55 protein-coding genes (1 of these 55 running past the window's edge) are annotated in these 55985 nt (G+C 68.8%); 31 read left to right on the forward strand and 24 right to left on the reverse strand.

The genetic code is table 11. The features are described 5' to 3' along the window. A partial coding sequence (locus tag FHP25_RS32840; protein ID WP_147851222.1) for a MaoC family dehydratase occupies positions 1-353 on the forward strand: 353 nt, incomplete at its 5' end. Positions 354-475: 122 nt separating this feature from the next. Beyond that, complete coding sequence (locus FHP25_RS32845) at positions 476-1300, forward strand: SDR family NAD(P)-dependent oxidoreductase (RefSeq protein WP_147851223.1); 825 nt, start codon at positions 476-478, stop codon at positions 1298-1300. A gap of 107 nt (positions 1301-1407) precedes the next feature. Here the strand turns inward: FHP25_RS32845 and FHP25_RS32850 are convergent, their stop codons facing one another. Genes FHP25_RS32850 through FHP25_RS32865 form a run of 4 tightly spaced genes read right to left on the reverse strand, consistent with a single transcriptional unit; the run spans position 1408 to position 4866 of the window. Beyond that, on the reverse strand, positions 1408-2655 hold the full coding sequence (locus FHP25_RS32850) for an MFS transporter (protein WP_147851224.1): 1248 nt from the start codon (positions 2653-2655) through the stop codon (positions 1408-1410). Positions 2656-2680: 25 nt separating this feature from the next. After that, positions 2681-3013, reverse strand: coding sequence for an SMR family transporter (locus tag FHP25_RS32855; RefSeq protein WP_147851225.1), 333 nt, complete (start codon positions 3011-3013; stop codon positions 2681-2683). Between the two features lie 6 nt (positions 3014-3019). Next, entirely contained in the window at positions 3020-4120 is a 1101-nt protein-coding gene (locus FHP25_RS32860; protein ID WP_147851226.1) for a glycosyltransferase family 2 protein, read from the reverse strand. Continuing rightward, positions 4117-4866: a class I SAM-dependent methyltransferase gene (locus FHP25_RS32865; RefSeq protein WP_147851227.1), complete on the reverse strand. Its 750-nt coding sequence runs from the start codon at positions 4864-4866 to the stop codon at positions 4117-4119. Before FHP25_RS32865 ends, FHP25_RS32860 begins: the two co-directional genes overlap by 4 nt. Positions 4867-5011: 145 nt before the next feature. Here FHP25_RS32865 and FHP25_RS32870 point away from each other — a divergent pair, with 145 nt between their 5' ends. Continuing rightward, positions 5012-6688, forward strand: coding sequence for a hypothetical protein (locus FHP25_RS32870; RefSeq protein WP_147851228.1), 1677 nt, complete (start codon positions 5012-5014; stop codon positions 6686-6688). A gap of 108 nt (positions 6689-6796) precedes the next feature. Here FHP25_RS32870 and FHP25_RS32875 read toward each other — a convergent pair whose 3' ends face one another. The 6 genes from FHP25_RS32875 to FHP25_RS32900 form a co-directional block, all read right to left on the reverse strand. Continuing rightward, positions 6797-7231: a PaaI family thioesterase gene (locus FHP25_RS32875; RefSeq protein WP_147851229.1), complete on the reverse strand. Its 435-nt coding sequence runs from the start codon at positions 7229-7231 to the stop codon at positions 6797-6799. After that, on the reverse strand, positions 7228-7704 hold the full coding sequence (locus tag FHP25_RS32880; protein WP_147851230.1) for an acyl-CoA thioesterase: 477 nt from the start codon (positions 7702-7704) through the stop codon (positions 7228-7230). The genes FHP25_RS32875 and FHP25_RS32880 overlap by 4 nt, the downstream gene beginning before the upstream one ends. A gap of 8 nt (positions 7705-7712) precedes the next feature. Continuing rightward, positions 7713-8561 (reverse strand): VOC family protein, encoded by an 849-nt coding sequence (locus FHP25_RS32885; RefSeq protein WP_147851231.1) that lies wholly within the window; start codon positions 8559-8561, stop codon positions 7713-7715. Next, positions 8558-9019, reverse strand: a complete 462-nt coding sequence (locus FHP25_RS32890; RefSeq protein ID WP_147851232.1) for a MaoC family dehydratase — start codon at positions 9017-9019, stop codon at positions 8558-8560. Before FHP25_RS32890 ends, FHP25_RS32885 begins: the two co-directional genes overlap by 4 nt. A 77-nt stretch (positions 9020-9096) precedes the next feature. Beyond that, complete coding sequence (locus tag FHP25_RS32895) at positions 9097-9828, reverse strand: alpha/beta fold hydrolase (protein WP_147851233.1); 732 nt, start codon at positions 9826-9828, stop codon at positions 9097-9099. Then, positions 9829-10374, reverse strand: coding sequence for an isochorismatase family protein (locus FHP25_RS32900; RefSeq protein WP_147851234.1), 546 nt, complete (start codon positions 10372-10374; stop codon positions 9829-9831). A 285-nt stretch (positions 10375-10659) separates the two neighbouring features. Here FHP25_RS32900 and FHP25_RS32905 point away from each other — a divergent pair, with 285 nt between their 5' ends. Together FHP25_RS32905 and FHP25_RS32910 are read left to right on the forward strand one after the other, a co-directional pair. Further along, positions 10660-12399 carry a DEAD/DEAH box helicase gene (locus tag FHP25_RS32905; RefSeq protein WP_147851235.1) on the forward strand — a complete coding sequence of 580 codons (1740 nt, stop codon included), beginning with the start codon at positions 10660-10662 and terminating at the stop codon, positions 12397-12399. A gap of 139 nt (positions 12400-12538) precedes the next feature. Then, entirely contained in the window at positions 12539-12781 is a 243-nt protein-coding gene (locus FHP25_RS32910) for an Lrp/AsnC ligand binding domain-containing protein (RefSeq protein WP_147851236.1), read from the forward strand. On the opposite strand, the gene FHP25_RS32915 is transcribed toward FHP25_RS32910, so the two are convergent. The 3 genes from FHP25_RS32915 to FHP25_RS32925 all read right to left on the reverse strand — a co-directional run bounded on the left by FHP25_RS32915 (position 12774) and on the right by FHP25_RS32925 (position 16228). Beyond that, positions 12774-13901, reverse strand: coding sequence for an aromatic ring-hydroxylating oxygenase subunit alpha (locus FHP25_RS32915; protein WP_218578770.1), 1128 nt, complete (start codon positions 13899-13901; stop codon positions 12774-12776). The two genes, FHP25_RS32910 and FHP25_RS32915, sit on opposite strands and share 8 nt — an antisense overlap. A gap of 127 nt (positions 13902-14028) precedes the next feature. Continuing rightward, positions 14029-15021, reverse strand: coding sequence for a LysR substrate-binding domain-containing protein (locus FHP25_RS32920; RefSeq protein ID WP_147851238.1), 993 nt, complete (start codon positions 15019-15021; stop codon positions 14029-14031). Between the two features lie 64 nt (positions 15022-15085). Then, entirely contained in the window at positions 15086-16228 is a 1143-nt protein-coding gene (locus FHP25_RS32925; protein WP_147851239.1) for an amidohydrolase family protein, read from the reverse strand. Positions 16229-16590: 362 nt separating this feature from the next. Here FHP25_RS32925 and FHP25_RS32930 point away from each other — a divergent pair, with 362 nt between their 5' ends. Beyond that, complete coding sequence (locus FHP25_RS32930) at positions 16591-16860, forward strand: hypothetical protein (RefSeq protein WP_178133969.1); 270 nt, start codon at positions 16591-16593, stop codon at positions 16858-16860. Between the two features lie 96 nt (positions 16861-16956). Then, complete coding sequence (locus FHP25_RS32935; RefSeq protein ID WP_147851241.1) at positions 16957-17700, forward strand: TVP38/TMEM64 family protein; 744 nt, start codon at positions 16957-16959, stop codon at positions 17698-17700. Positions 17701-17814: 114 nt separating this feature from the next. Here FHP25_RS32935 and FHP25_RS32940 read toward each other — a convergent pair whose 3' ends face one another. Further along, positions 17815-18978, reverse strand: coding sequence for an iron-containing alcohol dehydrogenase (locus FHP25_RS32940; RefSeq protein WP_147851242.1), 1164 nt, complete (start codon positions 18976-18978; stop codon positions 17815-17817). 196 nt (positions 18979-19174) lie between these two features. Between FHP25_RS32940 and FHP25_RS32945 the strand changes: the two genes are divergently transcribed. After that, a complete protein-coding gene (locus FHP25_RS32945; protein ID WP_147851243.1) occupies positions 19175-20746 on the forward strand; it encodes an ABC transporter substrate-binding protein in 1572 nt (523 codons plus the stop codon). A gap of 162 nt (positions 20747-20908) precedes the next feature. Here the strand turns inward: FHP25_RS32945 and FHP25_RS32950 are convergent, their stop codons facing one another. After that, positions 20909-22405, reverse strand: coding sequence for a CoA-acylating methylmalonate-semialdehyde dehydrogenase (locus FHP25_RS32950; RefSeq protein WP_147851244.1), 1497 nt, complete (start codon positions 22403-22405; stop codon positions 20909-20911). 196 nt (positions 22406-22601) lie between these two features. Here FHP25_RS32950 and FHP25_RS32955 point away from each other — a divergent pair, with 196 nt between their 5' ends. From FHP25_RS32955 to FHP25_RS32965, 3 genes are read left to right on the forward strand one after another with little or no spacing between them, the layout of a single operon-like run. Further along, the gene (locus FHP25_RS32955; RefSeq protein ID WP_147851245.1) at positions 22602-23984 is read left to right on the forward strand and encodes a tetratricopeptide repeat protein; all 1383 of its coding nucleotides are present in this window, start codon (positions 22602-22604) and stop codon (positions 23982-23984) included. Between the two features lie 25 nt (positions 23985-24009). Beyond that, positions 24010-25416: an amidase gene (locus FHP25_RS32960; protein WP_231712565.1), complete on the forward strand. Its 1407-nt coding sequence runs from the start codon at positions 24010-24012 to the stop codon at positions 25414-25416. Positions 25417-25436: 20 nt separating this feature from the next. Then, complete coding sequence (locus FHP25_RS32965) at positions 25437-26858, forward strand: amidase (protein ID WP_147851247.1); 1422 nt, start codon at positions 25437-25439, stop codon at positions 26856-26858. A gap of 173 nt (positions 26859-27031) precedes the next feature. Here the strand turns inward: FHP25_RS32965 and gluQRS are convergent, their stop codons facing one another. Next, positions 27032-27871 (reverse strand): tRNA glutamyl-Q(34) synthetase GluQRS, encoded by an 840-nt coding sequence (gene gluQRS / locus FHP25_RS32970; RefSeq protein ID WP_231712568.1) that lies wholly within the window; start codon positions 27869-27871, stop codon positions 27032-27034. A gap of 132 nt (positions 27872-28003) precedes the next feature. Here gluQRS and FHP25_RS32975 point away from each other — a divergent pair, with 132 nt between their 5' ends. The 9 genes from FHP25_RS32975 to FHP25_RS33015 all read left to right on the forward strand — a co-directional run bounded on the left by FHP25_RS32975 (position 28004) and on the right by FHP25_RS33015 (position 35996). Then, positions 28004-28837 carry a DNA-3-methyladenine glycosylase family protein gene (locus FHP25_RS32975; protein ID WP_178133970.1) on the forward strand — a complete coding sequence of 278 codons (834 nt, stop codon included), beginning with the start codon at positions 28004-28006 and terminating at the stop codon, positions 28835-28837. A gap of 67 nt (positions 28838-28904) precedes the next feature. Continuing rightward, positions 28905-29567, forward strand: a complete 663-nt coding sequence (locus FHP25_RS32980) for an alpha/beta hydrolase (RefSeq protein ID WP_147851250.1) — start codon at positions 28905-28907, stop codon at positions 29565-29567. Then, entirely contained in the window at positions 29564-30835 is a 1272-nt protein-coding gene (locus tag FHP25_RS32985) for a serine hydrolase domain-containing protein (protein ID WP_218578772.1), read from the forward strand. The genes FHP25_RS32980 and FHP25_RS32985 overlap by 4 nt, the downstream gene beginning before the upstream one ends. Beyond that, entirely contained in the window at positions 30832-31320 is a 489-nt protein-coding gene (locus tag FHP25_RS32990) for a GNAT family N-acetyltransferase (RefSeq protein WP_147851251.1), read from the forward strand. The genes FHP25_RS32985 and FHP25_RS32990 overlap by 4 nt, the downstream gene beginning before the upstream one ends. 245 nt (positions 31321-31565) lie before the next feature. After that, positions 31566-32543: an ABC transporter substrate-binding protein gene (locus tag FHP25_RS32995; protein ID WP_147851252.1), complete on the forward strand. Its 978-nt coding sequence runs from the start codon at positions 31566-31568 to the stop codon at positions 32541-32543. A 14-nt stretch (positions 32544-32557) separates the two neighbouring features. Then, a complete protein-coding gene (locus FHP25_RS33000; RefSeq protein WP_147851253.1) occupies positions 32558-33331 on the forward strand; it encodes an ABC transporter ATP-binding protein in 774 nt (257 codons plus the stop codon). Next, on the forward strand, positions 33328-34104 hold the full coding sequence (locus FHP25_RS33005) for an ABC transporter permease (protein WP_147851254.1): 777 nt from the start codon (positions 33328-33330) through the stop codon (positions 34102-34104). Before FHP25_RS33000 ends, FHP25_RS33005 begins: the two co-directional genes overlap by 4 nt. Beyond that, positions 34101-34877 carry an ABC transporter permease gene (locus FHP25_RS33010; protein ID WP_147851255.1) on the forward strand — a complete coding sequence of 259 codons (777 nt, stop codon included), beginning with the start codon at positions 34101-34103 and terminating at the stop codon, positions 34875-34877. Before FHP25_RS33005 ends, FHP25_RS33010 begins: the two co-directional genes overlap by 4 nt. Before the next feature lie 72 nt (positions 34878-34949). Next, complete coding sequence (locus FHP25_RS33015; RefSeq protein WP_147851256.1) at positions 34950-35996, forward strand: M29 family metallopeptidase; 1047 nt, start codon at positions 34950-34952, stop codon at positions 35994-35996. 235 nt (positions 35997-36231) lie between these two features. On the opposite strand, the gene FHP25_RS33020 is transcribed toward FHP25_RS33015, so the two are convergent. From FHP25_RS33020 to FHP25_RS33040, 5 genes are all read right to left on the reverse strand, one after another. Further along, positions 36232-37218, reverse strand: a complete 987-nt coding sequence (locus FHP25_RS33020) for a 3-hydroxybutyryl-CoA dehydrogenase (protein WP_408068562.1) — start codon at positions 37216-37218, stop codon at positions 36232-36234. Beyond that, complete coding sequence (locus tag FHP25_RS33025; RefSeq protein WP_147851274.1) at positions 37218-38309, reverse strand: NAD/NADP-dependent octopine/nopaline dehydrogenase family protein; 1092 nt, start codon at positions 38307-38309, stop codon at positions 37218-37220. Before FHP25_RS33025 ends, FHP25_RS33020 begins: the two co-directional genes overlap by 1 nt. Positions 38310-38466: 157 nt before the next feature. Continuing rightward, a complete protein-coding gene (locus FHP25_RS33030) occupies positions 38467-39975 on the reverse strand; it encodes a class I adenylate-forming enzyme family protein (RefSeq protein ID WP_147851258.1) in 1509 nt (502 codons plus the stop codon). A 112-nt stretch (positions 39976-40087) separates the two neighbouring features. Next, on the reverse strand, positions 40088-41356 hold the full coding sequence (locus FHP25_RS33035; protein ID WP_218578778.1) for an acyl-CoA dehydrogenase family protein: 1269 nt from the start codon (positions 41354-41356) through the stop codon (positions 40088-40090). 14 nt (positions 41357-41370) lie between these two features. Next, positions 41371-42150: an alpha/beta fold hydrolase gene (locus FHP25_RS33040; protein ID WP_218578779.1), complete on the reverse strand. Its 780-nt coding sequence runs from the start codon at positions 42148-42150 to the stop codon at positions 41371-41373. A gap of 178 nt (positions 42151-42328) precedes the next feature. Between FHP25_RS33040 and FHP25_RS33045 the strand changes: the two genes are divergently transcribed. The 6 genes from FHP25_RS33045 to FHP25_RS33075 all read left to right on the forward strand — a co-directional run bounded on the left by FHP25_RS33045 (position 42329) and on the right by FHP25_RS33075 (position 48531). Then, a complete protein-coding gene (locus tag FHP25_RS33045) occupies positions 42329-43630 on the forward strand; it encodes an MFS transporter (RefSeq protein WP_147851260.1) in 1302 nt (433 codons plus the stop codon). A gap of 143 nt (positions 43631-43773) precedes the next feature. Further along, positions 43774-45201, forward strand: coding sequence for a carotenoid oxygenase family protein (locus FHP25_RS33050; protein WP_147851261.1), 1428 nt, complete (start codon positions 43774-43776; stop codon positions 45199-45201). 126 nt (positions 45202-45327) lie between these two features. Continuing rightward, positions 45328-46323: an NAD(P)H-dependent flavin oxidoreductase gene (locus tag FHP25_RS33055; RefSeq protein WP_147851262.1), complete on the forward strand. Its 996-nt coding sequence runs from the start codon at positions 45328-45330 to the stop codon at positions 46321-46323. A 151-nt stretch (positions 46324-46474) separates the two neighbouring features. After that, on the forward strand, positions 46475-46948 hold the full coding sequence (locus FHP25_RS33060) for an ester cyclase (RefSeq protein WP_147851263.1): 474 nt from the start codon (positions 46475-46477) through the stop codon (positions 46946-46948). A 273-nt stretch (positions 46949-47221) separates the two neighbouring features. Then, positions 47222-47755, forward strand: coding sequence for a methylated-DNA--[protein]-cysteine S-methyltransferase (locus FHP25_RS33070; RefSeq protein WP_218578781.1), 534 nt, complete (start codon positions 47222-47224; stop codon positions 47753-47755). Beyond that, positions 47752-48531 (forward strand): 2OG-Fe(II) oxygenase, encoded by a 780-nt coding sequence (locus FHP25_RS33075; RefSeq protein WP_231712566.1) that lies wholly within the window; start codon positions 47752-47754, stop codon positions 48529-48531. The genes FHP25_RS33070 and FHP25_RS33075 overlap by 4 nt, the downstream gene beginning before the upstream one ends. A 147-nt stretch (positions 48532-48678) precedes the next feature. Here the strand turns inward: FHP25_RS33075 and FHP25_RS33080 are convergent, their stop codons facing one another. The 3 genes from FHP25_RS33080 to FHP25_RS33090 all read right to left on the reverse strand — a co-directional run bounded on the left by FHP25_RS33080 (position 48679) and on the right by FHP25_RS33090 (position 51585). Continuing rightward, complete coding sequence (locus tag FHP25_RS33080; RefSeq protein WP_147851264.1) at positions 48679-49740, reverse strand: LacI family DNA-binding transcriptional regulator; 1062 nt, start codon at positions 49738-49740, stop codon at positions 48679-48681. 39 nt (positions 49741-49779) lie between these two features. Then, positions 49780-50661, reverse strand: coding sequence for an amidohydrolase family protein (locus tag FHP25_RS33085; RefSeq protein WP_231712567.1), 882 nt, complete (start codon positions 50659-50661; stop codon positions 49780-49782). A gap of 264 nt (positions 50662-50925) precedes the next feature. Then, positions 50926-51585, reverse strand: coding sequence for an RraA family protein (locus tag FHP25_RS33090; RefSeq protein WP_147851265.1), 660 nt, complete (start codon positions 51583-51585; stop codon positions 50926-50928). A 179-nt stretch (positions 51586-51764) separates the two neighbouring features. On the opposite strand from FHP25_RS33090, the gene FHP25_RS42325 reads away from it, so the two are divergent. The 5 genes in view from FHP25_RS42325 to FHP25_RS33110 are tightly spaced (at most 27 nt apart) and all read left to right on the forward strand, a layout consistent with a single transcriptional unit that may run on beyond the window. Beyond that, positions 51765-52580 carry an ABC transporter substrate-binding protein gene (locus FHP25_RS42325; RefSeq protein WP_218578782.1) on the forward strand — a complete coding sequence of 272 codons (816 nt, stop codon included), beginning with the start codon at positions 51765-51767 and terminating at the stop codon, positions 52578-52580. Then, positions 52577-53374: an ABC transporter substrate-binding protein gene (locus FHP25_RS42330; RefSeq protein WP_218578784.1), complete on the forward strand. Its 798-nt coding sequence runs from the start codon at positions 52577-52579 to the stop codon at positions 53372-53374. Before FHP25_RS42325 ends, FHP25_RS42330 begins: the two co-directional genes overlap by 4 nt. Before the next feature lie 27 nt (positions 53375-53401). Next, positions 53402-54343 (forward strand): ABC transporter permease, encoded by a 942-nt coding sequence (locus tag FHP25_RS33100; RefSeq protein ID WP_147851266.1) that lies wholly within the window; start codon positions 53402-53404, stop codon positions 54341-54343. Beyond that, positions 54343-55221, forward strand: coding sequence for an ABC transporter permease (locus FHP25_RS33105; protein WP_147851267.1), 879 nt, complete (start codon positions 54343-54345; stop codon positions 55219-55221). Before FHP25_RS33100 ends, FHP25_RS33105 begins: the two co-directional genes overlap by 1 nt. A gap of 8 nt (positions 55222-55229) precedes the next feature. Continuing rightward, positions 55230-55985, forward strand: the 5' portion of a protein-coding gene (locus FHP25_RS33110) for an ABC transporter ATP-binding protein (RefSeq protein ID WP_147851268.1). Its footprint extends 237 nt past the window's final position; the window shows 756 of its 993 coding nt (coding positions 1-756); its start codon is at positions 55230-55232; its stop codon lies beyond the right edge, outside the window.

Raw genomic sequence — 55985 nt, forward strand, 5'->3', positions numbered from 1 at the left:
TCAGCCGCCACCAGCTCGCCCTCTACTGCGGCGGCTCGGGCGACCACAACCCGATCCATGTCGACATCGACTTCGCCAAGAAGTTCGGCTTCAAGGACGTCTTCGCCCACGGCATGCTGTCGATGGCCTTCCTGGGCCGGCTGGCGACGTCGTGGGTGCCGCAGAAGCAGATCCGCGCGCTGGGCACCCGCTTCACCTCGATCACCTGGGTCGGCGACGTGATCACGGTCAGCGGCAAGGTGGTCGGCAAGCGCGAGGAGAACGGCGAGAAGCTGGTCGACCTCGAGGTCAAGTGCACCAACCAGAACGGCCAGAGCACGCTCGAAGGCAACGCCACCGTCGCGCTGGCATAGCGTTCACGTCATGTCGAGCGCAGCGAGACATCTCCCTGGAACGGAGTCCCCCGGCCACAGGAGATCCCTCGCTCCGCTCGGGATGACGCACGTGCAACAACACAAGCAAAGGAGAACGGAACATGGGTCAACTCGACGGACGGGTTGCCGTCGTCACCGGTTCGGGACGCGGCATCGGCCAGGAGATCGCCTTCCGGCTGGTGCGTGACGGCGCCAAGGTCGTGATCAACGACATCGACGAGGCGCCGGCCAAGGAGACCGTCGCCGCCATCGAGAAGATGGGCGGCAAGGCCGTGGCCTGCAACGGCGACGTCGCGGCCGCCGATTTCGGCGACCGCATCATCAAGACGGCCGTCGATGCCTTCGGCGACTGCCACATCGTGGTGAACAACGCCGGCTACACCTGGGACAGCGTCATCCAGAAGATGACCGACGAGCAGTGGTACGCCATCATCGACGTGCACCTGACGGCGCCGTTCCGCATCCTGCGCGCCTTCCAGCAGCACCTGCGCGGCGCCGTGGAGAAGGAGCGCTCGGCCGGCACGCGCATCGTGCGCAAGGTGGTCAACATCTCCTCGACCTCGGGCGTCAACGGCAATGCCGGGCAGTCGAACTACTCGGCCGGCAAGGCGGGCATCGTCGGCCTGACCAAGACGCTGGCCAAGGAGTTCGGCCGCTATGACGTGACGGTCAACGCCGTCGCCTTCGGCTACATCCAGACGCGCCTCACCAAGCCGCTCTCCGAGGGCGAGGCCGGCGAGATCGAGGTGCAGGGCCGCAAGGTCAAGATCGGCGTGCAGGGCGGCCGCATCGCGGCCATGAACCAGATGATCCCGCTGGGCCGCGGCGGCCTGCCGGAAGAGGCGGCCGGCTCGGTCTACCTCTTCTGCAGCCCCGACAGCGACTATGTCAGCGGCCAGTGCCTGGTGGTGAACGGCGGCCTCTGACCGACCGACACGGGCGGGCGCGCACGGCGCGCGCCCTGCCCCGGCATCGCAACGGCACCGTCCTGCAGGACGGTGCCGTTTTCGTTGGCGGCGGATTCCAGCTGCGATCATCCGCACTGATGAGACGGCGGCGGTTCGTGCTTCGGGACCAGGCCGAAGGCGGCGACCGCCGCGATGATCGACGCGGCGCCCGCGACGGCGAATGTCAGCCCCAGCGAGTGGCCGGCCAGCATGCCGCCGAGCGCGGCGCCGATCGGCAGGCCGCAGGTGTTCAGGCTCATGGAGATGGCCAGCGCCCTGCCCAGCCAGGCCGGATCGGTGCGGCTTTGACGCAGCGTGAGGACGCCGACATCCACCGGGCCTGTCAGCAGGCCCACGACGATCAGCCCTACGGCCATGCCTGCCAGCCCGAAATGGGCGCAGACCGGATAGATCGCCACGGCCGTCGCCAGCGCGCCGGCCGCGATGAAGAGCCGTTCCCGGCCGGCGGCCTGGACATGCCCGGCATAGAGCGCACCCAGGCTCCCCGCCACGCCCGACAGCGCCCACAGCACGCCCACGACACTGTCGGCCATGGCCTGGTCGCCGAGCGCGCGCATGACGAAGACGGGCACCGCGACCAGAAGAATGCCGAAGCTCACCTGGTAGAGCGAGTAGGACACGGCCAGCCCCCGCAGCGTGCGATGGCGCACGACGTAGACCAGGCCGGCCAGAGCCTCGCCGGACAGCGATCCGATACGGCCGGTGGCCGGGCCGGCTGCGGGACGACGCACCAGCGCGACGAGGCTCAGCGCAGCCGCCCCATAGAGCGCGGCGATGACCAGGAAGGTGGCGCCCGGCCCGGCGAAGCCGAACAGCAAGCCGGCGAGCACCGGCCCCAGCACGTCGACGAGGGCATAGCTGCCGGTGTCCAGCGCGTTGGCGCAGTCGCGCGCCGGCGCCGGCACCAGCCGGGCGATCAGTGTCCGGATGCCGGCCGCGCTCAGCGGGCTGGTGAGCGAATAGAGCGCGACCAGGACCAGCAGCAGCGGCGGGCTGACGGCCTGGACGACGTGCAACGCCAGCAGCGCCGCCAGCAAGGCCGTGCCCGCCACCATGTCGATCACGATGGCCCTGGCCGTGCCCACGCGGTCCAGCAGGGCGCCGGCCAGCGGGCTTGCCAGCATGCCCGGCACCATCGAGGCGAACGACACCCACCCCGCCAGCTCGGGCGACCGGAAGGCGCCCAGCACGTAAAGCACGATCGCCAGCGTGAACGTCCGCCCAGCCAGGCGCGACAGGCACGCCGCGATCAGCAGGTTGGAAACATCAGGCAGACGCAGGACCTGGGCATAGGAGCGAGGAGCGTCGGCCATCACACGTTGCCCGCTTGTCGAATTCCTATCCCTGGTTGATCAGCCACACGCCGGCGACGATCAGCACCAGGCCGACGATCTTGAGCACGCCGAACGGCTCGTTGAACAGCACGTAGCCGAGCACGGCGACGATGGCGTAGCTCAGCGACACGCTGGGAAACGCCACCGAGAGCGGGATCTTGCGCAGGGCCAGGATGTAGAGGAAGGCCGCCATGCCATAGAGCATCAGGCCGATGATCGTCTGCGGCCGCAGCAGCTGCTGCAGGATCGTCTCGCTGTCGGCGCCGGTCTTCAGCAGGATCTGGCCGCCGATGCCGGTCACGATGCCGCCGGCCAACGCCAAGTAGAAGGGCCACATGCGGCGCTACTCGGCCGCCCGGTCGGGCGTGTCCCGCCGCGGCGGCGCCACCGCGGGCAGAGCCGATGGCGAGCGCGCGTCGACCGGCGAGACATGCTCACGATCGCTGCCCGCATAAGGCCGCCCGGCGGCGGCGCTGCCCGCGGCCGGCTCATGCGCCACCAGCGCCCCGCCCTCGCGGACGTAGATGCGGCGCACCATGTATTGCGGCTTGCGGTTGGCGGTCAGGAACATGCGGCCAAGATACTCGCCCATGACACCCAGGATCATCAGCTGCACGCCGGCCAGCAGGACCACAGCCGACATCACCGACGCCCAGCCGGTCGGAAGGTCGTTCTTCACCAACGCCTCGATCAGCACCGCGATGAAGCCCAGCAGGCCGACGCCGCTCAGCACCATGCCGCTGATGCTGGCGGCGCGCAGCGGCAGGACCGAGAAGTTCAGGAACATCGACAGCCACAGCCGCACGAGGCGACGCAGGGTGTAGTTGCTGCGCCCTTCGATGCGCGGCAGATGCAGCACCTGCAGGCGGCCCACGTTCTCCGTGATCTGGAAGATCAGGCCATCGACATAAGGATAGGGCCCGTCATAGCTCACCAGCCGCTCGCGCAGGAAGGCGCTGATGCAGCGGAAGCTCGACAGGTACAGGCCGTGCGGCTTCTCGATCAGGCGGTCGGCGCACCAGTTGGTGAAGCGGCTGCCGATGTTGCGCCAGGCGGCGTGCTGCTTGGTCGCATAGTGCGTGTAGACGACGTCGTGGCCGTTGTCGCGCGTGTACTCGAACAGCCGGCGCACCTCCTCCGGCGGATTCTGCAGGTCGTCGTCCATCGTGATGGTGTAGTCGCCGCGCGCATGCGCCAGGCCGGCCATGACGGCGTTGTGCTCGCCGTAATTGCGCGACAGGTCGACCAGGGTGATCGGCGCGCCGGGCCGGGCCGCAAGCTCGCGGCAGACCTCGAAGCTGTTGTCGGGGCTGCCGTCATTGACCAGGACGATCTCCAGGCCGCCGGCGATATCCAGCGCCCGCAGCGCCACAACCAGCTCGCCGACGCTGCTCGCGCCGTTGTAGACCGGCACCACGACACTGAGTGCGAATGGCCGTTTCATCGCTTCTCCGCCTTGCCCTTCTGCGCGACCAGCAGGATCGAGCCGCCGAACGGCAGCGCGACGCCCCAGCCGATCAGCCGGCGCTCGATACCGACGATGGCGCCGAACAGCCAGTTGATCGGCGCCGGAAACGGCCGCACGTCGCTGCCACCCGTACTCCACCGCGTCAACACGCGCCGTGCAACCATCAACGGAAACAGGATGCAATTCCAGTAGGTCGCGCGCCGGACCCGGAAACCCGCCGCCTGCGCCAACGCCGCTGCCTGCCGGCGGGTAAAGCGACGCACGTTGTGCACGTGCCGATCATGCGCCGACGCCATCCAACGATAGGCGGGCAGATTAAGGATCAGGATTCCGCCGGTTTCGAGGCAGCGATGCGCCTCTTTCAGGGCCACATCCGGCTCCACCAGGCGATGCGGCAGGACGTCGGCGCTGACCATGGCCCCCAGCACATCGTCGCCGAACGGCAGCGCCGTCACCGATCCGACGACGATGGCCGCGTCGCCGCGCGCAGCAGCCAGCCTCGCCGCCTGCGCGTCATACTCGAGGCCCAGCCGCGATCCGCCGACGCCGCGACGCGACAATGCCGCCAGCAGGCCACCCGTGCCGCAGCCCGCGTCGAGCAGCGGCCGGAAGCTGCCGCCTGCCATGCTCGCGACCTGATCGGCGATCAGCCCGTGCAGCCCGCGGTACCACCAGAGCCGCTCCTCCAGCGCGTGCATCCGCTCATATTCGTGGCGCTCCATGCCACCCCTTATATAGCCACGGCATGCGGCAGTCGAACCGATGGCCTTGGCCGGCGGCGCTCTGCTATCGTGCCGCCGCGCCGTCGCAGCGGCGCTCCTTGCAGCCTTCGCATCGCGTCCGCCCTTGCCCGATCAACGCCCCCCTTTGTCCGACCCCAAGGTCGAGCGGCCGCAAGACGATGTCGTGCCGCCGCACCCGGCGTCACCCGCCAAGGACCCCGGCCCCGAGGTCGTGCATCATCCCGCGCGCTTCCTGCGCGACCGGCTGCCGACCGGCGCGGCGCATGCGATCGGCGCGCTGCTGCTGCTGATCCCGGCCATATGGGCCGCCGGCTACCTGTTTCCCCCGATCAACCACGACGTCGCCGCGTTGATGGACGTCGTGCATCGATGGCTCGACGGCGAGACGCTCTATGTCGACATCATCGACGTCAACCTGCCGCTGGTCTTCGTCCTCTACGCCATCCCGGAAGTGCTGGCGCGTCTGTTCGCCTTCACCGGCCTGGATGCCACGACCTGGCTGACGCTGTGCCTGTACGCCGCCATCATCGGGTCGTTCCTCGCCTGCCGCTCCCTGACCCACAAGGTCCCGTCGCTGGCCCATCCGCTGACCGAAGCGCTGGTGCCGCCGACGCTGCTGTTCCTGTTCGTCGTGCTGCCCAATGAGAGTTTCGGGCAGCGCGAGCATGTGATGTTCGTGCTGACGGCGCCCTACCTGCTGCATGCGGCTGGACGGGCCGAGGGCCGCGCCGCCGCGATCGGCAGCGTGCCGGCCTGGGCGATCGCGCTGGCTGCCGGCCTGGGCCTGGCGCAGAAGCCGCATTTCCTCACCATCCCGCTGGCCGTCGAGGCCTATCTGCTGCTGCATCGCGGCTGGCGCCGCACCATCACCGACATGGTGCCGTGGCTGATCGGCGCCGTGATCGTCGCGCATGCGGCGCTGATGGTGTTCGGCACGCCCGCCTATGTCAGCAGCGTGCTGCCGATCATCTGGGAGTCCTACGCCCATCTCGGCGAGGCCACCTGGCAGAGCGTCCTGTTCGGACCCGTCCTGGGGCCGTGCCTGCTGGCGCTGGCGGCCTTCGGCCTGCTGGCCATCTTCCTTGCCCGCACGGTGGCGGCGCGGGTGATCGTCGCCTACGGCCTGGGCGCGGCCCTGGCCGCGGCGCTGCAGGCCAAAGGCTGGCCCTATCATGTGCTGCCCGCCCTCTCGGCCACGATCCTGCTGGCCGCCGTGACGATCTCGCAGATGATCGACCGCTACCTGCCGATCGACCGCGAGGCGCACCGGGTCCCGGTGGTCGGGATCAGCGCCACCTTCCTCATCTTGTTCTACTTCCAGGCGGCGCTGTTCACACCGCCCTTCCAGAAGCAGCGCCAGTTCGAGGACAGCATCACCGGCGTGCTGCTGCACATCGTCGAGCAAAACGCCCCCAACAAGCGCATCCTGGTCCTGTCGCCCGGCATCTATCCCTACTACCCGCTGGTCAACTACGGCGGCATCCGCATGACGATGCGCTTCCAGACCATGTGGGTGCTGCAGGGCATCTACGCCGACTGCGAGGAGTACCCGGTCCTGTACAACGCGCCGGAGGACATGTCCGACGCCGAGCGCTTCGTCTTCGATTCGGTGTCCGACGACTTCGAGCGCCAGCAGCCCGACCTGGTCATCGTCGACCGCGTCGCCGGCATGCCGCGCTGCCAGGGCCGCGTCTTCGACTATCTCGAGTACTTCATGCGCAACCCGAAGTTCGCACGCGCCTTCGAGCGCTACACCCATTTCATGGATGTCGACCGCTACACCATCTACAAGCGGCGGTGAGGCGGACAAACACGTCATCCCGAGCGCAGCGAGGGATCTCCTGCGAAGGACGTACCGTGCGCTATTCGCAGGAGATCCCTCGCTGCGCTCGGGATGACGCTCTTGTCGTCACGCCGGCTTCTGAGTCGGCACCTTGAAGACGCCCGAGGCCGACAGCACGACCTCGCCGGCGCATACCAGATCGCAGCGCGCGAAGATGAAGTTGGGCGTGCGCCGGGTGATGACGGCCTTGCCTTCGACCCAGTTGCCGACGCGCGCGCCGCGCACGAAATCGCTGTTGAGCGTGATGGTGGGGTGCACGCCCGCCGTGCGGGTGGCAAAGCCGCAGCCGAAGCCCATCACCATGTCGGCCAGGGTCATCAGGCAGCCGCCATGCGCGATGCCCAGCGGGTTGCCGTGCCGACGCTCCAGCATCATGCCGACGCGCGGGCCGTCGCTCTCGAGCTTCACATGCAGCGGCCCGATCAGGCGCACGAAATCGTCGGAGATGTCGAAGGGCACGAAGCCCTCGGGGATGCCGCCAGCCGGCGCCTGCGGGCTCATGACGTGCTCACTCCCGTCGGCGACCCGGCGATGCGCACCAGGTCGCGGCGCACCTCGTCCGGGATCGGCTGGCCGCGCCCGCTGGCCGGATCGTAGGCCACGATCACCGCGTGGCCGGCGGCGGCGCAATGGCCGTCCTGATCGAAGATCGCCTGGCCCAGCACGAACGAGGAGCGCCGCACCTCGATCAGCCGCGCGCCGGCGCGCACGGTCCCGGGATAGAACATCTGCCGCCGGAAATCGATGTCGAGATGGGCCACCACCGACGACAGTCCCCGCGCGCGCATGAACTTGAGATGCTGCACGAAATAGGACACGCGCGCGTTCTCGAACAAGACCAGGAAGGCCACGTTGTTGATGTGGCCGTTGGAGTCGACATCGCCGAAGCGCAGCGTCTCGTGGGTCAGGTGGCCGTAAACCGAGGGATCCTTGAGGTCGATGGGCGCCGAGACCAGTTGCGGAACTGCATTCATCCTGAGGGTCAACCTTTCTTGAACTCGATGGCGACGCCCGCCGCATCCGATGCCGGCACCAGCACCCGTCCATCCGGGGTCGCGACCGGCGCCAGCCCGCCAGCGCGCAGCACGGCCTCGGCGCGTTGCACATCCGGCACGTGGAAGCTGAGCAGCGCCGGGTGATCGTCGTGGCGCCGCGGCGCGACGCCAGGGTACAGCGCCAGGAACCGCTCGCGCGGCATGTAGCGGATCGGCGTGCTGCCGTTATCAATTACCAGTTCCGCGCGGTCGCGCCGCACGACGGCATCGCCGAATACCTTGCGGACATAAGCCTCATCGGTGCCGGCATCGCCGGCGATCACCGTGGCGCCCGCCAGCCCCGTGGCGCCGTTGGCATGCCGGGCCCATTCCGGGCGATAGACGAATTGCGGCGTGCGGTGCTCGCAGGCGAAGAAGCCCAGCAGCTTGGCGCGGTTGGTGCCGAGCCGCACTGTGCGGAAAGCGGCCTGCTTGGTCTTGCCGCCGATCTCGACGGCACGGCCGAAGTCCAGCACCGGATCGGGCTGCAGACCGGCCGCCGTCCAGGCGGCATGCGCGATGTCGGCGCCATCGGTGCGCAAGGCGACGTTGGCGAGGCCGCCACCCTTCTCCAGCCACGCCCGCCGCTCGGCATTGAACGGGTTGGGCTCGACGATCCCGATCAGCTCGAAATACGTGTCGCCGAAGATCATCAGGTGGTTGGCCGTGCCCAGCCGCGTGTGGAAGCCGCGCGGCTGCACCTCGAAGCCCAGCCGGACATAGGCGGCGCGCGCCGCCTCGATATCGGCCACGACCACGACGGCGTGGTCGATGCCCTTGACCGCCTGTCCCGTCATGCAGCGCCCGCGCGGCGGCGGATCAGGTTCGTCGCCCGGATCGTGGCGACGACCTCGCCCTGCTGGTTCTGTAGCGACGCCTCGTTGATCACGATGCCGATGTCGGGCTTGCTGCGCGACTCGCGCTTTTCCAGGATCCGCATCGTGCCGGTCAGGGTGTCGCCGGGCCGCACCGGCTTGAGCCAGCGGATGCCATCGACACCGGGAGAGCCCAGGCTGGTCTCGGGATTGAGGTAGTTGTCGACCAGCATGCGCATCATGATCGAGCAGGTGTGCCAGCCGCTGGCGATCAGGCCGCCGAACATCGACCGCTTGGCCGCCTCGGGATCGACGTGGAAAAACTGCGGATCGAACTGCGTGGCAAAACCGATGATCTCCGCCTCGCTGACCGTCCTGCGGCCCAGGGCATAGTCGGCGCCAACCTCGTAGTCTTCCCAGTAACGCAGTGGTCCCGGCATCGATCTTCCCTCTGCAGTCATCGCTATCTGGCCTGCCGGTGGCGGCGGCGCAAGCCGCTTGGCGGCTCGGACGCGCGTCAGCGCTCGGCAGGCGGACGGGCGGACAGCCAGGCCGCCAGCGCCGCCGTCACGATGTCCGGCCGCTCCAGGGGCGACACATGGCCGCAATCGTCGACCAGGACCAGCTCGGCGCCGGGCACCGCGGCCGCGATCTCCTGCGACAGGGCCGGCGGCGTCAGCTGATCGTCGCGGCCGCACAGCACCAGCATCGGCACGCGGATGGCGGCCAGCAGCGAGCGGTTGTCGGGGCGGCCCATGATCGCCGTCTGCTGCCGCAGGAAGCCGTCGCGCCCGATGCTGGCAGCCATGGCGAAGATCGGCTCGGTGACGGTCGGATCCGCCAGCCGCGAGGGGTGCACGAGCCGCGGCAGCAGCCGTGGGGTGACGCCCTTGAACGTGCCAGTCCGGGCCAGCCGCAGCAGCGCCTGCCGCTGCGCCGTTTGCTCCGGCGTGTCGGGGCGGGCGCTGGTGTCGAGCAGCGCCAACCGTGTCACGCGTTCGGGCGCGCGCCGCAGGATCTCGAAGGCGACGTAGCCGCCCATCGAGAAGCCCAGCAGCGCGAAACGCGGCGGCGCCTGCGCCAGGGCCGCCTCGGCCAGCTCGGCCAGGGAATCGCTGCTGGCCAGATCGGCCACCCGGCTGTCTATACGCGCACCCAGCGCCGCAAGCTGGGGCGCGAACACCCGGGCGTCGTTGAGCAGGCCCGGGCAGAGCAGCAGCGCGGGGCGGTCGGTGCGGGCGTCGGCCATCTAGCGGATCAGCTTGCTCAGCTCGCGGAACGCGGGCGTGCCGGCCTCGCCCAGGCATTCGAACAGGACCTGCTCGACATTCACGATCCAGATCCCCTGCGGCTTGAGCCGCTCGAAGGCCAGGGTGACGCTGTCGGTCCGGCGGGACGAAATGGCATCGGCCACCAGGAAGACATTGTAGCCCGAGGCGCGCAGCATGGTCGCGGTCTGGGCGACGCAGACATGGGCCTCGACGCCGGCGATCACCACCTGGGGCCGGCCCAGGTCCGCCAGGCGGGCCGCGACGTCAGGCTGCGCTGCGGCGGAGAATTGCGTCTTGGCGAAAACGTGGCCTCGCGAGGGCAGCAGCTCCAGGAGCTGCGGCACCGTGGGGCCCAGCCCCTGCGGATACTGCTCCGTCACCGTCACCGGCAGGCCCAACGTGTGCGCGGCGTGCAGCAGCACGGCGGTGCGCTCGACGACCCGCGCACCCTCGTGCATGGCCGGGATCAGCCGCTCCTGCTCGTCGACGACCAGCAGCTGCGTCTTGTCGCGCTCGATCAGCATCCGAACCTCCGGATCCCTACCTTAGGCGGATCGGCCGGCCGCCAGCAACCACGGGCCGATTGCCGATCCTCAATCGTCACCTTGCGGAGCGGCAATTTCTGCCCAAATTGGTGCCAGGGGACGCGCGGTGGCCGCATGTCCGAATCGCATCCCGTCGCATTGACAGGCGAACCGCCGTGCATATCATGCGCACCGTTCGCGAACAGACGGTCGGCCATGCCCCCAACGTCAGGCCTGACCGCGCCGACAGTGGCTGGGGCCCTGCGGAAATACCTTGGAATTTCAATGGGTTTTGATCTGCTGGGGCTTGGCCCCGATGTGCTAAAAGCGGTCGCTGACGCGGGCTATACAACGCCCACCCCGATCCAGGAGCAAGCCATCCCGTACATTCTGATGGGCCGGGATGTGCTGGGTTGCGCTCAGACGGGCACCGGGAAGACCGCCGGCTTCACCTTGCCGATGATCGAGATTCTGGCCTCGGGCCGGGCCAAGGCGCGCATGCCGCGCTCGCTGATCCTGGAGCCGACGCGCGAGCTGGCGGCCCAGGTCTCGGAGAGCTTCGAGACCTACGGCAAGCACCACAAGCTGTCCAAGGCCCTGCTGATCGGCGGCGTCTCGTTCGACGACCAGGAAAAGGTGCTGGACCGCGGCGTCGACGTGCTGATCGCCACCCCGGGCCGGCTGCTCGACCATTTCGAGCGCGGCAAGGTGCTGCTCAACGACGTCAAGATCCTGGTCATCGACGAGGCCGACCGGATGCTGGACATGGGGTTCATTCCCGATGTCGAACGCATCGTGTCGCTGGTCTCGCAGATGCGCCAGACGCTGTTCTTCTCGGCCACGATGCCGCCGGAGATCCGTCGCCTGGCCGACGCCTTCCTGATGAACCCCAAGGAGGTCACCGTGGCCCGTCCGGCGACCACCGCGTCGACCGTGACCCAGGGCCTGGCCATCGTGCCGGAGCATGACAAGCGCGAGGCGCTGCGCCGCCTGATCCGCAGCCAGGAAGTGAAGAACGCGCTGATCTTCTGCAACCGCAAGAAGGACGTCGACATCCTCTACAAGTCGCTGGCCAAGCACGGCTTCAATGTCGGCGGCCTGCACGGCGACATGGCCCAGCCGGTGCGCATGGAGACCCTGGAGCGCTTCAAGCTGGGCGAGATCCAGCTCCTGGTGGCCTCCGATGTCGCCGCCCGCGGCCTGGACATCGACGACATGAGCCATGTCTTCAATTTCGACGTGCCCTTCCATCCCGAGGATTACGTGCACCGCATCGGGCGCACCGGCCGGGCCGGCCGCAGCGGCGTCGCCTTCACACTGGCGTCACCCGACGATGGCAAGCTGGTGGCAGCGGTCGAGCGGGTCATAGGTCAGGAAATTCCTCGTATCGCGGTGCCGGACATGGACGCTGCCGAGCTGGATCAGGAAGGCGACGACCGTCGCCGTGGCCGTGGCCGCGGTCGCGGCGGCCGTGACCGCGACCGCCCGCGGCGCGAGCGCGACGCGCCGGCGCCGCAGTTCCGCGACAGCGATCGCGACGGCACCGACGACCTCATGCAGGCCCCTGCCCATGCCCACACCGCCGCTGCGGCGCCCGCCGACGACGAGCGCTCGGGCGACCGAGGCCGCAGCCGGCGCCGGCGCAGCGAGCGCCATGCCGAGCGCGGCAACCGGCCGCCGCGCGACGCCGATCGTGACGGCATCGACGACCTGCAGCCGCCGGCACCGGCCGCCAGCGAGCACCGCGAGGCACAGGCCGAGGAGCGCCGCAGCCGCCGCCGGAGCGACCGCGACGATCGCCGCCGCGACGAGCATCCGCACGAGGAGCGTCCGCGGGAAGGGCGGGATCGCGACCGGCATCATGGCCGCGACCGGCGCCGCGACCGCAATTGGGATCGCGATGACGGACCGCCGGTGGTGGGCTTCGGCGACTTCACGCCGGCCTTCCTGTCACGCCCGGTGCCGCAGCGCCGGCGCCCCAACCGCTCCGAGGACCCTCCGCCGGTGACGGAAGAAGCGGCCTGAGGCCGCAGCCGGGAACGTCGACAGCGCCGGCGACCGGCATCTGCGGTCCTTGACATCGGCACCGCGAGCCCCTTCGCTTCGATCAGGGCGGCAATCGCCCGCGGCGCGGCCACCCCGTGCCGCGCACGGGAGCGGCTTCATGCAGACGATCTTCATCCTGGTGAAATGCGAACTCGGCAAGGCCTATGAGGTCGCCGACCAGGCGGTGCAAAGCGTCGAGCAGGTCTCGGAGGTGCACTCGATCTCGGGCTCCTACGACCTGCTGATGAAGTGCTACCTCGACGACGCCACGGATATCGGCCATTTCGTCACCAGCCGCATCCAGACGCTGCCCGGCATCAAGGACACCTACACCTACATCACCTTCAAGGCCTTCAGCTGAGACGCGGGCCGCGAAGCGCCGCATCCAGCGTGCGGTGGAAGTGCACGATCGCGCTCTCGAAGAGCCCGTAGGTGAAATGCCGGTTGGCGCCGCTGGCCAGCCCGCGCTGGATGGCCTGGCTCACCTCGCGGTCCTCGGCGGCGCCGGTCTGGTCCACGAAGGCGGCATCGCGCGCCGCCGCCTCGCGATTCGCATCACCGTCCCGGCCGGCATTGGCCAGCGCATATGTGACCAGACGGGTACGGCCCGGGTCGAGCGGCTCCAGCACCACGACCTTCGTGTGCTGCGACAGCACGGCGACCATCACATTGGGGAACAGGTGGTAGACGTAAGTCACCAGGCCGTCGACGCGCCGCTCGGCGGGCGGCACCTGGGCCAGCTTGGCGATCCGGCGGAACGGAAACGTCACACGGCTGTTGCGGCCGAAGCACTCGACGACGTTGAGATTGTCGAACCCGTAAGGATAGAACGTATCGCGGTGGGTCGAGCGGATGTGGTAGCCCTCGAGGAACCCCTCGGCGACGATCTTCCAGTTGGCCTCGACCTCACGCTCGGCCGTGGCGAACACCGCCTGGCCGGGCGCCATCAGGCCCGCCGGCAGATCGTTCATGATGTCGCCGCCGGCATCGTCATCATCCTGCTTGATGAACACCAGGCCGGCCTGCTCCCAGGCATGCACCGGCACCAGGCCGTGCGCCGCCTTGTCGAGGCCGGGAAACCCGCCTTCGTGCGGCACGAGGCTGAGCGTGCCGTCGAGGCGGTAGGTCCAGCCGTGGTAGCGGCACGTGAACGCGCGGGTGCAGCCCGAGCCGCTCGCCAGCTCGACGCCGCGATGGCGGCAGGCGTTGCGGAAGGCCCGCACGGTTCCATCCTGCCCGCGCACGACCAGGATCGGCGTGCCCGCCGCAAGCCGCGCCACATAGGCGCCCGGCTCGGCCAGCGCGGCCGACGGGCAGAACGGCACCGCCAGGCGGCGCAGCACGGCGCGCTCGGCGGCGAAGCGATCGGGCGAGAGATAGTTCGCCACCGGCTCGCGCCAGATCTCGCCGCCCGTGTCGGTCGTGCCGCCCTCGATGTGCTCGAGAATGCGCGCGGCGATCTGCCGGTCATCCATCAACATGGGTCCCTCCCTATGCGCCCAGGGCGACCGCCGCCGTGGACGGTGGGCTCGATCGGTCATGGCCGCAGCATCAGCCCGCGCCGCGCCAGGGCCAAACGAAAGGCGCGGGCCGACAGGTGAACCAGGCTCAACCGTCGGCGGCGATCTCGGCCTGCAGCCAGCGCTTCAGCATGCGCAGGCCGGGGTGGCCGGCATCGTCCTTGCGATGCACCAGCCAGTAGCTGCCGGTCGGCTGGCTGACGGATAGCGGGCGGCAGAGCATGCCGCGGCGCTCGCGGCCGGCGATCAGCGGCTCGAGCCCCATGGCCACGCCGGCCCCCTGCTCCGCCAGCTGCATGGCGGCGCCGAAGCCGTCCACCCAGACGGCGTGCCGCGGCGTCAGGCCCGGCACGCCGGCCTTTTCAAGCCACATCGGCCAGGCGAGCGGAAAGGTCGTGACATGAATCAGGGTGGCGTGCGCCAGGTCGGCCGGCCGGCGCAGCTTCAGCTGCCGCACCAGGTCATCCGTGGCGACGGGCGTGGCGCGGATGTCCATCAGCCGCATCGCCACCAGACCCGGCCAATCGCCGTCGCCGACACGGACGGCGGCGTCGAAAGCCTCGCTGTCGAGATCGGCGTGACGGCTGGCCGTCTGGATCACCAGCTCGATGTCGGGATGGGCCGACATGAAGCGCGCCACACGCGGCATCAGCCAGTCCGAGGCAAAGAACGGCAGCGCGGTCAGCCGCAAGCGGCGATGGCCGGCGACGGCCTCCGCCGGCGCGGCAACACGCGCCAGCTCGGCAAAGGCGCGCGCCGTTGCTGCCGCCAGCGCCTCGCCGGCCGGCGTCGGCTGCACCTGCCGGTGCTTGCGCACGAACAGCGCCTCGCCCAGCTTGCGCTCGAGGGTGCCGATACGGTGGCTCACGGCCGACGGCGTGAGGTGCAGAGCGGCAGAAGCGGCCTTGAAGCTGCCCAGGCGGAAGGCGGTGTCGAACGCCTGCAGCGCCAGCAGCATCGCCGGCGTCAGCCGCACGGCGGCGGGCACCGGCTGGACCGGACGCACGGGCGGATCGACGTCCCTGGCGCCGGGCCGCGCTCGCCTGCGCGCACCGCCGCCAATGTCGGCAGCAGACGCCATCAGCCGCGCCGGCGCCGCGCGCCGACACCCACCGGGCACCTCGACAAGCTCAGGGGAACTGCCCTCAGTTGATCAGCCCGTAGAACTTGCCGGCGTTCTCGCAGGTGATCTTGTAGGTGACGTCGGCCGGCAGATGGCCGAACTGCTCGGCGATGTACTTGTCGGATTGCGGCCAGACGCCGTCGCCGTGCGGGTAGTCGGAGCCCCACATCAAGGTCTCGGCGCCCATGTCGTCGATCAGCTTGGTGCCGATGCGGTCGAACTGGAAGGTCGCCTTGCACTGGCGGCGCCAGTAGTCGCTGGGCTTCATCTTCAGCCCCAGGTCCATGAAGCGGTCTTCCCATTCGTAGTCCATGCGGTCGAGCGCGTAGGGAATCCAGCCGCAGCCGCTTTCGCCGAAGGCGATGCGGACGTTGGGATAGCGCTCCAGCACATTGGCCGAGATGATCGCGGCCAGGATGTTCACGAGGTTCATCTGGAAGCCGGACACGACGGTGAAGAACACCGAGCGACCGACCCGGCCGCCATGCTTCTGGATGGTGTCGGGCGGCACGTTGGGGAAGGTATGGAAGTGCAGCGGCAGCTGCACCTCGTTGACCGCCTGCCACAGCGGCTCCCACATCGGGTGCCACATCGGCTCCATGTCCCAGGAGCACGACAGCTCGAGCCCCCTGATGCCCATGCGCGCGACGCGATGGATCTCCTTCACCGCCGCGTCGATGTCGCCGTACGGCAGGCAGGCGAGCCCGATATGGCGGTCCGGGTACGGCCGGCAGAATTCCTTCAGCCAGTCATTGTAGATGCGCAGCATCTCGTTGGCGGCCTCGCGGTCGTTCAGCCGGCCGGCCGCGCCGAGGATGCCGTAGATCACCTCGGCATCGACGCCGTCGCGATCCAGGTCCTTGATGCGCAGGTGCGGATCCGACACGCGCCGGATGCCCTTCTTGCCGTCGTCGTAGAGGCCCGTCTCGGCCATGATGTCGACGCGGTGATGTTTGCCGGGAATGTATTTCTGGCCGGCCGGCCCGACGCCGTTGAGATAGCCGAAGCTGGCGCCGCTATGCGCCATCCAGCGCGGGCCGTCGGGGCCATCCTCGACATAGGGCATGCGCTCCTTCAGCGCCCGCGGCGCCTGCGACGTGAACAGGTCGGGCGGCATCCAGGGCAGGTCGAGATGACAATCGGCGGAAATGCGCTTGTACTGCATGACGCTTCCTCCCGCAGCCGAGGCGGCGCCTTGGGAAGCGCCGGCTTCCGGTATCAGCTTGACGCCATAGTATGGGCGCGGGCGCGCCCGCCCGACAACGGGCCCGGGACGCACGCAAGCCTTTCATTTCGCAGGGCAGAGCGAGCGACAGGAAATCGTCAGGCCGCGCCGTCAAGATTTTGCCACGTCGGCGCCTCGATATCGCAGCGTTTCAAGCTTCCCGTTGCGGGGCCGCGGGGAGCTGCGTTCGTCATCAGTCCGCCTCGGACCAATGACAGGCAGACAAGCCGCCGAGGCTGCCTTACGCCACGACCATTCGCAGTCGGTGTGTTGAAAAGAGTGCTGTCCCAACAAATCAGCGAGTGCGCATCGCCATGATCAAGATGTTCTTCGTGCGACCCGGCCATTTCGCCCGCAGCGGCGGGCTCTGGTATGAGCCGGGTATCCTGATGATCGTCGAGCCCGCCGAGCGGGTCGAGGTCTTCGTCGACCGATACGGGGCGGCAGATATGTGCATGGGCGCCTACGACTTCGCCCAGCTCGACGAGCAGGCGCCGCCCGCCGGCCTGTTGTGGGCCATCCCTTTCATGCCCAGCCGCGGCCATCACCTTCTGGCCGGCGCGGCGGCCTGACCGGCACCCGGCGCTTCATTCCAGCACGATCACGGGAACACACTCCATAGGCTGACGTTTCCCCCACGCCAGTGGCGCAATCGCGAGGAGGAGCCGATGTCCCACCGCGCAGCGCCATTGACGGAAGCCATCGCCATGCCGCTGCGCACGGGGTGCCGGCATGGCCGGGGCCGCCGGTGGGCATGGGCCGTGGGCATCCTCCTGCTCGTCGCGCTGGCAGTCGTCGGCGTGCTGTCGCCGGTGGGGACATGGATAGAGGGCTTCCGCGGCTGGGTTGAGCAATTCGGCGCCTGGGGCGTTGCCGTCTTCGCGTTGGCGTACGTGCTGGCGACGATCGCGCTGCTGCCTTGCGCACCGCTGTCGATCGTCGCCGGCCTGGCCTACGGCATCTGGGCCTTTCCGCTGGTGATCGCATCCGCCATGACAGGCGCCTCGCTGGCGTTCCACATCGGCCGCCACCTGGCTCGGAACCGCGTACGGTCGTGGGCCCAGGATCACCCCCGCGGTGCCGCCGTGATCGACGCCGTGGGCGAGCAGGGCTGGAAGATCGTCCTGCTGCTGCGGCTGAGCCCGCTCGTGCCCTTCAACGTGCAGAACTACCTGTTCGGCATCACCAGCATCCGCTTCGCGCACTACGCCGTCGCCACCGCCATCGGCATCCTGCCCGGCGCCGCATTGTTCATTTCCGTCGGCGCCTTCGGCCACGGCGCCGAGGATGACGAGGGCAGGATCCTGAACTGGCTCCTCTTCGGCGTCGGCCTGGCGGCAACGGCCCTGGCGGCGGTCCTGGTATCGCGCACCGTCATGGCGAAGCTGCGGGAAACGAAAGCGGCTCCTTAGCACTGTCTACCGTCATCCCGGGCGTAGCGAGGGATCTCCTGCGAAAGACGCACGGTGCGCCATTCATGGGAGATCCCTCACTGCGTTCGGGATGACAGGTGTGTCAGCCACCAGTCACGCCCAGACCTGCCGGTACAGCTCCACGATCTCGTCCCTGGTCGGCACGCGCGGATTGTTGTTGGGCGAGCCCGAGGCCAGCGCCTGCTCGGCCATGGTCGGCATCAGGCTCATGTACCTGGCCTCGTCGATGCCGTAGGCCTTGGGCGTCGGCACCTTCAGGTCGGCGTTCAGCGATCGCAGCGCGTCCAGCAGCATGGCCACGGCCGTCTGGTCCGAGACATCGTCGCCGGCGATGCCCATGACCCGGGCGCAATCGGCGTAGCGGCCCAGCGCCGCGCCGGCCGAGAACGCGGTGATCGCCGGCAGGAGCATCGCGTTGCTCAGTCCGTGCGGCACGTGGAAGAACGCGCCGATCGGCCGGCTCATGCCGTGCACCAGCGCCACGGAGGAGTTCGAGAACGCCATGCCGGCCTGGGTGGCGGCCAGCATCATCGCCTCGCGCGCGGCGCGGTTCTGCGGCTCGGCGCACACGGCGCGGATGTTGCGGTAGATCGTCGCCATGGCCGTGCGCGCCAGGGCATCGGCGTGCGGGCTGGCGCGCTTGCTGACATAGGCCTCGATGGCGTGGGTCAGCGAGTCGATGGCGGTGTCGGCGGTGAGCCGGTAGGGCTTGGTCAGCGTCAGCTCGTAGTCGACGATGGCGGCGGCGGCCATGCAGGGCACGCCCGCGATCAGCATCTTTTCGTCAGTCTCGGTGTCGGTGATGATGGTGAAGCGCGTCACCTCCGAGCCGGTGCCGGCCGTGGTCGGGATCGCCACCAGCGGCAGGCCCTGCCTGGGGATCGGGTTGGGCACCTTGTACTGGCGCATCCGCCCGCCATTGGCGGCCAGCACGCTCATCGCCTTGGCAGTGTCGATGGGCGATCCGCCGCCGAAGGCGACCAGGCTGTCATAGCCGCCGGCCTGCAGCCGCGCGACACCGGCTTCGACGACGTCGGTCGTCGGGTCCTCGATCGTATCCGAGAAGACGTCGAAGGCGACGCCGGCCTTGGCCAGCGGATCGGTCACGGCCGTGAGCTTGCCGCTCGACACCATGAACTTGTCGGTGACGACCAGGGCCCGTGTGCCGCCGACCTGCTTCAGCACGTCGGCAACCTGTGCGACGGCGCCGCCGCCGATCACGATCATCCGTGGCGTGAGGATCGTGGCGATGGTCATGGGCAGGCCTCCTTGTCCCCGTGGTAACAAACTGGGCGCTGAATCTAGCTGATCCGCTGCCGAAAAGAAGCACCCGAACCCGGCCCGGTGGGCCTTGCCGATCTCCGCCAGCCGCGCCACGCTCCCAGCCGTTCGCCCCCTCCCATGACAACCGGCGTTCAAGCCGCAACGATCAGCAAATCGGGAGGAACACGGCATGCGATGGATCCGATTCCTGGCGCTGGCGCTCGCCACGACGCTGGCGGCGGGCAGCGCCGACGCCCAGACCACCCTGCGCGTCGTCATGCACTCCGACCTGAAGGTCATCGACCCGGTCTGGACCACGGCCTACATCGTGCGCAACCACGGCTACATGATCTACGACACGCTGTTCGCGCTCGACGCCAAGCTGCAGGTCCAGCCGCAGATGGTGGACACGTGGAGCGTCGCCGACGACAAGGTCACCTACACCTTCAGGCTGCGCGACGGGCTGGAATGGCACGATGGCCAACCCGTCACCAGCGACGACGTCATCCCTTCGATCAGGCGCTGGGCCGCCCGCGATCCCCTTGGCCAGCTCATGATGGCCGTCGTGCAGGAGATGGCCGCCGTCGATGCCCGGACGTTCCGCGTGGTGCTGAAGGAGCCGTCGGGCCTGCTGATGATGGGAATCTCGAAGCCGTCCGGCAACGCCCTGTTCATCATGCCCAGGCGGGTGGCCGAGACCGACCCCTTCACGCAGATATCGGACACGACCGGCTCCGGCCCCTTCATCTTCAAGAAGGACGAGTGGAAGCCTGGCGACAGGACTGTCTACATCAAGAACCCGAAATACCGCCCCCGCGCGGAGCCGCCCTCGGGTCTGGCCGGCGGCAAGGTCGCCAAGGTCGACCGCGTCGAGTGGCTGGCGATCTCCGACCAGCAGACTGCCGTCAACGCGCTGGTGAACCGCGAAATCGACATGATCGAGACGCCGCAGCACGACCTGTTCGGGCTGCTGACCAAGGATCCCAGCATCGAGCTGGTCAACACCAACCCGCTCGGCCTGCAATACATCTTCCGCTACAACGTACTGCACAAGCCGTTCGACAACCCGAAGATCCGCCAGGCGCTGTTCTACGCCTTCAACCAGCAGGACTTCCTCAACGGCGTGATCGGCGACCCGAAGTACTACAAGACCTGCAAGGCCATGTTCATGTGCGACACGCCCTTCGCCTCGACCAAGGGCTGGGAGGACAAGCTCGACTCGAACATGGAGAAGGCCAGGGCGCTGTTGAAGGAAGGCGGCTATGACGGCACGCCCGTGGTCCTGCTGGGGACCACCGACCTCCAGGTGCTCAACAACCTCGCGCCGGTGGCCAAGTCGCTGATGGAACGTGCCGGCATGAAGGTCGACATGCAGCAGATGGACTGGTCCACGCTGGTGTCACGCCGCGCCAAGAAGGACCCGCCGGCACAGGGCGGCTGGAACGCGCTGCTGACCGCGACGGCCTCCGTCGACATCGTGAACCCGCTGATCAACGCCTTCGTCAACGCCTCTTGCGACGGCGCCTGGTTCGGCTGGGCCTGCGATCGGGAGCTGGTCGCGCTGCGCGGACGGTTCGCGCGCGCCCCGGACCTCGCGACGCAGCAGCAGATCGCCGAGGCGATCCAGCTGCGGGCCGTCGAGTACCCGACGCACGTGTTCCTCGGCCAGTGGTACCAGCCGATCGCACGCCGCAAGTCCGTCACCGGCAACATCGAGTCGGCGGTGCCGGTGTTCTGGAACGTCGAGAAGAACGAGAAGTGATGCGCAATACCCCTCTCCCGCTGCGCGGGAGAGGGAGGGGCCCGTTGCGCGAAGCGCAATGGGAGGGTGAGGGGCCAAGGACGCGGCGTTTCGCGTGGCTCCCCTCACCCGTCGAGCGCTACGCGCTCGCCGACCTCTCCCGCCTGCGGGAGAGGTGAAGGCTCAGTGCCGCGCCTTGAAGTGGAACTCGGCGCCGCTGCGGATGCCGGTCGGCCAGCGGGCGCTCACGGTCTTCAGCTTGGTGTAGAAGCGCACGCCTTCCATGCCGTAGATGCCGTGATCGCCGAAGACCGAGGCCTTCCAGCCGCCGAACGAGTGATAGGCCACCGGCACCGGGATCGGCACGTTGACGCCGACCATGCCGATCTTGACGTTGTTGGCGAAGGCGCGCGCCGAATCGCCGTCGCGGGTGAAGATCGCGGTGCCGTTGCCGTAGGCGTGGTCATTGACCAGCTTGATGGCATCGTCGAAGCCCTTGGCGCGCACGATCGACAGCACCGGCCCGAAGATCTCGTCCTTGTAGATCGTCATGTCGGGCGTGACGTTGTCGAACAGGCAGCCACCCATGAAGTTGCCGTTCTCGTAGCCCTGCAGCTTCAGCTCGCGGCCGTCGACCACCAGCTTGGCGCCTTCCTTGACGCCCAGGTCGACATAGCCCTTCACCTTGTCGAGGTGCTGGCGCGTCACCAGCGGGCCCATCTCCGACTGCGGATCCAGGCCCGGGCCGACCTTCAGCGCCTGCACCCGCGGCACCAGCTTCTCGATCAGCTTGTCACCCACGTCGCCGACCGCCACGGCGACCGAGATCGCCATGCAGCGCTCGCCGGCGGCGCCGTAGCCGGCGCCGATCAGGGCGTCGGTGGTCTGGTCGAGGTCGGCGTCGGGCATCACCACCATGTGGTTCTTGGCGCCGCACAGCGCCTGCACGCGCTTATCGTGCTGTGTGCCGGTGTGGTAGACGTAGCGGCCGATGGCGGTCGAGCCGACGAAGCTGATCGCCGGCACGTCGGGATGCGTGAGCAGCGCATCGACGGCTTCCTTGTCGCCGTTGATGGCCTGGAAGATGCCGGCCGGCACGCCCGCCTCGGCGAACAGCTCGGTCAGCAGCATCGGCGCGCTGGGATCCTTCTCGGACGGCTTGAGGATGAAGGCGTTGCCGCAGGCCACGGCCATGGCGCCCATCCAGCACGGAATCATGATCGGGAAGTTGAACGGCGTGATGCCGGCCACGACGCCCAGCGGCTGGCGCATCGACCAGGCGTCCATATCGGTGGCGATCTGCTCGGTGTAGTCGCCGCGCATATGGTGGGCGATGCCGCAGGCGAACTCCACCACCTCCAGGCCGCGGCCGACCTCGCCCTTGGCGTCGTCGAACGTCTTGCCGTGCTCCAGGGTCAGCAGGCGCGCGATGTCGTCGAGGCGCTTCTCGATCAGGTCCTTGACCTTGAACATCACCCGGGCGCGCCGCAGCGGCGGCATGGCGCCCCAGGCGAGCTGGGCGTTCTTGGCGACCTGCACGGCCGCATCGACCTCGGCGGCGCTGGCGAGCGCAACCCGGGCCGTCTTCTCGCCGGTGGCCGGGTTGAACACGTCGCCGAAACGGCCGCTGCCGCCGGGAACGTTCTTGCCGTTGATGAAATGCCCGATCTGGCTGGCCATCTTTCCCTCCGCAGAACACAAGCCACAGGCGGCCGAAACCGCTGGATTGGCTCGGAAACTAGCAGCGGCGACCGGCCTGTGGAAGCGGCGCGACGGCGCGTTTTCGCCGCGCCCTCGCATCGGACTGCCGCCCGATCTCGACTTGGGCCGCAGCGCATGGTTAGGTTCAGGTCCGGAAGGATATCATCAAGCCGACATGCTCACCGATTCCCAGGGCCTGCCCGTCGCCAATGCCGATGCGAGCGCGATCAAGGCCCTCGACCATGTGCTCGGCCAATGGCTCGGCTACGGCAAGGATTTCGCGCCGTTCATGATGCTGGCGGCGCACGCCACCGGCGTGCCGCTGGTGCAGATGCAGGCGGCGGCGCTCAACATCACCATGGACGACCCGGCCGCGCACCGTGCCGCCGGCGGCCAGATCGCGTTGGCCGAAGCCCGCGCCGCCGACATGACCGAGCGCGAGCGCACCTGGCTGCGCGGCCTGTCGGCGTGGCACGGCGGCACGCTGGACGCCGCGGCGGGCGCGTTCGACGACCTCGCCCGCGCCTGGCCGCGCGACCTGTTCGCCGCCAAGCTGGCGCAGCTGCTGTACTTCAACCAGGGTGACGCCGAAGGCATGCTGCGCGTCGCCGACATGATCGTGCCGGCCAATGACGGCAACGGCTTTGTGCACGGCATGCGGGCCTTCGCGCTGGAGGAGATGAACCGGCTCGAGGAGGCCGAGGAGGAAGCACGCCGGGCCGTCGCCATCAACCGCAACGACCCCTGGGCGCACCATGCCGGCGCGCATGTGATGGAGACCCAGGGCCGGCTCGACGACGGCATCGCCTGGATGGAAGGGCTGGCCGATACCTGGGATGCCTGCAATTCCTTCATGTACACCCACAACTGGTGGCACACGGCGCTGTTCCATATCGACAGCGAGCGCACCGATGCGGCGCTGGCGCTATACGACCAGCGCGTCTGGGGCGCGTGGAAGGAGTTCTGCCAGGACCAGATCAACGCCGTCTCGCTGCTGGCCCGCCTGGAGCTGCGCGGCGTCGATGTCGGAGCACGCTGGCAGGACCTCGCCGCCTACCTGCTGCCGCGCCTGCACGAGCATTTCTCGCCGTTCCTGGACCTGCAGTATCTCTACGGCCTGGCCCGCGCCGGCGAGAATGCCGCCGTGACGGAGATGCTGGCCAGCCTCGAGGATCGCGCCGTCCGCGCCCGCCCGTTCGAGCGCACGGCCTGGGTCGAGGCGGCGGTGCCGGCGGCGCACGGCCTGGCGGCGCACGCCAAGGGCGACTGGGCGATGGCGGCGCAGCTGCTGGGCGAGTCCCTGCCCCACCTGCAGACGATCGGCGGCAGCCATGCGCAGCGGGCGCTGTTCGGCGCGCTGTGGCTCGACGCGTTGATCAAGGCGGAATGGAACGACCGGGCCCTGGCCGAGCTGCTGGCCAACGACCACGACCGCGGCAACATCGCCCACACCAAGCGCGACCTCGCCACGATCTACACGCGGCTGGGCCGGGCCGAGGATGCGCTCACCGCCCGCCAGCAGGCCGAGCGGCTCGCGCGGCACTACCGCGCCACCTGACAGGGGCCAGAGCGAAGGAGATCCCGTGACGTCCGACCTCACCCGTGCCACCGCGGCCGAGCTGGCGGCCTTGTACCGCAAGGGCAAGGCCTCGCCGGTCGAAGCGCTGAAGGCGATCCTGGCCCGCGCCGAGACCGTGAACCCGCGGCTGAACGCCCTTTGCCTGATCGACGCCGAGCCGGCGCTGAAGGCCGCCACGGCATCGGAGAAGCGGTGGAAGAAGGGCGAGACGCTGTCGGCGATCGACGGCGTGCCGGTCTCGATCAAAGAGCTGGTGCGAGTCAAGGGCTGGCCGACCCTGATGGGATCGAAGGCGGTCGATCCGCATCAGCCCTGGACCGAGGACGCGCCCGCGGTGCAGCGGCTGCGCGAGGCAGGCGCGGTGATCTTCGCGCAGTCGACGTCACCGGAATACGGGCACAAGGGCGTGACCGAGAGCCCGCTGCGCGGCGTCACGCGCAACCCCTGGGATCTCGAGCGCACGTCAGGCGGCTCCTCGGGCGGCGCCGGCGCCGCCGTGGTGGCCGGGCTGGGGCCGCTGGCGATCGGCACCGACGGCGGCGGCTCGATACGCCTGCCGGCCAGCTTCTGCGGCATCGTCGGGCACAAGCCGACCTTCGGGCGGGTCGCCGCCTGGCCGCCCAGCGTCAACGGCGATCTCGCCAACACCGGGCCGATGACGCGCACGGTCGAGGATTGCGCGCTGATGATGAACGTCATCGCCCGCCCCGATATGCGTGATCCGACCTCGCTGCCGGCCGACGACGTCGACTACGTCAAGAAGCTCGACGGCAAGGTGAAGAAGCTGAAGGTCGGCCTGGTGCTGAAGTTCGGCGACCACCATCTCGACCCGGAGGTCGGCGCCCTGGTCGCGAAGGCGGCCCGGACGTTCGAGAAGCTGGGATGCGAGGTCGAGGAAGCGACGCCCGACCTGGGCGGCGTCGACGGCCGCAAGATCTTCGGCATCCATTGGCTGTGCTTCGTGCAGCGCGTGCTGCAGATGTTCCCGCCCGAGAAGCACGCGCTGCTTGATCCGACGCTGCTGGCGATGGCGCGTGACGGCGCGAAATACAGCTCGGCCGACCTCGTCGCGGCGATGGCGGACCGCCGCACCTTGTCGCTGGGCTGGAACCGCTTCCTCGCGGCCTATGACCTGCTGCTCTGCCCCACCCTGGCCGTGCCGGCCTTCGATGTCGGCCGGATGGCGCCGGCGCTGGCCGACGGCACGCCCAACACGCAGTGGTCGCCCTACACCCATCATTTCAACCTGTCGCGGCATCCGTCGGCCAGCGTCCCCTGCGGCCTGACCAAATCGGGGCTCCCGGTCGGCTTGATGATCACCGCGGGGCACTACCGTGACGCGCTGGTGCTGCGCGCGGCGCATCACTATCAGGCGGCGGCGCCGCTCAAGACGCCTGCATTGCCGGCGTAACGACACCAGGGGGAGCAAGCATGGCTGCCGATCTCGCAATGATGCCGGCGCACGCGCTGGCGCGGCTGTTCAAGAAGGGCAAGGCCTCGCCGGTCGAGGCGGCCAAGGCCGCCCTGGCCCGCATCGCGTCGTTCAATCCGGTGCTGAACTGCATGCAGCATGTCGATGCCGACGGCGCGCTCGCGCAGGCCAAGGCGTCGGAGAAGCGCTGGGCCAAGGGCAAGCCGCTGGGTCCGCTCGACGGCGTGCCGACCACGATCAAGGACATGATCCAGACAAGCGGCATGCCCACCCGCATGGGCAGCGCCGCCATCGGTCCCGAGGGACCATGGGAGATCGACGCCCCCGTGACGGCGCGGCTGCGCCAAGCGGGCGCCGTGCTCCTGGGCAAGACGACGTCGCCGGAATACGGCTGGAAAGGCGTGACCGATTCCAAGCTGTACGGCATCACGCGCAATCCCTGGGACATCCACAAGACGCCGGGCGGCTCGTCCGGCGGCGGCACGGCGGCCGAAGCCGTGGGCATCGGCAACCTGGCGATGGGCACCGACGGCGCCGGCTCGGTGCGGATCCCCTGCAGCTTCACCGGCCTGTTCGGCCTCAAGCCCACCTTCGCGCGCGTGCCGCTCTATCCGCCGTCGGCGCAAGGGACGCTGTCGAACGCCGGCCCGATGACCCGCACGGTGCGCGATGCGGCGCTGATGATGAATGTCATCGCGCGGCCTGACGTGCGCGACTGGTACGCCATCCCGACCGACGACTCGGAGGACTACCTCAAGGGCCTCGAGAAGGGCGTGAAGGGCATGCGCATCGCCTACTCGTCCGACCTCGGCTTTGTCGAGAAGGACAAGATCGATCCGGAAGTCGCGAAGTCGGTGGCCAATGCCGCCAGGATGTTCAAGAAGCTCGGCGCCAAGGTCGTCGAAGCCAGCCCCAAGCTGGGCGGACTGGATCCGCGCGACATCGAGAACGTCCACTGGACGAGCAACTTCAGCGTCATGCTCAAGAGCTTCCCGCCCGAGAAGCAGGCCTTGATGGATCCCGGGCTGCTGCGCGCCGCCGAGCATGGCTCGCGCCATTCGCTGGAGGCCTATATCCGCGCCGGTCACCAGCGCGTGCAGCTGGGCGTGATCTTCAATCACTTCTTCGAGGACTACGACCTGCTGCTGACGCCGACGATGCCGATGCCGACCTTCAACGTCGGCGAGCCGGCAGCCTGGGGCGGTGACGGCCTCGACATCGGCTGGACGCCATTCACGCTCACGTTCAACCTGACGCGCCACCCCGCCGCCACCATCCCCTGCGGCACGACCAAAGCCGGCCTGCCGATCGGCCTGCAGATCGTGGGCCCGCTCTACGCCGATGCCCGCGTGCTGCGCGCCGCCCATGCCTTCGAGGAAGAGATGCCGATCGCCCCGCCGCCAATGGCAGCACGATCGTAGCCCCCTCCCCCGCGGAGGCACTGCGGATCTGGCGTACCCTCCCCCAACGCAGTTGGGGGAGGTGGCCAAAGGCCGGAGGGGGAGCCGACGTGGTCTATGTAGCTGAGACCACGTCGGCTCCCCTCCGCCCCTTCGGGGCACCTCCCCAGCAAAGCTGGGGAGGAAGAAAAAAGTCAGTCGAACCCCGCGCGCTTTCGCACATCGGCCGTCGCGGCGCCTGCCTCGCGCAGCGCGCGCAGGGTCAGGGACTGGTCGCGCTTGGCGAAACGGCGGCCCTGCGCGTCGGTCAGCAGCCGATGATGGGCGTAGCGCGGCGTCTCGTAGCCCAGCAGCCGCTGCAGCAGGCCGTGCACGTGCGTGGCGGGCAGAAGGTCGATGCCGCGCGAGACCAGGGTGACGCCCTGGAGGTGATCGTCGACGGTGACGGCGAGGTGATAGCTGGTCGGGGTGTCCTTGCGCGCGATCACGACATCGCCGTGCAGCCCGGGCTCGCCGTCGATCCAGCCGCTGCCTTCCTCGAAGAACCGGTACGGGCCGGCGCGGTCGGCGGCCTTGGCGCAGTCCAGGCGCAGCGCGAACTCGGCGCCGGCCTTGACGCGCGCGCGCCGCTCGGCCGGGGCCAGCCCGCGGCACGTGCCGGGATAGAGCGGGCCATCCGGGCCGTGCGGCGCGCTCTGCGCCGCCGCGATCTCGCGCGCGATGTCGGCGCGCGTGCAGAAGCAGGGATAGACGACGCCCATGTCCTGCAGGCGGTCGAGCGCCGCGCCATAGTCGGCGAAATGATCCGACTGCCGCCGCACATCGCCGTCCCAGTCGAGGCCGAGCCAGGCCAGGTCGTCGAGGATGGCGGCCTCGAACTCGGGCTTGCAGCGGCGGATGTCGATATCCTCGATGCGCAGCAGGAAACGCCCGCCTGCGTCCCGCGCCCGGTGCCATGCCGTCAGCGCCGAGAAGGCATGCCCGAGGTGGAGGTAGCCCGTCGGGCTGGGGGCGAAGCGGGTGATCAACGGCAGGGGCATCATCCGTCATTCCGAACGCAGCGCGAAATCTTCTTCGATGGCGCTGGATGCGTCCACCACGCAGCTTGCGCGCTGCGCGCCGCAGCCCCTTAGCACCGGCGGCTCGCCCGTGCTATGTCGGCGGGCATGAGCATTCCGTTCCGGCTCGACGAGGCGCGCCTGCGCGAGGGCATGGACTACTTGGCGCAGCTCGATCCGCGCTTCGCCGAAGCACGCGCGACATACGGCGATCCGCCGCTGCGCACGGCCGAGGAAGGCTTCAGCGCGCTGCTGCGCTCGATCATCGGCCAGCAGGTCTCGGTGTTCGCGGCACGCAGCATCTGGGACCGTGTCGCCACGGCGGTCGATCCGGTGACGCCGCAGAACGTGCTGCGGCTGTCGGACGAGGAGCTGCGCGCCTGCGGGCTCAGCAACAACAAGGTCAAGTTCGCGCGCGCCCTGGCGCTGGACACGGTCGAAGGCCGCATCGTCTTCGAGGACCTGCCGGCGCTGGACGACGAGTCGCTGGTGTCGGCGCTGACCCAGGCCAAGGGCATCGGCCGCTGGACGGCGGAGATCTACATGATGTTCGCGCTCGGCCGGCCCGACGTCATGCCGGCGAACGATCTCGGCCTGCTGGTGGCGGTCCAGCATCTGCTGAAGCTGCGGCAGCGCCCCGAGCCCGAGCGGCTGCTGAAGCTCAGCAAGCCGTGGCGGCCATGGCGCACCGTGGCCGCGCTGTTCCTTTGGCATTTCCGGCGCAACATGCCGGATTTCAGCAGCAGCCCCGCGGCCCAGGCGCGACGCGAGGCCGAGCGGCTGGCCCGCGAGGAGCGCAAGGCGGCGCGCCTGGCTAAGGCCGCGGCGCAGCCGGCGCCACCGGCCGCGGCAGCCAGGAAAGCCGCCGCCAAGAAGCGCACCGTCGCCGCCAGCCGCCGCAAGCAGCTGCAACGGGCGGCGCCCGGCGGAAAAGCGCGATGAATAACCAGCCCCACCGTCATCCCGAGCGCAGCGAGGGATGACGGGCAGAGCCCTTGAGAGAGGCACGATGTTCGAGCTCGAAGGTCCCTCGCATCCGCCGGCCTCCGGCAAGCCGCCCAAGAAGCTGATCATCCTGCTGCACGGCTACGGCGCCGACGGCGCCGACCTGATCGGGCTGGCCGAGCCGCTGGCGCCGCTGCTGCCCGATGCCGTGTTCCATGCGCCCAATGCGCCCTATCCCTGCGACGGCAACCCGTTCGGCTATCAATGGTTCGGTATCTCGCAGCTCGACCCGAATCTGATGTTCGCCGGCACGCGCGGCGCGGCACCCTTCGCCGAGGCGTTCCTCGACGCAAGGCTGCAGGAGTACGGCCTGACGGAAGCCGACACCGCCCTGATCGGCTTCTCCCAGGGCACGATGATGTCGCTGCACATCGGCCTGCGCCGCGAGCGGCCGGTGGCCGGCATCGTGGGCTTCTCCGGCGTGCTGGCCGGCATGGAGTCGCTGCAGGACGAGATCCGCTCGCGCCCGCCGGTGCTGCTGGTGCACGGTGATGCCGACGAGCTGATTCCGGTGCAGTTGATGGATCGCACCGAGAAGGCGCTGAAGGCAAGTGGCGTGCCGGTCGAGTCGCATGTCGCGCGCGGCGTCGGCCACGGCATCGACCAGACCGGCCTGCAGCTCTGTGCCCGATTCCTGCTACACGTCCTGGGAGGCCGTGCGCCATGAGCACGATGATCAACGAGAAGGTCGGCGACGGCGTCGCCGTGGCCGGCACGGTCGCTGCCGGCTTCGAGCCGGTGGCCGAGCAGTTCATCGAGAATTTCCGCAGCCGCGGCGAGCTCGGCGCCTCGGCGTGCCTGACGGTCGGCGGCGAGATCAAGCTCGACCTGTGGGGCGGGGTCGCCGACGGCAAGGCCGGCCGCGCCTGGGACCGCGACACGGTGTCGATCATCTTCTCCTGCACCAAGGGCGCGACGGCGCTGTGCGCCCATGTGCTTGCCAGCCGCGGCCAGCTCGACATCGATGCGCCGGTCGCGGAGATCTGGCCGGAGTTCGCGCAGCACGGCAAGGAGCGCGTCACAACGCGCATGATGCTGGACCATTCGTCGGCGGTGCCGGCGCTGCGCGCCGCGGTGAAGCCCGACGGCCCTTACGACTGGGCCTACATGACCGAGCGCCTGGCGGCCGAGGAGCCGTTCTGGGAGCCGGGCACGCGCAACGGCTACCACGGCTTCACCTTCGGCTGGACCGTGGGCGAGATCGTGCGGCGCGTGTCGGGCAAGTCGCTGGGCGCCTTCTTCCAGGACGAGATCGCACGGCCGCTGGGGCTGGATTTCTGGATCGGCCTGCCGGAGGCGATCGAGCCGCGCGTGGCGCCGATCGTGCCTTATGTCTACGCCGCCAACGAGGCCAGGACGCCGTTCATGACGGCGCTGGCCAAGGAGCCGAAATCCATCCCGTCGCTGTTCTTCTTCAACAACGGCCGCTGGCGCAGCGGCGGCGCCAACAGCCGCGAGGGGCATGCCGCAGAGATCGGCGCCGCCAACGGCATCACCAACGCGCGCGGGCTTGCCGGCATGTACGCGCCGCTGGCCAATGGCGGCGCGCTCAATGGCGTGCGGCTGGTCGACGCGACGACCTTGGCGCGCATGGGCGAAGTATCGATGGCGACCCATTTCGACGCCACCCTCTACATCCCCACCCGCTTCGCGCTGGGCTTCATGAAGTCGATGGACAACCGCAAGCGCAGCATGGGCGCGACGCTGTGGGGCGAGGACTGCGACAGCGTCATCCTCGGCGCGCCGGCCTTCGGCCATGTCGGCGCCGGCGGCTCGCTGGGGTTCGCCGACCCGGCCTGCGGCCTGTCGTTCGGCTACACCATGAGCAAGATGGGCCCCGGCATCCTGCTCAACGCGCGCGGACAAGCCCTGGTCGACGCCGCCTACCGCGCGCTCGGCTATCGTTCCAAGGACGCCGGCGTCTGGCTGCGATGAGCGACGCGACGATCCGGCGTGCGACCGGGGCGGACCGGCCCTGGCTGATCACCGCGATGGCCGGGATCAGCGACCACGAGCACGCGCTGCACGATTCGCGCCGGCCCGGCGCCGACTGCGCCGAGGCCTACCTGACACAGATCGAAGCAGCCATCACCGCCCAGGGCGGCGCCATCCTGGTCGCGGCGCGCGGCGAGGAGCGGCTGGGCTGCATCGCCTTCCATGTCGCCCGCGAGGTCAACGCCGCCCAGACGCCGGACTCCAACGTCTACGGCTATGTGTCGGACCTCTATGTCGCGCCGGCGGCGCGGCGCCAAGGCTTGGCCAGCCGGCTGCTCGCCGAAGCCGAGCGCCATTTCCGGGATGCCGGGCTGCGGCGCATGCGCATCGGTTCGCTGGCGGCCAACGCCTCGGCCGTGGGCGCCTACCACCGGTTCGGGTTCGAAGCCTACGAAGTGGTGCTGGAGAAGCGCCTGGTCCCGTGACGCAGGGTCGCCGATGACCGCTCTGTCATCCCGAGCGTAGCGAGGGATCTCCTGCGGCAAGGCGCACGGTGCGCCATTCGCGGGAGATCCCTCGCTACGCTCGGGATGACGGTAGGGGCATATGCGAATGCCCTGGGATGACAAGGAAGTCCTGTGACCGGCGCCAGCCGGCCAAGTCCTATCGACGGCCGCAGCCCTTCGCGTATGATGACCGCCGCTGCGATCGAATCCACGCGAGGGCCGACATGATCAGGACCTTGGGGCTGGCGCTGGCTGCGGCCATGGGATTGCTGGGCGTATCGACGGCGTCGGCGCAGCCGACGATCCGGGTCGGCTGGACCATCCCGGCCGAGGAATCGAAATACTGGATGATGCGGCGGCCCGACCAGTTCCCCGAGCTGGGCAAGAGCTACAAGGTCGAATGGGTGCAGTTCCAGGGCACCGCGCCGATGGTCCAGGCGATGGCGGCCGGGGCGCTCGACTGCTCGACGCAGGGCGTGCTGTCGATGGCGCAGGGCGCCATCCAGGCCAACCTGCAGACCTACATCGTGGCCCAGCATGTGGGCGAGAAGCCCGGCAGCTTCTCGGTCTACTGGGCGGTGAAGGACGACTCGCCGATCAAGACTGTCGCCGACATGAAGGGCCGCAGCGTCGGCATCAACGTGTTCGGCTCCGGAATCTATGGCCCGATGGCGCTTCTGCTGAAGCGGCACGGCGTCGATGCAGAGAAGGACATCAAGCTGGTCGAGACGGGATTCCCGGCCTCGGAGGATGCGATCCGCGGCGGCCGCGTCGATGTCGGCGTGCTGAACCAGCCGTTCGCGGCGCGGGCCGAGGCCAAGGGCGGCCTGCGCAAGCTGTTTTCGCTGTCCGACCAGCAGCAGAACATCGTGCACATCATGGATGTCTGCCGGAAGGACTTCGTCGACAGGAACCCCGAGCTTGCCCGCCGCTACGTGCGCGACCTCACGGCCGGCATGGCCAAGGCGCTGGCCAACCGCGACGAGACGCTGAAGGTCGTCTCGGAAGTGACCAAGGCGCCGATCCAGGTGCTCGACACCTACCTGCTCAAGCCGAACGACTTCGCGCGCGAGCCGGGCGCCAAGCCGAACTTCGAGGGCATCCAGGCCATGCTCGACATCTATGCCGAAACCGGCATGCTGTCCAAGAAGCTGGACGCCACGGCGTTCCGGCATCCCACGATCGTCGCGCCGCTGGAATAATCGCCTTCACGGCAATGATCGCGATCGAAGCGGTTTCCAAGACCTTCGAGACCGAGAAGAGACGCCGCTTGCCGGCCCTCTGCGACATCTCGCTCGCGGTCGCGGCCGGCGAGTTCGTCTCGATCCTCGGGCCCTCGGGTTGCGGGAAATCGACGCTGCTCTACATCGTGGGCGGCTTCGTCGCGCCTTCCGCCGGCGCCGTGACGGTGAACGGCCAGCGCGTCACCGGCCCCAGCCCCGACCGCGGGCCGGTGTTCCAGGAATTCGCGCTGTTTCCGTGGAAGACTGTGCTGGGCAACGTCATGTACGGCCTGCAGCGGCAGGGCGTCGCCAGGCAGCAGGCGCTGGCGCGGGCGCGCGAGCTGATCGCTATGGTGCACCTCGCCGGCTACGAGAACCTCTATCCCAAGGAGCTTTCCGGCGGCATGAAGCAGCGTGTTGCCATCGCGCGCACGCTCGCCTACCGGCCCAGCATCCTGCTGATGGACGAGCCGTTCGGCGCGCTCGATGCCCATACCCGCACGCGCCTGCAGAACGACCTGCTCGACATCTGGGAACGCGACCGCAAGACGGTGCTGTTCGTCACGCACAGCGTCGAGGAGGCGGTGTTCCTGTCCGACCGGGTGGTGACGATGACCCGCGCGCCCGGCCGCCTCAAGCAGATCATCGCCATCGACCTGCCGCGGCCGCGCAGCCGCGCCGCACTGCTGCTCGACCGCCGCTTCCAGGACTATGTGGTGGGCATCGAGCGGCTGATGGACAGCGCCGATTCCGGCGCGCCGGCATGACCCGGCCGGTCTCGGCGCTGGCCGCCGTCATCGCCGCTGCCGGGCTGCTGGCTGCCTGGGAGCTTGCGGCATGGCTTGCCGGCATCGACGGCTTTCCGCCGGCGTCGCGGGCGCTGGCGCAGATCCCGCGGATCCTGACGGACGGCGAAGCGCTGCTCGATATCGCCGCTTCGGTGCAGCGCATGGCGGTCGGGTTCGTCCTGGGGGTGGCGGCCGCGGTGCCGATCGGCCTCACGATGGGCCGCAGCCGGCATGTCGCGGCCTTCTTCAACCCGCTGCTGATGATGATCTATCCGGTGCCGAAGGCGGCGCTGATGCCGATCATCATGCTCTGGCTCGGCGTCGGCGATGCATCGAAGACGCTGGTGATCTTCCTCGGTGTCACCCTGCCGGTCATCTATCACAGCTATCAGGGCAGCCGGGCGGTCGAGCAGAAGATGCTGTGGTCCGCTGCCGCCATGGGCATGGGCGGCCTCTCGCGGCTGGTGCGTATCGTGCTGCCGGCGGCGTTGCCCGAAATCCTGGTCGGCTGCCGCACCGGGCTGGTGCTGGCGCTGATCACCATGGTCACCAGCGAGATGATCGCGCGCCAGGCCGGCCTGGGAAACATCCTGTTCAACGCGCTGGACATGGCCCAGTACGACACGGTCTACGCCATGATCGTGATCGTCGGCGTGCTGGGCTTCGTGCTCGATGCCGCCTTCGAGCGCCTGCGCGCCCGGCTGGTGGCGTGGGCGGCGCCGTCGCACGCGATCATCGCGGGCACCACATGAGGGCGCGGTCCGGCATCGCGACCGTGGTGCTGATCGGCGCGCTGCCGATCGCCCTGATCGTCGGCGTCTGGCACGTGCTCGCCGCGACGGGAATGGCGCCGCCATCGCTGCTGCCGGCACCCTCCGCCGTCGCCGCGCGGCTGGTGCAGCAATGGAGCTCACCTGCCTATCTCGAGCATGCGGCGAGCACGCTGCTGCGCCTGTTCGCGGGCTTCGGCATCGCCGTCATCGCCGGCATCGCGATCGGCGTGGCCGTCACCGCCAGCCGCTGGGTCGGGGCCACGGTCACGCCGCTCGTGCGCGTGCTGGCGCCGGTGCCCAAGATCGCGCTCTATCCGGCCTTCATCCTCACGCTCGGCTTCGGCGATGCGTCCAAGATCGCCCTGGTGGTGGCCGACGCCGTCTTCCCCATCCTGCTGGCGACGGCGCAGGGCACCGCTGCCGTCGAGCCCAAGCTCGCCTGGTCGGCACAGGCGGCGGGCGCCTCGCGCTGGCGCTGCCTGCTCACCGTCGTCCTGCCGGCGGCGCTGCCGTCGGTGCTCACGGGCTGCCGCATCGGGCTGGTGATCTCCTGCATCGTGGTGTTCCTGGCCGAGATGATCACGTCGACGGACGGCCTGGGCCATCTGCTGGTACGCGCCGCGCGCAGCTTCCAGACCGTCGACATGTTCGTGCCGCTGATCACCATCTCGCTGCTGGGCCTGCTGCTGAATGCCGGCTTCAACGCCGTGCGCCGGCGCCTGCTGGCCGGGTTCCCCGAGACGACGGAATGACGCGGGATGACAATGGGCGACGGACGATTCTTTCTCCTGTAGCATGCCGGCACCACGCACCTGGAGATGGCCATGCTTTCCGACCGGATCGAAGGAAAGTGGATCGATGCCTTCAGCGAGACCTTCGCGCGCTGCGGCGTCAAGGCGGGCGACAGCGCCGCCATCCTGTCGGAGACCCAGTCACGGCAGCTCAACGTGCACCTTGCCGAGCTCGCCCTGCTGCGCCTGGGCGCGCGGCCGTTCCACATCGTGCTGCCGACACCGCGCAACCCCTATCCGGTGCCGATCCGCTCGACCGGCGCCAGCGTCGCGATCGGCGGGCTGGCGCCGGTGGTCGCGGCGCTGGGACAGGCCGGCTTCGTCGCCGACTGCACGCTGGAAGGCCTGATGCATGCGCCCGAGACGCCGCAGATCCTCAAAGCAGGCGCGCGTGTCCTCTATGTGTCGAACGAGCATCCGGAAGCGCTGGAGCGCCTGCGGCCCGACGACAAGCTCGAGGCGCGCGTGCGCGCCGCCGCCAGGATGGTGCGCGGCTCGAAGCGGATGACGGTGAGTTCCACCGCCGGCACCGACCTCGCCATCGACATGACCGGGGCGCCGGCCGTCGGCATCTGGGGCTGGACCGACAAGCCCGGCACGCTCTCGCACTGGCCCGGCGGCATGATCGTGAGCTTCCCGGGCAGCGGCGCCGTCAACGGCCAACTCGTCCTGGATCGCGGCGACGTCAACCTGACCTTCAAGCGCTACCTGGAAGCCCCGATCACGCTCACGATCGAGAAAGACTACGTCACGCACATCGAGGGCGCGGGCGCCGATGCCGAGATGATGCGCGCCTATCTCGCCGCCTGGGGCGATCGCGAGGCCTATGCCGTATCGCATGTCGGCTTCGGCATGAATCCCAACGCGCGCTACGAAGCGCTCAGCATGTACGGGCAGCGTGATTTCAACGGCACGGAGCTGCGCGCGGTGGCCGGCAACTTCCTGTTCTCGACAGGCGCCAACGAGTTCGCCGGCCGCTACACCGCCGGCCATTTCGACATCCCGGTGATGCGCACCACGATCGCGGTCGACAACACCGTCGTCGTGCGCGAGGGCGTGCTGCAGGACGTGTTCGGCTGAACTCTCTTTTCCGCAAGGCCCTACGGAGAGGACTGATCTTGTAATGGCAGCCTCGCTGTCATCCTGAGCGAAGCGAAGGATCTTTTAGACCATCGAATCGCACGGGCCCGGCACCCTCGGCACAGTGTGCCATTGACAGTCCCGTGCGGCAGGATGTCTCAAAGGATCCTTCGCTTCGCTCAGGATGACACCGCGTAAGTTCTCCACTCGATAGCGCACTGGCGGGGAGAAGGAATCAGTCGCCCACCACCGGCGGCCGGCTGAGCCCGAGCTGGCCAAGCATGGCGACGAACGCCCTCAGGCGCTCGCGGCGGTGGGCATCGAGGTCGAGCTTGCCGTAGTCGAGGAAGCCTTGGCCGGTCGTGAAGCCGAGCCGGCCTTCCTTCATGTTGCGCTCGACGATGGCGGGTGACGCATAGCGATCGCTGCCCAGGGCCTGCGTCAGGTAGCGGCTGGCGTAGTAGAGGATGTCGCCGCCGCCCCAGTCGACGAACTCCAGCAGGCCCAGCACGGCGAAGCGGAAGCCGAAGCCGTACTTGATCGCCTTGTCGATCTCCTCGGCGCTGGCGACGCCCTCCTCGACCATCCGTGCGGCCTCGTTCATGGCCAGCGCCTGGATGCGCGGCACGATGTAGCCCGGCCGCGGCGCGCACACGACCGGGACCTTGCCGATGCCCTCGAGCAGGGCGCGCAGCCTGGCGGTCACGGCCGCGTCCGTTCGTTCGCCCGGCGACAGCTCGATCAGGGGCACGAGGTAGGCCGGGTTGAGCCAATGGGCGTTGAGGAAGCGCTGCGGGTGCTCGACCGCCGCCGACAGGTCGTCGACCAGGATGGTCGATGTCGTGGAGGCGATGATCGGATCCGGTCCGGCCAGCCGGCTGGCACGCGCCAGCACCTCGCGCTTGAGGTCGACCACCTCCGGAACGCCCTCGAAGACGACGGCAGCCGCCGACAGTGCCGGCCCTGCCTCGGCCTCCGGCACGACGTGCACGCGCGCCGCGATGGCGTCGACGGCGCTCTCGGCGAACAGCCCGAGCTGCGCCAGTGTGCGCAGCGTGCCGCGCACCTCGTCGAGCGCCGCCTGTGCCAGCGCGGCGAAGGAAGGCGCCGGCCGCGGCTTGAGGTCGACAAGCGTCACGTCATGGCCGGCATAGGCGAAGGCCACGGCGATGCCGCGGCCCATGCGGCCCGCGCCCAGGCAGGCGACGGCGGCGCGCGGCATCACCTGAAGCCCTCGCGCAGCAGAAGCTGCAGGCCGTCGCGATCCAGGTCGCCCAAGCCCAGGCTGGCCAGTGTCCGGCCGCCGGCGATGAAGTCAGCGCCGCAGACGGCGCCGCCGATGGCGGCGAAGGCGCGCGCCAGCGGCGTCTCGATGCCGGCCAGCGCGCCGACCGAGACCAGGAACGAGAGGCCGATGCGTGTATCCTCCAGCATGTAGCGATGCGCCGTCAGCACGATGTGCTCGCGCCAGTCGCCCGAGTCGGTGAGGCGGCCATGCGAGCCGCGGCCATACATCCATTCCTCGCCGTCGCGGGCATAGTGGTTGGCGAGCGGGAAATGGGGCGCGCCATAGCCGAGCGCGACACGCACCGCGATGCGCTCGGCATCGAGCGCGTCCGTCACGCGCCGGATCGCCGGCTGCGTGCCCTCCTTGTGGATGTCCCAGCGTTCGAAGTGCTCCAGCGGACCGGCATTCATGGTGATCAGCGGCGGATGGATGATCGGGCCGGCATTCATCAGCGCCCCGGAGAGCGCATCGCCGCAATCCTCGATCACGTCCGGAAACGCAGCCGAGATCACCGCCAGCGCGTGATCCTTGCGCGTGAGCGGAAAGACGCCGGTCGGCAGGCGTCGGGCACGGACCGTGATGGCCGGCTCGAACGGTCCGTGCTTGCGCGTCAGCCACGGCAGCGTGCCGGTCTCGGCAAAAGCGGCGTCGGCGGTGTTGCCGGCCGCGCGCGTCGCCTTGGCGAAGATCAGCGACCCGAAGGTGCCGGGCGGCAGGAACACGACCTGACCGTCGGCGAGATGCGGCGCCAGCGCCCGGGCGATGTCGGCCTGCGCCGTTGCCGGCGCCGGACACAGGATCAGCACCGCATCGCGCACGGCCTGGGCCATGTCGGCGGTGACCAGCGCCACCGCCACCTCGTGCCGCCCGTTGAAGTCCTTCACCACGATGCGGCCGCCGGCCGCGCGATGCGCGGCGACGGCAGCGGCATCGCGCCGCCACAGGCGAACCTCGTGACCGGCCAGCACCAGATCGCCCGCTGCCGCGAACGAGCCGTTGCCGCCACCCAATACAGCTATACGCATCATCTCACACGGTCCCCGAGGTTGACCGCTTCATGGTGAGCTTGTCGAACCATGAAGCGGGACGCACCTATGCTCGTGCGACGCCTTCATGGTTCGACAAGCTCACCATGAAGACTACTCCAGAGCCGACGACGCGCGGTTCCGAGACGGCAGTGCATCATCCCAGCAGCTCCCTCAAGCGGAAATGTTGCACCTTGCCCAGCGCCGTGCGCGGCAGGCTGTCGACGAAGACGAAATCGCGCGGCAGCTTGAAGCGGGCGAGGTGGTCGCCGACATGCCGCGCCAGGGCCGCGGCGTCGGCTGACGCGCCGGCGCGCAGCACGACATAGGCGACCGGCACCTCCTGCCATCGCGGGTCGGGGCGGCCGATCACCGCCGCCTCGGCGACCGCCGGATGGTCGCCCAGCACGCGCTCGATCTCGGCCGGATAGATGTTCTCGCCGCCTGATATGATGACGTTCTTCTTGCGGTCGTGGATATGGAAGTAGCCGTCGGCATCGCGCGTCGCGATGTCGCCGGTATGGTACCAGCCTTCGCGCAGCGCCTCGGCGGTCGCCGCGGCGTTGCCCCAATACTCATGGAACACATTGGGGCCGCGCACGATGACCTCGCCGGCGGTGCCGCGCTGCACCTCGCGGCCGTCGTCGTCGACCACGCGCGCCTCGCAGTAGAGGCCGGGCAGGCCGGTCGAGTTGCCACGGCCCAGGTCGCCGCCGAGCCGGGTATAGATCGCGACCGGGCAGGTCTCGGTCGAGCCGTAGACCTGCAGCACCGGCACGCCGCGCGCCATCACGGCATCGATCAGGGGCTGCGGCACGATGGTCGAGCCGGTCGTGAGCGCGCGCAGACGCGAGAGATCGGTCTGCCGCCATCGCGGATGCTCGACCAGGGCCTGGATCGTCGACGGCACGAGCGTCACGAGGGTGGGAGACTGAGGCGCGTCGAATGCCGCCAGCGTCGCGTCGGGCGTGAACCGCGCATGCAGGGTCACGGTGGCGCCGGCCTGCAGCGCCGGCGTGGTCTGGATGTTGAGCCCGCCGACATGGAACAACGGCAGCACCGTCAGCACATGATCGCTGGCGGCAAGGCCACTGGCATGCTGGCTCATGGCGGCATTCCACACCAGCGCTTCCTGGCGCAGCACGGCCCCCTTCGGCCGGCCGGTGGTGCCCGAGGTGTAGACGATCAGCAGGGGACAGGTGAGATCGACATGCGGGTTGCGGCCATCGCCGCTGCCCCTGCCCAGCAGGTCGTCGAGCGATGTCCCCGCCGGACGGCAATCGATGCCGACGACCCGGATATCGGGCCGCGACTGCGCCAGCGGCGCCACGACGGCGGCGAAGGCGTCCTCGACCACGAGCACCTTCACGGCCGCGTCGGACAGGATGAACATCTGCTCGGCGACGGCGAGCCGCCAGTTCAGCGGCACCAGCATCGCGCCCAGCCGGGCGCAGGCATAGAGCAGCACGAGGTAGTCGGGATGATTGGCCGCCAGGATCGCGACCCGATCGCCGCGGCCGACCCCGAGCTGCGATTTCAGCGCCCGCGCCGCCGCCGCGATGCGCGCCGCGAAGCCGGCATAGGTCAGCGTCTGCGCTTCGAAGCGGATCGCGGCCTTGCCCGGCGTGAAGGCGGCATTGCGATCGATGAGATCCGCGAGGTCCATGGTGTCGTCTCAGCGATCTGACTCGTCATCCCGAGCGCCGCGAGGGATCTCCCGCGACGGGAGCCTCTGCCCACGGGAGATTCCTCGCTGCGCTCGGAATGACATGACTGGATCACCCATCCGTTTCGCCCGGCTCGTACAGCGCCTCGCGGCCGATCCGCTCGAGGCAGATCTCGGCCGTCCACGGCAGCATGACCGAGCCGCAGCGGCTGTCGCGGTAGATCCGCTCCAGGGGGAAGCGCTTGAGCATGGCGTGACCGCCGCAGATGCGGATCGCCTTGGCCGCGATCGCGTTGGCGCTCTCCATCACCGTGTGCTGGGCGGCGTAGGCGCGCAGCACCTGCTCCTTGGCCGGGTTCGCGCGCGCCTCGCTGATGGCCTGGAACCAGAGCGCCTTGGTCTGCTCCAGCATGATGCGGATCTCGGCAACCGCGATCTGCTTGGTCGCGATCATGCGGCGTTTCACCGGCGGCATGCCGGCAACCTCGCCGCGCAGATAGGCGATGGTGAAATCACAGGCCGCCTGCGCCAGGCCCATATAGGTCGGCGTCAAGGTCAGGAACATGTGCGGCCAGCGCGTCGCGGCCTGAAAGTAGACGCCGCGCGGCATCAGCATCTCGTCTTCCGGCACGAAGACGTCCTTCAGCAGCAGCGTGCGCGAGACCGTGCCGCGCATGCCCAGCGGGTCCCAGTCGCCGACGACCTCGACGCCCGGCGCCCTGGCCGGAACCGCCAGGAACAGGGTGTTGCGCCGGCTGGCGCCCTCGCCCTCGGCGCGTGCTGTGCACAGGATCCCGTAGTAGTCGGCGGCACCCGACAGCGAAGCGAAGATCTTCTTGCCGCTGACGATGAAGCCGCCGTCCACCGGGTGCGCCTCGGTTCCGAACGCGCTGGCGCCGGCGGCGGCCGTGCCGCCCTCCTCGGAGAACGGCTGGGCGTAGAGGGCGCCGTGCTCGACGACGCGGCGGTAATGCAGCCGGCGGCGGCGCGCATGCGCGGCGCGATCCTCGTCGCTCATCGGCAGATCGTCGGCGAGCGCGCCGGGCCACAGCGTCGATGCCACGTGCATGTTCCAGGACAGCGCCGTCGCACCGCAGAAACGCCCCAGCTCGGCAGCCGCGAGGCAATAGGTCTGGTAGTCGGCGCCCAGGCCGCCATCGGCCTTCGGCACGCAGATGGCCAGCAGGCCCTCGCGATGCATGTCGCGGAAATTCTCGATCGGGAATGTCGCGTCGCGGTCATGCTGCGCTGCACGCGGCGCCAGCACGCGTCTGCCGAAGCGCCGCGCGCCGGCGATCAGCTCGGCCTGCGCCGGCGTCAGCCGGAATGCGTCCGGCGCGAACATCGGCGCATCGTGTGTGTCGCTATCGGCAGCATGCATCGAACCAACTCCGCTCAGGATGTTTGCGGCGACAACACGTCACGCAGGAATCCCAGGACAGCCGCATCGAAGGCGGCTGGCGCCTCGAGGTTGGCCAGATGACCGACGCCTGCAAGGCAAACGAAACGCGCGCCGGGGATCTTCGCCGCCATGCGTTCCATCACCGGTGCCGGCGCCGTGCGGTCGTGCTCGCCGGCCAGGCACAGGACAGGCACGCGGATGGCAGGCAGGTTGGCGCGCTCGTCGAAGGCGACGAGGCATTGCAGCGCAGCACGGTAGGTCGGCACCGGCACGGCCGACATCACCTCGATGGCGAAGGCGCGGCCGGCCGGGTCCGGGCTGGGGCCCATCAGGCCGTCGACCATCGACGCCGCCAGCGACGCCATGGCGGCGCCGGCATCGAGCGGCCCCAGGCGGGCGGCAACGAACGCCTTCTGGAATTCACCGGCCTGGTTGCCGAACGCCGGGCTCGTGCAGCACAGCACCACGGAACGGTAGCCCGCCGGCCGGCGCCGCAAGGCCGCTTGCGCGACCATGCCCCCTATCGAGTGGCCGATCAGCACCGGCCGGTCGAGGCCCAGGCGCGCCACCGTGGCCTCGAGATCGGATGCGAGCCCGTCGAAGTCCATCGCGGCGACGGGCGCGCGAGCGCCGTAGCCGGGCAGATCGACGGCAACCGGATGCAAGCCGGCTGCCGCGAACGCCTCGCGCTGCGGCGACCAGATACGTGCCGAGCCGCCGATGCCGTGCACGAAGACCACGGCAGGCAAGCGACCTTCTTCTGTCGTGCTCACACAGCCTCTCCTGTCGCGCGGATGCCGGTGACCAACGGAAACCAGTGCAACAATCGGGCGGAATGCCGGGCGATGTCCAGCCGAGTCATCGCTCTGGGCCGCCGCGGTTCGTGCGCAATCCAGCATTCCGATAAGCGGCCTACTCTCGCGACGGCAGATCGGATCAGATGCCGCCGTCATGCTTCCCGTCTTCCAGCCTCTGCAGGACCGCGCCATCGCCACCGTGTGGTCAGGGCTTGCCGCCTCGACCATCGGCGAGGATCTGTTCCGCGTCGCCATCATCTGGCTGGCCGTCGACATCGCCGGCAACCTCGCCGGCCTGCTGACCGCGGCGCAGTACGCCACCATGCTGATCGTCGGGCTGACCAGCGGTGCCATCGCCGATCGCTGGCGACCCGAGCGCACCATGGTGATGGTCAACATCCTGGCGGCGCTGGTGGTGCTGATGCCGATGGTGGTCGCCTATGTCTCGGGCGTATCGCTGGCGGCGCTCGTGATCGCCGCGGTCGGCGTGTCGGGCTTGCGCACCTTCTTTGCGCCGGCGCTGCAATCGACCGTGCCGACGCTCGTCAAAGACCGCACCATGCTGCAATCGATCAACGGCCTGTTCGATGCGACATGGCGCCTGGCGCGCCTGGCCGGCCCGGCGGTGGCGGCGCTGCTGGTGCATTTCATCCCCGTGATCCAGTTCCTGTCGGTTACGGCCTGCGGCTTCCTCGCCGCCGCGGCCGGGATCTACAGCACGCGCGCGCGGCTGGCCGGTCCTGACAGGCGCACCGAGCCGTCGCGCGGCGGCTGGCGCGGCGCCGTCGAGGGCCTGACCGCCGGCTTCCGCCTACTGCGCAGCAACCGCGTCATGGCGATCCTGGTGCTGAGCAACTCGATCGTGAACGGACCGTGGATGGCCACGCTGCTGCTGGGCGTCGCGCTGCTGGTGAAGAGCTACCAGCCGACCTTCCTCGGCATCCAGGACCTGGCGGCCTACGGCCTGGTGATGGGCGCATACGGGCTGGGCGATGTCTGCTCCAACCTGGTCGTGGGCAACGTGCGGCTGCGCCGCCCCCTGTCGACCATGTATCTGGGCTACATCGCCATGGGCGGCGGCTTCGTGCTGATGGCGCTGGCCATGTGGGTGGTCCCGCCAGGCGCGCTGCTGCCGGCCATGATGCTGGCGGCGGTCATCGCCGGCAGCGGCGGACCGCTGTTCTTCATCCCGCTGATCACGCGCACCCAGACGGTGTTCGACGGTCCCGACATCGCGCGCGTCTGGCGCCTGCGCCTGGCCCTGATGGCGGGCTCGCAGCTGGTGGCCAGCCTGCTCGCGACCTGGCTGTTCGAGCTGCTGGGCCCGACGGTCACGGTGCTGGGCTGCGGCCTGTTCATCTTCCTGGCCGGCGCCTGGGGCCACACCTACTTCCGCCGCTATTCGGAAGCCCCGGCCGCCTCGCTCGCCGTGCCGGCGCCCGCTGCCGCCGACTGATCGCAGCAGGCGGCGGCGCGACAGGACTTCGCGACGCACACCCGGGATTTGGCCCTTGCGCTCAGCGGGGAAACAGCATAGGGTCGGATAAATACACAGCGTTACCCTTAAAAATCTCGACATCGCTGGACCTGGGAGGCCCTATGGCCAAGGCATTTCCGACCGACGAGCCCTTCCTGCAGGGCTTCTACGCGCCGCTGCACATGGAATGCGACGCACCCAACCTGCCGATCAGCGGCGAGATGCCCAAGGCGATCTGCGGCTCGCTGTATCGCAACGGCCCCAACCCGCAATTCGCGCCGCGCGGACCCTACCACTGGTTCAGCGGCGACGGCATGGTGCATGCCTTCCACATCGAGAACGGTCGCGTCGCCTACCTCAATCGCTGGGTGCGCACGCCCAAGTGGCAGCTCGAGAACCAGGAGGGCGAAGGCCTGTCGGGCGCCTTCGGCAATCCGCGCTACAGCGACCCGCGCGTCGTGGCGCTGGGCTCGACCATCGCCAACACCAACATCGTCTGGCACGGCGGCCGCCTGCTGGCGTTGGAGGAGGCGCACGCGCCCTACGAGATGGAACCCAGGGGGCTGGCGTCGAAGGGCTATCACACCTTCGACGGCAAGCTTGCCGGGCCCGTCACCGCGCACCCGAAGATCGACCCGGTCAGCGGCGAGATGGTGCAGTTCGGCTACGCCGCAAAGGGCCGCTTCACCCCGGATCTCAGCTATCAGGTGGTCGACCGCGACGGCCGCATGCGGCGCTGCGATTTCTTCCAGGGCCCCTATCCCAGCATGGTGCACGACTTCGTCGTGACGCGCCGGCACGTGATCTTCCCCATCTTCCCGCTCACCGGCTCGATGGAACGCGCCATGAAGGGCGCGCCGCCCTTTGCCTGGGAGCCCGACAAGGGCACCCATATCGGCATCATGATGCGCGACGGCGATGTGAGCAGCGACATCCGCTGGTTCACAGGTGATCCCTGCTACGTCTTCCACCCCATGAACGCCTTCGACACCGAGGACGGCAAGGTGGTGTGCGACATGATGAAATATCCGGTCGCGCCGCTCTTCCCGCGGCCGGACGGCTCGCCGTCGAGCGACAAGACGCCGTCGGCCACGCTGGTGCGCTGGACCTTCGACCTGAACGGCAACAGCGACACCTACAAGGAAGCGCCGCTGTCGGAGCATGTCGGCGAGTTCCCGCGCCTGGACGAGCGCTTCGCGATGCTGCCCTACCGCCACGGCTACATGCAGGGCGGCAACGTCACCGATCCGCAGAACCCGCGCGCCTCGCGCAACGGCATCGTGCATGTCGACCTCGCCACCGGCCGCAGCCAGATCTGGGATCCGGGCCCGATCGACGTCGCGGGCGAGCCGATCTTCGTGCCGCGCCGCGACGATGCGCCCGAAGGCGACGGCTGGCTTCTGGCGGTCGTGTATCGCGGCGCCGAGAACCGCAGTGATCTGGTGGTTCTCGACGCCGCCAATGTCAGCGCCGGACCGGTGGCGACGGCGCACCTGTCACACCGCGTTCCGGCCGGCTTCCACGGCAACTGGCGGCCGGGTCCGCTATAGGGAGTTCCGCAGGCCGATGCGACGGCGATCAATCCCGCCCGTCGTATCGGCATGCGGCAGTCGAGCCGTCCTGTCGAGCGTAGAACGTTTCCCGCACCTGTTGTCCTTTCCGCTGGAGAGTCGTCCATGGCCCTGCCCGCCAAGCTTCGTGGCAAGCTGCGCATCCCGGTTGTCGGCGCACCGCTGTTCATCGTGTCCAACCCCAACCTCGTCATCGAGCAGTGCAAGGCCGGCATCATCGGCTCCTTCCCGGCGCTGAACGCGCGACCGGCGCCGGTGCTGGAAGACTGGCTCAAGCGCATCACCAGCGAGCTCGCCGAGCACCAGGACAAGCACCCCGACAAGATCGTGGCGCCCTTCGCGGTGAACCAGATCGTGCACAGCTCCAACGATCGGCTGATGCATGACGTCGAGCTGTGCGCCAAGTACAAGGTGCCGGTCCAGATCACCTCGCTGCGCGCGCCCGATGAAGTCGTGGCCTCGGCCCATAGCTATGGCGGCCTGGTGTTCCATGACGTGATCAACATCAAGCACGCCAAGCGCGCGCTGCAGGCCGGCGTCGATGGCCTGATCCTGGTCTGCGCCGGCGCCGGCGGCCATGCCGGCCGTCTGTCGCCCTTCGCGCTGGTGCCGGAAGTGCGCCAGTTCTACGACGGCTGCATCCTGCTGTCGGGCTCGATCGCCAACGGCGCCTCGGTCCTGGCGGCGCAGGCGGTAGGCGCCGACCTCGCCTATATCGGCACCCGCTTCACCGCCTCGGCCGAGGCCAACGCCACCGACGCCAACAAGCAGTGCATCATCGACAGCGCCGGCGAGGAGATCATCTACACCAACCTCTTCACCGGCGTGCACGGCAACTACCTCAGCCGCAGCGTCGCCGCCGCCGGCCTCGACCCGGAGAACCTGCCGGAGGCCGACAAGTCGAAGATGAACTTCGGCTCCGGCGGCAACACCAAGGCCAAGGCGTGGCGCGACATCTGGGGCGCCGGCCAGGGCGTGGGGCAGATCCACGATGCGCCGCCGGCAGCCGAGATCGTCGACCGGCTGGCGCAGGAATACGAGCAGGCGCGCGCGGCGCTGCTCGCCGATCAGCCGGTGCCGACGCGGCTGGCGGCGGAGTGACCGCGCCGGCACCCGGAACACCTCGACGAACCCATATGTCTCCGGGCCGCAGGCCCGGAGGCTCGATTCAGGAGCAAGAAGCGGAGTTCGGGCGCACGCCATGCAAGCTACGTCAGTGCCAAGGCCATCGGTCCGTATCCGGTGGCCTCTGATGCAACATCGAGAGGCACTCCATGAGCTTGCAGGATATGACAACAAGGCGATCGTCGGCCGCTGGTTCACCGACTTCTGGGGCAAGACCTGCAATCTGAGCGTCGTCGACGAGATTGCCGCGCCGGACATGCTGCTGAAATATTCGCTGCATGAGCCGCGCAAGGGCCGCCAGGACATCAAGGCCTTCATGACCGACTTCCGCGCCGCATTCCCCGACCTGAACTTCTGGGGCACGGCCGACCTCATCGCCGAGGGGGACTACGTCGTCGGCCAATGGGAGGGCGGCGGCACGCACACCGGCCCGGCCTTCGAGGATTTCCTTGCCGGCGGCTTGTCTGCCGGCACGGGCCGGAAGATGCACTTCACCGGCGTCACCGTCCTCAAGCTCAAGGACGGCAGGATCATCGAGGAGATCGGCCTCGATGACGGTGTCACCGCCCTGACCCAGCTCGGGCTGCTGCGCGCCGCCTGATCCCGGATGCCGCCCTTCGTATCGAGGAGATCGGCCTCGATGACGGTGTCACCGCCCTGACCCAGCTCGGGCTGCTGCGCGCCGCCTGATCCCGGATGCCGCCCTTCGTCAGGACGGCAGCACCTGCGGTGCAGAGCGCCAGGTTCTCCTGGCGCTCTTTTTTTGCCCGACCAAGGCCATCGACACAGCCGGAAGAATGGATTTGAAAGCAAAGGACGGAGTGTCGGCCTGAGCGCGAAAGCCCATCTTCGGGGCTCAACACGAGAGAGGCCCATGATGACATCGCAAATCTCCGCTGCCACCGAACGCGAAAGCCTGCGTTTCGGCTACGGCGATGCGGCCCTCGGAACCATCGTGGTCGCCGCAAGCGCACAGGGCGTCGTCGCTCTCTTCATCGGCGAGGACAGTGCACGGCTGCTGCGCGACCTGAAGGATGCCTTCCCCGACGCCGACCTCGTTTCCGACCAGGCCGGCCTTGCGCAGACCATCGCCAAGGCGGTCGCCCTGGTCGACGCGCCGCATCTGGGCACCGATCTGGCGCTCGATCTGCGCGGCTCGCCCCTGGAGATCGCTGTCTGGAAGTCACTGCAGTCGATCCGACCGGGCGACACGCAGACCTACGGCGCGATCGCCCGGAGCCTGCCGATGGCGGCGACCGCCCAGGAGGTCGGCTCGGCTTGCGCGGCGAACCGTGTCGCGGTTGCCGTGCCCTGCCACCGCGTCGTGAAGTCCGACGGTTCGATCTCCGGCTATCGCTGGGGCGTGCAGCGCAAGCGCCGCCTGATCAACATGGAAGGGGTGGCATGATGTCCCTCAACCTGCGCAAGACGCGGACCGACAGTGCCGCCATCGAGGCCCTGCCGGCCGCATCCTCAACGGCGATCGAGGCGCGGGTGGGCGGCGTGGACTGGACGACGGTCCACGCCGATCTCGACGCCCAGGGTTGGGCCATCGCGCCGCGGCTGCTGACGCACGCCGAGGCCGACCTCATCGCCGGCCTTTACCACCGCGAGCAGGGTTTCCGCAGCCACGTCATCATGGCCCGGCATGGCTTCGGTCGCGGCGCGTACAAATATTTCAGCTATCCCCTGCCGCTTCTGATCCAGGCACTGAGGACGGCCGCCTATCCCCACCTGGTGCCGATCGCCAATCAATGGCACGAGCGCATGGGCAAGGATGCCCGCTTCCCGCCCCACCACGCCGCGTTCCTCGAGCGCTGCCACCAGGCCGGCCAGACCCGCCCGACGCCGCTGCTGCTGGAGTACGCGCCGGAGGACTACAACTGCCTCCATCGCGACCTCTACGGCGAGCATGTCTTTCCGATACAGATCGCCATCCTGCTGGACCAGCCCGGCGAGGACTTCGAGGGCGGCGAGTTCGTGATGACCGAGCAGCGCCCCCGCATGCAGACCCGGGCCATGGTCCTGCCGCTCAAGAAGGGTGACGCCGCCATCTTCGCGGTCAACAGCCGGCCAATGAAAGGGGTACGTGGCGACTATCAGGTGAAGCTGAACCACGGCGTCAGCAAGCTCCACGCCGGCAAGCGGCGCACGCTCGGCGTGATCTTCCACGATGCCGCCTAGCACCTGCGATCACTGGTCGCCAACGCACCTGTCATCCCGAGCGCAGCGAGGGATCTCCTGCGAGAGACGCGCAGTACGCCATTCGCGGGAGATCCCTCGCTGTGCTCGGGATGACAGTGGCGACTCGCCTTCCACCGATAGCTGCGGCTACGACGAGCCGTTGGCCTGGAGCGTGACCGACAGCACCTGCTCGCGGAACGGAAAGCGCCCGTTCTGCAGCCGCGCCAGGATGGCCTGGCCGGCGTTGCGGCCCATGTCGTAGGCGGGCGAGAAGACCGTGGTGAGCTCCGGCGACGAGTAGCGCCAGACCTCGAAGCCGTTGAAGCCGGTGACGCGGATATCCCGGGGCACCACCAGCCCGCGGGCCTGGAAGAACTTCATCGCCGCGATCGCCATCTGGTCGTTGCCGCCCACGACCGTGTCTGGCAGCCCATGGCGGGCGACATAGGCGGCCAGCGCCGCCTGGGTGGCGACGTAGCCTTCATCGCCGCACGGCAAGATGCGCAGCGTCCGCCGCGGCCGGGCGCGCGACAGCACGGCGCGCAGCCCGGCCTCGCGGCGGACCATGGCCGACCATTCGATTTCCGGCACCAGCATCACGATGTGCTGGCAGCTTCCCGTCAGCAGATGCTGCGCGATAGCCACGCCGCCGCCACGGTCGTCCTGGACCACGGTGCACACGTCGTCGCCGGCCAGGCCGCCGACCAGCTCCGAATGCTCCTCCTGCAGCAGCACCAGCGGTTGGCGCGCCTCCGCCAGGCGCCGCATGAAGGCCCGGCGCTGACGCAGGCTGCCCGACAGCACGGCGCACAGCGCGTCGGTCTCGATCTGCTGCAGCAGCGGGATCGCACCGACACCGTCAGGATGGGAGCCGTGCAGCACCAGGCTGTAGCCCTGCGGCCCGAGGCAATCGGTGAGGCCCGCGAACAGCGCCGCGATGAACGGATCGGAGAGATAGTTCGGTGACGGATCGACGATCACCAGGCCGACCGCCATGCGCCGGTCGGTGCGCAGGCGGCGGGCGCTGGCATGCGGCTTGTATCCAAGCTGGCGGCAGACCTCGATCACACGATCCTGGGTCTCACGCCCGACTTCGCCGGCCCGACGGTTCAGCACGTTGGAGACCGTCATCGGCGTCACGCCGGCAGCGGCGGCAACGTCGCGGATGGTGATGCGCCGGTTCGGGTTGCTCCGTGATCTGCTCGCCATTCTCACTGGGCCGTCGTGGTGCGGGACGGCCACATCTTATTAGCCGGGATAGCCGCCATGCCACCAATGCTCGAAGGGATTGGAGTGCAGGATGTAGTCCATCGTCGCCTGCGCCACGCGTGGCAGGTTGGTCCCTTCCACCTGCTTGTTGATGCCGCGCAGCCCGTCGATCGATTCCTGGACCTGGGAGAAAGGGAAGTCCGTGCCCCAGAAGATCTTGTTGCGATGGGTGATCAGGTATTCCTGGGCCGCGATCAGGATGTTGTAGAACTGCCAGGGCCGATAGAAGAGCGCCGAGACCTCGCAATAGACGTTGGGCTGCTTGCGCGCCACGACGATGCACTCCTCGTACCAGGGGTGCGCCATGTGGGCCATGATCATCTTCAGGTCGGGGTAGCGCGTGGCGATGGCATCGACGTCGAGCGGACGGCCGTACTCGATCGGCGCCACACGCCCATAGGTGGTGCCCATGTGCATGGTCAGCGGCAGGTTGTTGCGCTGCAGGTACTCGTACAAGGGCACCAGCCGCGGATCGAGCAGCGACACGCCGTTGTAGATCGGACCGAACTTCACGCCCTTCAGCTTCAGATCCTCGATGGCGTGCACCAGCAGGTCCATGTAGTTGGGCATGCGGGGATCGACGCAGGCGAAGCCGACAAGCTTGTCGGGGTACTTGGCGACCGCCCGGGCCGTCACCTCGTCGTCGCCGTCGATGCCGACCGAATCCTTGTAGCGCAGCGAGAAGATGATGGCCTTGTCGACGTCCTTCATCGCGGCATAGACCGTGTCCGGATCGGACCGCGGCGACAGCTCACCCGGCCGCGCATGCGCCGTGGAGGTGGTGTGCAGCGGCAGCATCTGGCTGTCCTCGTACACGTTGACATGGCAATCGACGATCATCGCGGCCTTCCTTGCTTTCATGCGGGACACCCTGCTCCCCGCACCGGCGCCAGGAAATTGGATAGATCTTCTGGAGGGCGCGCTCAGTGTCATCCTGAGCGAAGCGAAGGATCTTTTGAACCGTCCTGTCGCACGGGACCATCAATGGGGCACCGTGCCTAAGCGTGCCGGGCTCGTGCAACTCGACGGTCTAAAAGATCCTTCGCTTCGCTCAGGATGACAGCGAGGCTGCCATCACGAGATATGTCCACCCTCCTGGCGTCTGTGCTGGGAGCAGGATCAAGACTACAGAATGCCGTAGCGGGCGAAGACGTCGCCCAGCTTCTGGCCGGCCTTCAGCTCTTCCAGGGTCTTCGATTCGCCGGAGACCTTCTTGTCGGCCAGCGCCAGCACCTCGGCCTCGACCGCCTGCGGGATCACCACCAGGCCGTCGGCATCGCCGAAGACGAGATCGCCGGGCGTGACGGCCACGCCGGCGCATTCGACCGGCACGTCGACGGCGATGACCTTGCCGCGGCCCTTGCTGTCGAGCGGTGCGATGCCGCCGTGGAACACCGGGAAGCCCATGGCGCGGATCGCGCGGATGTCACGCACACAGCCATCCATCAGCGCCCCCACCGCGCCGCGCGCCGCCGCCGCCGTCGAGAGCAGCTCGCCCCAGGGCGCGATCCGTCCGCTGGCGCCACAGGAGAACACCGGCAGCTCGCCCGGCTTCAGGCTGTCGACCAGGCCGATCTCCAGCTCGTAGGGATTCTCGCCCGGCTCGACGTGATAGACGTCGACATAGAGCGCCGTGCGGGCACGGCCCACCATCACCCGCGCCTCGTCCAGCGGCCGGATCCGCGGCGGCATCGCCTGGCGGCTGCAGCCGACCTGGTCGAGGCAGTCCGACAGGACGGACGCGAAGAAGCGGTCTGCGATCTCCTGCAGGCTGAACTGCTTCATGGGCATGGCCTCCTTGGAGGCGGTGGCAGGTGCGCCATCGTCTCGAATTGACTTTAACGTTATAGGTATTTCGCGTGTTTTTTGTCAATATCCAGTGGGTTTCGACGTCGCGCTGAATCCGCATTGCGCTGATTTTCCTATAACGTTAAAGTCATCGCCATACGACAAATGGGCATTCGATGCGTGATCGTCCTGCCGGCCACCGTGGCCGCCTGATCCGTGGCCTGGCTGGTGTGCTGGCCGCTGCGTCCCTGGCCATGACCGTGGCGTCGGCCGCCGCGCAGACCGTGCTGCGGTTCGTGCCGCAGGCCGACCTGAAATCGGTCGACCCGGTGTGGACCACGGCCTACGTGACCCGCAACCACGCCTACATGATCTACGATCAGCTCTTCGGCCTGGATTCCAAGCTGCGACCGCAGCCGCAGATGGTCGAGAGCTGGACCGCGACGCCCGACAAGATGCGCTGGGAGTTCACCTTGCGCGCCGGCCTCAAGTGGCACGACGGCGCGCCGGTGACGGCCGAGGACTGCGTCGCCTCGATCCGGCGCTGGGGCGCGCGCGATGTGCTGGGCAACCGTCTGCTGGCCGCGACCGAGGCGCTCGAGGTGATCGACGCGCAGCGTTTCCGCCTGACGCTGAAGCAGCCGTTCGGTCAGGTGCTGGAGGCCCTGGCCAAGCCCAGCAACAACCCGCTGTTCATGATGCCCAAGCGTGTGGCGCAGACCGACCCGTTCAAGCAGATCGACGACACCACGGGCTCGGGTCCGTTCAAGTTCGTGCGCGCCGAATGGGTGCCGGGCGGCAAGGCAGTCTATGTCAAGAACACGGACTACAAGCCGCGCAGCGAGCCGGCCGACTTCCTGTCCGGCGGCAAGGTGGTGAATGTCGACCGCGTCGAATGGATGTCGGTACCGGACGCCGCGGTGGCCATGGCGGCGCTGGGCACGGGCGAGGTCGACTGGCTGGAAGTGCCGGCCCCGACCTGGTGCCGGTGATCGAGCGCAACGCCGCCATCACGGTGCGGCCGATGGACACGATCGGCAGCCAGCTGTCGATCCGCATCAACCACCTGCACCCGCCGATGGACAATCCCAAGGTGCGCCAGGCGCTGCTCGCGGTGGTGAGCCAGCCGGACTACCTCAACGCGATCTCTTCCGATCCGCGCTGGGTCAAGCCGTGCCCGGGCTATTTCGGCTGCGGCGGCACGCCGTACGAAAGCATGGCCGGCGTCGATGGCCATCTCAAGCAGGCCGACTTCGAGAAGGCCAAGCGCCTGCTGAAGGAAGCCGGCTACAAGGGCGAGCGGGTCGTGGTCCTGGATCCGGCCGACGTGCACTACTCGCACGCGCCAGCGCTGGTCACGGCCGAGAACCTGAAGAAGGCCGGCTTCAACGTCGACCTGCAGACGATGGATTTCGGCACCGCGATCGGCAAGATCAACAGCCAGGCGCCGCTGGACCAGGGCGGCTGGAGCCTGTTCCACAGCTACGCCACCATCATCGACGTGCTGACGCCGGCGATCGCCACCGGCCTGCGCGCCGGCGGCGCCAAGAACGCCGCCTATGGCTGGCCGACCGACCCGGAGCTTGAAACGCTGCGCACGCAGTGGCTCACGCTCACCGACCCGGCCGAGCAGAAGGCGCAGGCCGACAAGGTGCAGGCGCGGGCCTTCGAGGTGGTGCCCTACATCGTCACTGGCACGCTGGTGATCCCGACCGCCTACCGCAAGTCGGTCGAAGGCATCATCCCCAGCGGCATCCCGGTGTTCTGGAACCTGACCAAGAAGTAATCGGCGGCGCGGACGGGAGGGTCGCGGATGCTGGGCTACGTGCTGCGCCGCCTCGTCGCCACGATCCCGGTCGTGATCGTCGTGGCCGTGGTCGTCTTCTTGCTGGCGCGGCTGGCGGGCGACCCGGCCTCGGTCATCGCCGGCGAGAACGCCACGGCCGAGCAGATCGCGCAGATCCGCAACCGGCTCGGACTGGACCAGCCGCTGCTGGTGCAGTTCGCGCGCTGGAGCTGGAGCATCGCGCACGGCGATCTGGGTGTGTCGATCTTCACCAACACACCGGTGGCCCAGCTCATCGTCCAGCGCATCGGGCCGACCTTCTCGCTGGCCGTCGTCACCATCGTGCTGGCGATCCTGCTCGGCATACCCTCAGGCGTCCTGGCGGCGGTGTTCGTGCGCCGCGTGCCCGATCGCGTCATCATGATGCTCGCCGTCGCCGGGTTCTCGATCCCGATCTTCGTGCTGGCCTACCTGCTGATCCTGGGCTTCGCGATCTCCTGGCCGATCCTGCCGGTGCAGGGCTACACGCCGCTGGCGCGCGGCGTGCTGCCCTGGCTGGGCAACCTGATCCTGCCCGGCCTGGCGCTGGCCCTGGTCTATGCGGCGCTGATCGCACGCACCACGCGGGCGGCGCTGCTGGACGTGCTGGCCGAGGACTACATCCGCACCGCGCGCGCCAAGGGGCTGCTGCCGCGCGAGGTGGTGTGGCTACATGCGCTGAAGGCGGCCTCGGTGCCGATCGCCACCGTGATCGGCATCGGCATCGCCCTGCTGGTCGGCGGCGCGGTGGTGATCGAGACGGTGTTCGCCATCCCCGGCCTGGGGCGCCTCACCGTCGATGCCATCGCGCGCCGCGACTTTCCGGTGATCCAGGGCGTGATCCTGCTGTTCTCCGGCATCTACGTGCTGATCAACCTGCTGATCGACCTCAGCTACACCTGGCTCGATCCCCGCGTGCGGTTCACCTGATGGCCACGGCAAGCGCCCTCGACGACGACGCCGTCACACATGCCGTGCGCCGTCGCCCGGCGTGGCGGCGGCATCCCACCGTGACGGCCGGACTGATCATCCTGGGGCTGGTCTGCGCCATGGCCATCGCCGCGCCCTGGCTGGCCTCGATCGACCCCACGGCGCTGTCGACCGCCAAGCGCCTGCGGCCGCCGTCACCGGAGTTCTGGTTCGGCACCGACATGATGGGCCGCGACGTGTGGAGCCGCACGCTCTACGGCGCACGGGTGTCGGTGATCACCGGCCTGACCGTGGCGGCCCTGGCCACCGGGATCGGCCTGCTGCTGGGCCTGCTGGCAGGCTTCGACCGCACCATCGACGCCGTGATGATGCGCATCATGGACGGCCTGATGGCGATCCCCGCCATCCTGCTGGCGATCGCGCTGATGGCGTTGACCCGCGCCAGCCTGGGCAATGTGATCATCGCCATCGTGGTGGCGGAGGTGCCGCGCGTGGTGCGCCTGGCCCGCGGCATCGTGCTGACGCTGCGCGAGGCCACGTTCGTGGAGGCCGCCACGGCCTCGGGCACCGGCTTCTTCGGCCTGCTGTTCCGTCACATCCTGCCCAATGCCGTCGCGCCGCTGGTGGTGCAGAGCACCTACATCGCGGCGTCCGCCATGATCACCGAGGCGATCCTGTCGTTCATCGGCGCGGGCGTGCCCTCCAGCACGCCGAGCTGGGGCAACATGATGGCCGAGGGCCGCACCGTGTTCCAGGTCGCGCCGCAGCTGGTGCTGTTCCCCGGCCTGTGCCTGTCGGTGACGGTGCTGGCCATCAACATGCTGGGCGACGGCCTGCGCGACATGCTCGACCCGCGCCTGGCGCGGCGCATGAAGTAGGCGGCGCCATGACCGAGCCGCTGCTGCGCATCGACCAGCTTCGCGTGCGCTTCGACACGCCCGAAGGCGTCGTGCACGCGGTCAACGACGTCAGCTTCCAGGTCGGCGCCGGCGAGACGCTTGCCATCGTCGGCGAGTCCGGTTGCGGCAAGAGCGTGACGGCGCTGTCGATCCTGCGCCTGCTGCCCTCGCCGCCGGCCCGCCTGGCCGGCGGCAGCATCCGGTTCCAGGGCCAGGAGCTGACCAGCCTGGGCGAGACGGCGCTGCGGCAGCTGCGCGGCGATCGCATCGGCATGGTGTTCCAGGAGCCGATGACCTCGCTCAATCCGGTCCTGACGATCGGGCGGCGGCTGACCGAGGGGCTGCGTCGCCATCACGGGCTGTCGCGCAGGGCGGCACGGGAGCGCGTGCTGGCCTTGCTGGAGCGGGTGCAGATCCCCGATCCGTCGCGGCGGCTGGATCAGTATCCGCACGAGCTGTCCGGCGGCATGCGCCAGCGTGTGATGATCGCGATTGCCGTCGCCTGCGCGCCCAGCCTGCTGATTGCCGACGAGCCGACCACGGCGCTGGACGTCACAATCCAGGCGCAGGTGCTCGACCTGATCGGCGAGCTTTGCGAGGCGATGGGCACGGCCGTGATCCTGGTGACGCACGACCTCGGCGTCGTCGGCGACGTCGCCGATCGCGTCGTCGTGATGTATGCCGGACGCGTCGTCGAGGACGCGGCGGTCGATGATCTCTTCTCCCGGCCGCTGCACCCCTAT

This window comes from Vineibacter terrae, assembly GCF_008039615.1.
GTDB lineage: Bacteria > Pseudomonadota > Alphaproteobacteria > Reyranellales > Reyranellaceae > Vineibacter > Vineibacter terrae.

Excerpts from the sequence above, each read along its gene's own strand:
- FHP25_RS33070 (WP_218578781.1), top strand. The coding sequence starts at position 47,222 with ATGATGACATCGCAAATCTCCGCTGCCACCGAACGCGAAAGCCTGCGT.
- FHP25_RS32940 (WP_147851242.1), bottom strand. The coding sequence starts at position 18,978 with ATGACCATCGCCACGATCCTCACGCCACGGATGATCGTGATCGGCGGC.
- FHP25_RS33045 (WP_147851260.1), top strand. The coding sequence starts at position 42,329 with ATGCTTCCCGTCTTCCAGCCTCTGCAGGACCGCGCCATCGCCACCGTG.
- FHP25_RS33030 (WP_147851258.1), bottom strand. The coding sequence starts at position 39,975 with ATGGACCTCGCGGATCTCATCGATCGCAATGCCGCCTTCACGCCGGGC.
- FHP25_RS32915 (WP_218578770.1), bottom strand. The coding sequence starts at position 13,901 with ATGTTGATGGATGACCGGCAGATCGCCGCGCGCATTCTCGAGCACATC.
- FHP25_RS32890 (WP_147851232.1), bottom strand. The coding sequence starts at position 9,019 with ATGCCGGGACCACTGCGTTACTGGGAAGACTACGAGGTTGGCGCCGAC.
- FHP25_RS32860 (WP_147851226.1), bottom strand. The coding sequence starts at position 4,120 with ATGAAACGGCCATTCGCACTCAGTGTCGTGGTGCCGGTCTACAACGGC.
- FHP25_RS32855 (WP_147851225.1), bottom strand. The coding sequence starts at position 3,013 with ATGTGGCCCTTCTACTTGGCGTTGGCCGGCGGCATCGTGACCGGCATC.
- FHP25_RS32945 (WP_147851243.1), top strand. The coding sequence starts at position 19,175 with ATGCGATGGATCCGATTCCTGGCGCTGGCGCTCGCCACGACGCTGGCG.
- FHP25_RS32895 (WP_147851233.1), bottom strand. The coding sequence starts at position 9,828 with ATGGCCGACGCCCGCACCGACCGCCCCGCGCTGCTGCTCTGCCCGGGC.
- FHP25_RS32995 (WP_147851252.1), top strand. The coding sequence starts at position 31,566 with ATGATCAGGACCTTGGGGCTGGCGCTGGCTGCGGCCATGGGATTGCTG.
- FHP25_RS33080 (WP_147851264.1), bottom strand. The coding sequence starts at position 49,740 with ATGGCGAGCAGATCACGGAGCAACCCGAACCGGCGCATCACCATCCGC.
- FHP25_RS32980 (WP_147851250.1), top strand. The coding sequence starts at position 28,905 with ATGTTCGAGCTCGAAGGTCCCTCGCATCCGCCGGCCTCCGGCAAGCCG.
- FHP25_RS32850 (WP_147851224.1), bottom strand. The coding sequence starts at position 2,655 with ATGGCCGACGCTCCTCGCTCCTATGCCCAGGTCCTGCGTCTGCCTGAT.
- FHP25_RS32950 (WP_147851244.1), bottom strand. The coding sequence starts at position 22,405 with ATGGCCAGCCAGATCGGGCATTTCATCAACGGCAAGAACGTTCCCGGC.
- FHP25_RS32880 (WP_147851230.1), bottom strand. The coding sequence starts at position 7,704 with ATGAATGCAGTTCCGCAACTGGTCTCGGCGCCCATCGACCTCAAGGAT.
- FHP25_RS32975 (WP_178133970.1), top strand. The coding sequence starts at position 28,004 with ATGAGCATTCCGTTCCGGCTCGACGAGGCGCGCCTGCGCGAGGGCATG.
- FHP25_RS32985 (WP_218578772.1), top strand. The coding sequence starts at position 29,564 with ATGAGCACGATGATCAACGAGAAGGTCGGCGACGGCGTCGCCGTGGCC.
- FHP25_RS33005 (WP_147851254.1), top strand. The coding sequence starts at position 33,328 with ATGACCCGGCCGGTCTCGGCGCTGGCCGCCGTCATCGCCGCTGCCGGG.
- FHP25_RS32920 (WP_147851238.1), bottom strand. The coding sequence starts at position 15,021 with ATGGCGTCTGCTGCCGACATTGGCGGCGGTGCGCGCAGGCGAGCGCGG.
- FHP25_RS32865 (WP_147851227.1), bottom strand. The coding sequence starts at position 4,866 with ATGGAGCGCCACGAATATGAGCGGATGCACGCGCTGGAGGAGCGGCTC.
- FHP25_RS33015 (WP_147851256.1), top strand. The coding sequence starts at position 34,950 with ATGCTTTCCGACCGGATCGAAGGAAAGTGGATCGATGCCTTCAGCGAG.
- FHP25_RS33000 (WP_147851253.1), top strand. The coding sequence starts at position 32,558 with ATGATCGCGATCGAAGCGGTTTCCAAGACCTTCGAGACCGAGAAGAGA.
- FHP25_RS32935 (WP_147851241.1), top strand. The coding sequence starts at position 16,957 with ATGTCCCACCGCGCAGCGCCATTGACGGAAGCCATCGCCATGCCGCTG.
- FHP25_RS33060 (WP_147851263.1), top strand. The coding sequence starts at position 46,475 with ATGCAACATCGAGAGGCACTCCATGAGCTTGCAGGATATGACAACAAG.
- FHP25_RS33085 (WP_231712567.1), bottom strand. The coding sequence starts at position 50,661 with ATGAAAGCAAGGAAGGCCGCGATGATCGTCGATTGCCATGTCAACGTG.
- FHP25_RS42325 (WP_218578782.1), top strand. The coding sequence starts at position 51,765 with ATGCGTGATCGTCCTGCCGGCCACCGTGGCCGCCTGATCCGTGGCCTG.
- FHP25_RS33055 (WP_147851262.1), top strand. The coding sequence starts at position 45,328 with ATGGCCCTGCCCGCCAAGCTTCGTGGCAAGCTGCGCATCCCGGTTGTC.
- FHP25_RS32990 (WP_147851251.1), top strand. The coding sequence starts at position 30,832 with ATGAGCGACGCGACGATCCGGCGTGCGACCGGGGCGGACCGGCCCTGG.
- FHP25_RS33100 (WP_147851266.1), top strand. The coding sequence starts at position 53,402 with ATGCTGGGCTACGTGCTGCGCCGCCTCGTCGCCACGATCCCGGTCGTG.
- FHP25_RS32885 (WP_147851231.1), bottom strand. The coding sequence starts at position 8,561 with ATGACGGGACAGGCGGTCAAGGGCATCGACCACGCCGTCGTGGTCGTG.
- FHP25_RS33010 (WP_147851255.1), top strand. The coding sequence starts at position 34,101 with ATGAGGGCGCGGTCCGGCATCGCGACCGTGGTGCTGATCGGCGCGCTG.
- FHP25_RS33050 (WP_147851261.1), top strand. The coding sequence starts at position 43,774 with ATGGCCAAGGCATTTCCGACCGACGAGCCCTTCCTGCAGGGCTTCTAC.
- FHP25_RS33025 (WP_147851274.1), bottom strand. The coding sequence starts at position 38,309 with ATGCGTATAGCTGTATTGGGTGGCGGCAACGGCTCGTTCGCGGCAGCG.
- FHP25_RS32965 (WP_147851247.1), top strand. The coding sequence starts at position 25,437 with ATGGCTGCCGATCTCGCAATGATGCCGGCGCACGCGCTGGCGCGGCTG.
- FHP25_RS33105 (WP_147851267.1), top strand. The coding sequence starts at position 54,343 with ATGGCCACGGCAAGCGCCCTCGACGACGACGCCGTCACACATGCCGTG.
- FHP25_RS32845 (WP_147851223.1), top strand. The coding sequence starts at position 476 with ATGGGTCAACTCGACGGACGGGTTGCCGTCGTCACCGGTTCGGGACGC.
- FHP25_RS32925 (WP_147851239.1), bottom strand. The coding sequence starts at position 16,228 with ATGCAGTACAAGCGCATTTCCGCCGATTGTCATCTCGACCTGCCCTGG.
- FHP25_RS33075 (WP_231712566.1), top strand. The coding sequence starts at position 47,752 with ATGATGTCCCTCAACCTGCGCAAGACGCGGACCGACAGTGCCGCCATC.
- FHP25_RS33090 (WP_147851265.1), bottom strand. The coding sequence starts at position 51,585 with ATGAAGCAGTTCAGCCTGCAGGAGATCGCAGACCGCTTCTTCGCGTCC.
- FHP25_RS33020 (WP_408068562.1), bottom strand. The coding sequence starts at position 37,218 with ATGCCGCGCGCCGCCGTCGCCTGCCTGGGCGCGGGCCGCATGGGCCGC.
- FHP25_RS32900 (WP_147851234.1), bottom strand. The coding sequence starts at position 10,374 with ATGCTGATCGAGCGCGACAAGACGCAGCTGCTGGTCGTCGACGAGCAG.
- FHP25_RS33035 (WP_218578778.1), bottom strand. The coding sequence starts at position 41,356 with ATGCATGCTGCCGATAGCGACACACACGATGCGCCGATGTTCGCGCCG.
- FHP25_RS32910 (WP_147851236.1), top strand. The coding sequence starts at position 12,539 with ATGCAGACGATCTTCATCCTGGTGAAATGCGAACTCGGCAAGGCCTAT.
- FHP25_RS32875 (WP_147851229.1), bottom strand. The coding sequence starts at position 7,231 with ATGAGCCCGCAGGCGCCGGCTGGCGGCATCCCCGAGGGCTTCGTGCCC.
- FHP25_RS32905 (WP_147851235.1), top strand. The coding sequence starts at position 10,660 with ATGGGTTTTGATCTGCTGGGGCTTGGCCCCGATGTGCTAAAAGCGGTC.
- FHP25_RS32955 (WP_147851245.1), top strand. The coding sequence starts at position 22,602 with ATGCTCACCGATTCCCAGGGCCTGCCCGTCGCCAATGCCGATGCGAGC.